Source organism: Lysinibacillus sp. NPDC056185, from assembly GCF_047737915.1.
In the GTDB taxonomy this organism is placed as follows: Bacteria; Bacillota; Bacilli; order Bacillales_A; family Planococcaceae; genus Lysinibacillus.
The window spans coordinates 154210-211880 of record NZ_JBLLLQ010000003.1; the positions used below are offsets into that span (position 1 = coordinate 154210).

Here is a 57671-nt window from a genome sequence, read left to right on the forward strand (position 1 = left end):
GGATAACTGATCCGCTTAGAAGAGAAAGTGATCAGGTAGAGTGGATAACTACCCCGCTTTGAAGCAGAAGTGATCGGGTAAAGTGGATAACTGATCCGCTTTGAAGCAGAAGTGATCGGTTAGAGTGGATAACTGATCCGCTATGATGAAGAAGTGATCAGGTAAAGTGGATAACTGCTCTGCTTTGAAGAGAAAGTGATCGGTTAGAGTGGATAACTGATCCGCTTTGATGAAGAAGTGATCAGGTAAAGTGGATAACTGCTCTGCTTTGAAGAGAAAGTGATCGGTTAGAGTGGATAACTGCTCCGCTTTGATGAAGAAGTGATCAGGTAAAGTGGATAACTGCTCTGCTTTGAAGAGAAAGTGATCGGTTAGAGTGGATAACTGCTCCGCTATGAAGCAGAAGTGATCGGTTAGAGTGGATAACTGCTCCGCTATGAAGCAGAAGTGATCGGTTGGAGTGGATAACTGATCCGCTATGATGAAGAAGTGATCAGGTAAAGTGGATAACTGCTCTGCTTTGAAGAGAAAGTGATCGGTTAGAGTGGATAACTGCTCTGCTTTGATGAAAAAGTGATCAGGTAGGGTGGATAACTGATCTGCTTTGATGAAAAAGTGATCAGGTAAGGTGGATAACTGATCTGCTTTGATGAAAAAATGATCAGGTAATACGGCCATCTCCCCGCTTCAATAAAGATTCGCTGAAATCCCCCCTCAGCGTTCAAAGTAGCGTATGACATTCCCTAGTGCGAAAATTGGTATTATATCGAATTGTTCTATAATATAGAGGTAAGCATGCTTGCTAACAGAGAGAGGTGCAGTGAATGAAACAGTTTGATATGAAGATTGTTCCGTTTGAAGCAGTTTATAATTTTCGTGATATGGGTGGTTATAAGTCGAGAGATGGGCGTACTGTTAAGAATGGTTTGATTTATCGTTCAGCAGCACTTGGTAAAATGACGAAAACAGATAAGGAGCTATTTAAAACGCTAGGTGTGAAAACAATTTTTGATTATCGAGACAACCATGAGGCTCAAAATAATCCTAATCCGGTATTTCCGTATGCCAAGTATATTCAAATACCAGCAAAGGGAAATCATGCTTTTGAGATGCCTACAAACACTGGTGGAAAAGATTTTTATAAGGTTGTAAGCCTAGAGATGTTCCGAGAATTTTATGCACAAATGCCTTTTAATAATGACTCGTTTAAAAAGTTAATAGCAACGATTCAACAACCTGAAAATTTAGGGCTTGTTCACCATTGTGCGGTTGGGAAGGATCGAACAGGTATTGGCAGCGCACTTATTTTACTGGCGTTAGATGTACCTGAGGAAACGATCATGGAGGACTATTTAGATACAAATGTACATCTACGTCCCTTAGTAGAACGAATGGCTCAGACAATTCAGCAAGATTATAGCGATCGAGAATTACAGCAATTTTACGCCTTAATGTCTGCCCGTGAGGACTATTTACAAGCGGCATTTGATGCAATGGATAACCGATATGGTTCTAAGACTGCTTTTTTAGAGCAAGAGTTTGGTTTAACAACAGAAAAACGTAAGCAATTGCATGACCATTGCTTACTATGATAAGAAACCCTTTCGCATAAAATTGTGAGAGGGATTTTTTACGTATTATACTACCTTTACAATGTTTCGTTATAAATACTCTTTACACCCTAAAAATCTATGATAAGATACTATATATTTTTATCCCGCTGTAACGGGCAGTCATTTAACTGTACCGAAAGCGAAGCGTCAGGTACAAAACTCTCATCTCAAAATCGGTAGTTGGGAGATTAACTGCCCGTAAAATTCTTATGAAGCGTATAGGAGAAGTTGAAATTGTCAGACACAGTAAGAGAAAGTGATATAAAAGAGACAAATAAGTTAAGCTTGTTCCATTTAACGTGGCCGATATTTTTAGAAGTATTTTTATTTATGTTAATGGGACTAGCAGATACTTTTATGCTTAGTGCTTTATCAGATAATGCAGTATCAGGGGTTGGTGCAGCCAATCAGTATATTCATATTGCAATTTTAATACTTGAGGTAGTTGGTAATGGTGCTTCCATTGTTGTATCTCAATACTTAGGTTCAAGGCGCTTTTTTGAAGCTGCGAAAATTTCTGCTTTAGCAGTAACGATGAATTTGGTCGTTGGACTAATGATGAGTGTCTTATTTTTCTTCTTTTCGAGTCATTTAATGACCATGATGAACTTGCAGGGAGAAGTGCTTAAATATGCCCAAAGCTATTTGGCAATCATAGGAAGCTTTATTTTTTTACAGGCAATTATAAATGCGTTAGCAGCGATTATCCGTGTACATGGATGGACAAAGCAAACGATGTATGTATCACTAGGTATGAATGTGCTACACGTTGTATTAAACTACGGTTTAATCTTTGGTAACTTAGGATTACCGGAGTTAGGTGTAAAAGGAGCGGCTATTTCCTCAGTTGTAAGCCGAGGATTAGCAGTTCTTGTGTTTTTCTGGCTGTTGTATCAAGTGATGGAAGTAAGGGTGAAGTTAGAATATTATTTCGAGTATTCAAAGGAATATGTTCAAAAAATATTAAATATAGGCTTACCGTCAGCATTTGAGCAGGTGCTTTATCAGTTCTGTCAGATTGTCTTCCTTTATTACGCAACGTATTTAGGCACAGAGACACTTGCTGCAAGACAATATGCTATGAATATTTCGATGTTTACGTATTTATTTGCGATTGCAATCGGGACGGGCACAGCTATAATTATTGGGCGAAATGTCGGTGCTGGTAAAAAAGATCAAGCTTATCATCAGCTTTGGTTAAGTGTACGAGCAGCTTTTGCCTTTACGATAACTATGGTTGTAGTTGTGACGATATTCCGTAAGCAACTTATGCATGTTTTCACTGATAATCCAGAGGTAATAGCCATCGGGGCATCTGTCCTAGCATTAAGCATTCTGCTTGAAACAGGGCGTACAATGAATATTGTAGTTATTAACTCATTGCGTGCCTCGGGGGATGCAAGATTCCCGGTGAAAATCGGTTTCTTATCAATGGTATGTATGAGCCTCCCACTCGGGTACTTGTTCGTATTCGTTTTACATTGGGGGTTAGTAGGTATTTGGCTAGCGATTTCGGCAGATGAATGGATGCGAGCCATTATTGTATACTTTAGATGGAGAAGTCGTAAGTGGGAGCGTTTTGCACTTGTTTCACCTACAGAACAAAAGGAGACGAATTAATGGGAGCACTTTCTAAAAGAGCTGCAGGGGCAGCCTTAATGGATAAAAATATGACACTTTTTGCTTGTCCAATTTGTCAGGAGTCAATGAGTGTATTTGAGCAGGGTAGATTAGTATGTTCCTCAAATCATTCTTTTGATATTGCCAAGCAAGGCTACGTCAATATGCTGACACATGGTGCTATTTCTAAGTACAGTAAAGACCTCTTTGAATCTCGAAAAGCGGTTATTGATAGTGGCATCTATGATTTAGTAGAAGATAAAATCGGAGAGCTAATTGCTAATGCAGAAACCGTGCTTGATACAGGGTGTGGTGAGGGTTCGCATTTAGCCCGTATTATGGAAGATAAAAAAGATAACAGTATTGGCATAGGTATTGATATAGCAAAAGAAGGCATACTTGCTGCATCCCGACATTATCCAGAGCAAATTTGGTGTGTTGGTGATTTAGCGAAAAGTCCATTTGCCAAATCAAGCTTCGATGCCATATTAAATATTTTATCGCCTGCCAATTACGAAGAGTTTAAACGTTTATTAACTCAGAATGGTTGTGTTGTTAAGGTTGTACCTCAAAGCGGGTATCTACATGAGCTTCGATCACAATTATATGCGGATTCTACAAAAGAGTCGTATTCGAATGAACAAATCGTTGCTCGGTTTAAAGAAAGCTTTGCCGATGTCAGTGTAGACCGTATTACGTATACGGTACCGCTAGCTACAGAGCTTGTACCGGCTCTGCTTGAAATGACACCGATGGGCTGGCATAAAAAAGAAGACGCTAATATTCAGTTAAATGAAATTACGATTGATGTTGATGTATTAGTGGGAAGAGTCTAGTTATTTCACAAGCAATTGCAGTATACTGGTCTTTTCGATTACAATGGGAATAACTATTGAAAATAAGGTAGGAATGAACAGTGTATAAATTTATAGCAAATCTTGTCAAAGTGATATTAAAATTAACGGGCTCAAAGGCGCGTGTATATGAGGAGCAAAACTTACCGAAGGAAGGTGGGTTTATTATTGCATGTACGCACACAGGCTATGTTGATATTTTAAATCTTGGGGTTTCAATGACTCCTCGAGAAATTCACTTTATGGCTAAAAAGCAATTGTTTGATATAAAAGGCCTTGGCTGGCTTATAGAGCGTTTAAATGCCTTTCCGGTTGACCGTGACAATCCAGGACCAAGTGTTATTAAAATCCCTTCACAGTTATTGAAAGAGGGTAAAATCGTAGGGATTTTCCCATCTGGTACAAGAAATGCTGAGGGTTCGGATTTAAAGCAAGGTGCAATTACTATAGCACAGTTGTCTAAAGCTCCAATTGTACCAGCTGCTTACGTTGGTGCGCGTAATGCTGGCGATGTTTTTAAGCGCGGTAAGGGTTATCTAATTTATGGAGAGCCATTTTATGTGACAGGCAAAGGTAAAGAAGGGCGCGAGGAATTTACACATCGCCTTGAACATGAATTAGTAACGTTAACTGAAGAATTAGAGAAGCGAATTGCGGCAGAAAAGAAATAAAGTGAAACATATTTAAAGGACTCCCTGTGAAGAATACAAACCTTCACAACCTTTTGAAGTGGAGTAGCTTCCTACTGGTTAGCTTAGAAGGCACTCAGAATCATTGATTTTGAGTGCTTTATCTTGGATTCAGCAATATTTTCTGTGCGAAAGCGAAGCGACAGCAACAAATGTTTTCTGTGCGAAAGCGAAGCGACAGCAACAAATGTTTTCTGTGCGAAAGCGAAGCGACAGCAACAGTTACGCCAAGCGAAATTGATTGAGGAGGATATAAAAATGATTCGAGTACTTTTTGTGTGTTTAGGGAATATATGCCGATCACCAATGGCTGAAGCGGTCATGCGTAATCTAGTTGAAAAAGAGCATTTAAGTCATAAAGTTGAGGTAGATTCGGCTGCAACAAGCTCTTGGCATATTGGCGAACCACCTCACAGAGGAACACAAGACAAGCTAAAAGAATATGGCATCTCAACGAAGGGTATGCAAGGACGACAATTACAAAAAGATGACTTTGAAAATTTTGATTACATTATTGGCATGGATGAAAGCAATATACGTAACATCCGAACGATGCTTGGCAATCCTGATTCTCCAAAGATTTTCCGCTTTTTAGATTTAACCGACCATCGAAAAGACGTGCCTGATCCATACTATACGGGAGATTTTCAAGAAACCTATGATTTAGCCTTAGAAGGTTGTCATGCACTATTAGAAAAAATCAAAGTAGAAAACCAATTGTAAAGTGCCTCTAAGTGAAACAATTTTCTGGACCACACCAAAAGTTGAGGATGACATTCAAAACGTATGCTATGTATATAAGTTGATTGGAGTGGAGGCTGGGCGACTCCTTGGGGATCAGCAATAGAGGAACGAAGGCTAAAAGCATCACATCCTGTGATAACGCCTTCGTGACCAACCTCGTGTTGGCCCGAAACCCTGCAGCGAAGCGAAGCGGCAGCAACAAAGCGCCCAGCCGGAACGGAAATCAACCACACGTTATGGTGATGATCTGATTTTTTAAAAATTTATTCTTTAGAAAACGACCTTAAACATTGGCATATCTAGCTTTGTAAGCATCATTTGTGTTATTATTTTCAGAGTAAAGATACGAGAAGTATTTAATCACCATTTACAGATGTGCAAGTGTACATCTATTATTTTGATAAACTTTTAATTTGAAAGAGAGTGGAAACTATGGGTCGTAAGTGGAATAATATTAAAGAAAAGAAAGCGTCTAAAGACCAAAGCACAAGCCGTATCAATGCAAAATTCGGACGTGAAATTTATGTGGCAGCTAAATCAGGCGAACCAGATCCTGAGTCAAACCGTGCCCTTAAAGTTGTTCTTGAACGAGCAAAAACATACAGTGTTCCTAAACATATTATTGAAAAAGCAATCGATAAAGCGAAAGGTGGCGGCGATGAAAGCTTCGACGAATTACGTTATGAAGGTTTCGGACCAGCTGGTACTATGTTAATCGTCGATGCTTTAACGAATAATGTTAATCGTACTGCTTCAGATGTACGTGCAGCATTCGGTAAAAATAATGGGAATATGGGTGTCAGTGGATCTGTTGCCTACATGTTTGATTCAACAGCAGTTATCGGTTTAGAAGGTAAATCAGCAGATGAAGTTCTTGAAATTTTAATGGAAGCAGATATTGATGCTCGTGATATTCTAGAAGAAGATGAAGCTGTTATTATTTATGCAGAGCCAGAACAATTCTTTGCAACGCAAGAAGCTTTAAAAGCAGCTGGTGTTGAAGAATTTACTGTAGCAGAGCTTTCAATGCTTCCTCAAACGGAAGTAGAATTAACTGGTGACGACGTTGCGAAATTTGAAAAATTAATTGATGCATTAGAAGATTTAGAGGATGTCCAAAACGTTTACCATAATGCAGATTTAGGCGAATAATATAAATTATAAAACCAGTAGCAATTTTTAAAGCTACTGGTTTTTAATTAGGGAGGAAAACGGTGCAAGCTCTTTTAGCGATTGCTATATTTTTAGTAACTTTATTTTTTGTAATAGTGCAGCCACGTAAAATATCAATCGGCTGGTCTGCTTGTATTGGTGCTGCAATTGCGTTGTCGCTCGGGGTTGTTACTTGGCAAGATGTTGTTGAGGTAACAGGGATTGTTTGGAATGCAACGTTATCGTTTATAGGGATTATTTTCATTTCACTTATTTTAGATGAAATAGGATTCTTTGAATGGTCTGCCCTCCATATGGCACGCATCGCCAAGGGAAGTGGTATCCGCTTATTCATTTATCTTTCCTGTCTAGGTGCTGTTGTTTCAGCGTTATTTGCAAATGATGGTGCAGCCCTAATACTAACACCAATCGTTCTAGCGATGATCCGTAAGTTAAATTTAAGCGATAAAATGGTCTTTCCATTTATTATTGCAAGTGGCTTTATAGCAGACACAACATCATTACCGTTAGTCATTAGTAATTTAACAAATATTGTGTCGGCAGACTATTTCGATATTGGATTCATGGAATATTTCTTACATATGCTGATACCGAACTTAGTTTCTTTACTGGCAAGCATTGCTATACTTTATATAGTCTTTCGTCGTTCGATTCCAAAAGAATATTCACTTGAAGCAGTTGATAATCCAAAGCTGGCAATTCGTGATACGAGATTATTTTTATTATCATGGTATGTTATAGCGATATTATTAGTTGGTTTCTTTACGAGTGAGTTTTTCAAAATTCCTGTGTCATTTATTTTATGTGGTGTAGCGGCTATCTTTTTCTTACTTGCACGACGTAGCCATACTGTAGATACAAAGAGAGTTGTGAAAGGGGCACCGTGGAATATTGTGTTCTTTTCGATCGGTATGTATGTCGTTGTTTACGGTTTGAAAAATGTAGGAATGACTGGATTGCTAGCAAGTTTATTAGAGCACGCGATACAACAAGGGTTGATGGTATCGACAATAACGATGGGGTTTGTAGCAGCAATTTTGTCAGCTATTATGAACAACCTACCAACTGTCATGATTGATGCATTAGCTATTGCTGAAACTAGTGCAACTGGCATTATTAAAGATGGGCTTATTTATGCAAACGTCATTGGCACTAATTTAGGTCCTAAAATGACACCTATTGGCTCACTTGCAACATTGTTATGGCTCCATATACTGGCGCAAAAAGGGATAAAAATTGGCTGGGTTCAGTATTTAAAGATAGGTATTATCTTAACAATCCCAACTCTTTTAGCTACTTTAATAGCTTTAGTGACTTGGATTATGATCATATCATAGGTAAATAGAATAAAATCAAAAAACTATTTTTCTATAAGGCATATCGCTGTAGAAAGATAGTTTTTTCTGTTTTTCTAGCTCATCGGTCGCCTTCAGGAAAGCGCCCCAGCCTACCCATCAACGTTATGGTGATGAAGCATATCTGGGTAAAAAGGCGAATAATTCATACATAAATTACGTTTTACCCATTGTGAAAAATTTCAAATCATAACATAATATAGATTAATAGTCATAGTGACGAAGAGAAAAGGGGGGGCTAAAGCATGAAGTTTTCACGTTCGATACAGGGGAAACTAATTATCATTTCGTTAGCACTATTAATTATTCCTAGTTTAGTAATAGGGTTGGTTAGTTATAACAAAGCGAATAAAGGAATGGAGAATATTGGCGAACAAGTTATCAAAAATAGTGTTGAATCTACTTTGCAATTAATCGAGCTTGCAAATGAGAGTGTTAAAAGAGGCGACGTTCCTTTGGAAGTTGCACAGGAACGGGTGCGGGAGGCACTTCTAGGGCCTAAGGATAGTGAAGGCAAAAGGCCAATTAATTACCCTGGAGACTTAGGGAAGTATGGTTATGTATATGTTTTAGATGAGAAAGGGACATTAACAACCCATCCGACTCGAGAAGGGGATAGTTTATGGAATGATAAAGATAATAGTGGCAATTACTTTATCCGAGAAGTAATCGAAAAAGCACTTGCTGGTGGAGGATTTACACAATATGAGTTTGCGCTACCGGGTCAAGATGTAATAGCTCCAAAAATAATTTATTCTGTAAAGGATCCTAATTGGGGATGGATCATTGCATCGGGTACATATATGCAAGACTTTAATAAAGAAGCTAATTCATTATTACTCGTTATTGGTATTACATTATTAGGAGCCATTATTATAGGTACTGTGGTTGTCATAATGATTTCGAGACATTTAGCTTTACCAGTGAAAAAACTATCTAAACGCGTACGCGAGGTAGCAAAGGGGAATTTAACTGTAGAAATTGAAAATCTACAACGTTCAGATGAGATTGGTCAGTTAAATGAAGGATTTAATGAAATGGTTGATCAACTGAAAACATTAATTACAGATGTAGAGGAAGCTATTGTAGAAATTCAATCGACATCGTCAAATTTAACATCTGTGGCAGAGGAAACAAACGCTTATGGAGATGAAATAGTAAAAGCGATAAATGAGGTCTCGGACGGTGCGGTAAAGCAAGCTTCAGATGCTGAAGATACGAATCGAACTGCCGTTGATTTTGCCCAGCAGATTGAGGTATTGCATGACAAAAATGAAGTAATGCTTGATGCATCTCAACATATGAAACGATCAAATCAAGAGGGGCTCTTAAATTTAAACCGCTTAAAAGAGACATCACACGAGTCTTCGGAATTGATTAATAATGTTTATGCTGTATTTAATAGCTTAATTGTGAAGGTAAGGGAAATTGAAGGCATTGTCGGTACCATTACCGAAATTTCTGATCAGACGAATCTACTTGCATTGAATGCATCGATAGAGGCGGCTAGAGCTGGTGAGCATGGCAAGGGCTTTGCAGTCGTTGCTGAGGAGGTGCGGAAGCTAGCGGACCAAACATCTGTAGCAACTGAGCTAGTGCGCACAACCTTAAAGGGAATCGAAAGTGAAACTAATTTAGTGAACGATGAGATGAAAAAAACAAATGTCATTGTTCATCAGCAAAATGATTCGGTTGCCATCACAGAGTCGTCCTTTAAGGAAATTGAATTGGCCGTAGAGAAAATTATTTCTGTTATTGGAGAAATGACTGCGGGAGTAGAATATTTGAATAGCTCAAAGGATAACATGATGCAATCTATCGAAAGTATTGCAATGATTAGTGAGAAAAATGCTGCTGCATCAGAGGAAGTAACAGCATCTGTTGATGAACAACAGCGTGCCATTCAGCTTGTTAGTGAATCTTCTAGTGATTTAACAGATGAAATAACGGCGTTACAGGAATCTATTAAGCGCTTTATATTAAGATAATCAATCGTGATGTTTGTACAGTAATTCTAGTACAAGCATCTTTTTCTTTGTCTAATCGTTAGTAAAGGTAAAGGGGGGGATGTAATGTGAAAAAATGGTTAATCAGATTAGGGGTTGTACTGCTCGTTATTTGTATAGCTGTTTATATTTGGCTCGGCGAGGAGATGAAAAAAGGTGCCCAGCCGGCTGCAAACGGAACAGCTACATACATGATTGTCCTGGGAGCGAAGGTAAAAGCGGGTGGAATCCCATCGCTTTCATTGGAAAATAGATTAGAAGAGGCTGTAAAGTATTTAAACAAATATCCTCATGTGAAAGTAATTGTTTCAGGTGGGCAAGGAGCGGATGAAGATCGGACAGAGGCTTCAGTAATGTTTAAATACTTACAGGACAAGGGGATAGATACTAACAGAATATTAGTAGAAGACCAATCTACTTCAACTTATGAGAATTTACTATTTTCTAAAGAACTTTTGCCTAAAGGAACTAAGAAAATAACGATTCTTTCTAATGATTTTCATTTAAAGCGTGCAAAATATTTAGCTGAGTCTTTAGGTTTTGAAGTAGATGTCGTTGCGGCAAAAACACCGAAATCAGTGGAAATAAAGTTAAATCTACGTGAAAGGGCAGCATTATTAAAAACCTATATAATTGGCTATTAATTTGTTTCTTAATAGTATAGATTTGGCATATAATAGAAATATCACGGGGTATATGACAGAAAGAGGGGACTTCTATGAAAATGTTTAAAGACTATGAATACAGCCGTCCAAATATCGAGGCAATGAAAGAGCAACAATTATCCTTAATTGACCAATTTAAAAATGCTCAAACGATGGACGAGCAAAGTGAAATAATTGAAAAATTAAATGGATTGAGCAATGATTACGCTACAATGGCAAACTTAGTGTACATTCGTGCTTCGATTGATACAAATGATGAATTTTATCATGCAGAACGCGATTATTTTGACGAAGTTGGACCTGAGTTGGAAGAGGTAACAACAGAATATTATAAAGCGCTAATCGTTTCACCATTTCGTGAGCAGTTAGAAGAAAAATGGGGTCAGCAATTATTTGATTTAGCAACCTATCAAATTAAAGGCTTTTCACCAGCAGTCATTGATCTAATGCAAAAGGAGAACAAGCTCGTTTCAGAATACAATAAACTTGTTGCCTCTGCGCAAATTGACTTTAATGGTGAAGCATTAACGCTTGCTCAGCTTGGACCATATGCAGAGTCTACTGATCGTGAAGTGCGTAAGGCGGCTACGGATGCACGCTTTGGCTTTTTTGCTGATCATGAAGAGGAATTTGATCGACTTTATGATGAGCTAGTTAAGGTGCGCCATGAAATCGCTGTTAAATTAGGCTATAAAAACTATGTCGAGCTAGGCTATATTCGAATGAATCGCATTGATTACAATGCAGAGATGGTAAAGAAATTCCGTGACCAAGTTCGTGATTTAATCGTACCTATTGCCACAAAATTATATGAGCGTCAGGCAAAGCGTATTGGTATTTCTGATTTTAAATTCTATGATGAAGCATTCAACTTTGTATCAGGAAATGCTACACCAAAAGGCGATCCTGAATGGATTGTTGCGAACGGTAAAAAAATGTATGAAGAGCTATCACCTGAGACTGGTGAATTTTTCAACTTTATGATTGATCATGAATTAATGGACTTAGTGGCGAAGAAAGGAAAAGAGAGTGGCGGTTACTGTACATTTATTGAAAACTATCACTCACCATTTATCTTCTCGAACTTTAATGGTACTTCTGGCGATATCGATGTGTTAACACATGAAGCTGGACATGCTTTTCAAGTCTATTCAAGTCGTAACATCGGAATCCCAGAATATTTATGGCCAACATATGAATCTTGTGAAATTCATTCGATGAGTATGGAATTTTTCACATGGCCATGGATGGAGCTATTCTTTAAGGAAGACACCGAAAAATATAAGTTCACACACTTAAGTAGTGGCTTGTTATTCCTTCCTTACGGTGTTGCAGTTGATGAGTTCCAGCATGTGATTTATGAAAATCCGAATATGACACCAGCTGAACGTAAAGCTGCGTGGAAAAAAATTGAGGAAACATATTTACCACATCGTGACTATGATCATAATAGCTATCTAGAAGCAGGCGGTATATGGCAACGTCAAGGACATATTTATTCAAGTCCGTTCTATTACATTGATTACACGTTAGCTCAAATTTGTGCATTCCAATTCTGGAAACGTTCACGTGAAGAATTTGAAGCTGCTTGGAAGGACTATGTTCATTTATGTGGTTTAGGTGGCTCTATGTCCTTTACGAAGCTTGTGAAAGAAGCAGGCTTAATTTCACCATTTGAGGACGGCTGTGTTGAATCGGTTATTGGTGATATTGAAGATTACTTAAATTCAGTAGAAGACACAAAATTATAGACTACTACGTTATGCGACATTAGTGGAAATTCGCGACACTCCTGTGGGAAAACAATCCGTCCGAGCTTTCTCAGATGCTATAGCATTTGAGGGGCTTGCGAGGATTGCCCGTTGGTGAGTTGCGAGTTTTTTAGTTTAGAAACTCTTTTATTTGGAAATTAAATAGTAGGATACTTGCGAAATGGTTAATATATAAGTAGTATTTTCAGTAACTGTGATAAAAGGAAGTGAAGAAAGTGACGAGGAAAGTTTGGTTTCAAGTAGGCGTAGGGGTTTTGCTTGTTCTACTAGTCATTAAATATTTTATAGAGATTCATTGGATTTTTTCGCCGCTTGTAATTATCTTAAAGGCTATTTTTATACCTTTGTTACTTGGCGGTGTTTTGTATTATGTTACGGAACCGATTCAAAGGTTTTTAGAGAAGCGTAAATTTCCGAGATGGGCAAGTATATTAACGATAGTCATTGGACTCATAGCGTTCGTTGGTGGCTTTGGTTGGATCGTTGGTAATCCGATTGCAGAGCAGGTTAATAATTTAGTGAAAAATGTACCAAAGATTAGTGCTAGCATTCAAGAGGCAGCTGATTATGTGCTAAATAACTATAACCAGGATAGCTTACCACCCCAGTTAAAAAACTTTATCGACAATATGGCGAATTCTGTGCAGGATATTGCCGTTGTGGCAAGTAAGGGGCTAGTATCGTTTTTACAATCAGTTGTATCTGCCTCTTTATTAGCTATTTTAATTCCATTCTTCTTTATTTTTATGTTGAAGGATCATGAAAAATTTGCACCATCGATTTATAAATATTTTAGTGGTGAACGTCGTGAATGGGTGAAGAAAACGTTAAGTGAAATTGATGGTGTTTTACGTAACTATATTCAAGGACAGCTGCAAATTAGTTTTTTACTAGCACTCATTATGTATGTTGGGTATTTAATTATAGGTTTAGATTATTCGTTGCTACTTGTTATATTCGCGTTCTTTATGAATATGATTCCGTTTATTGGACCATGGATTGCCTTTACACCAGCACTGATTGTGGCCATTGTTCAGGATCCAGTGTTAGTCATATGGGTGTCTGTTGTCACACTCGTGGCGCAGCAAATCGATAGTAACTTTATAACGCCTAATGTAATGGGGAAAACACTCGATATACATCCGTTAACAGTTATTACAGTTATTTTAGCAGCAGGTAATATTGCAGGTTTCATCGGTATTATCATTGCTGTACCATTTTATGCAGTATTAAAAGTGATCGCATCCAATATTTATGATGAACGTAACGTGATTAAGAAAAAGGCTACGAAGTCTGTATAGGAGTCGAAAAAATGGAACAAGAAATTGTGAAAGTTTTTAATGAACAGCATGAACAGATTGGGACAGCAACGAGAGCAGAGGTACATGAAAAAGGACTGTGGCATGAAACATTCCACTGTTGGCTTGTCAATAAGGACTATATCTATTTCCAAATCCGTAGTTCACAAAAAAAGGACTACCCTGGCTTGCTTGATATTACAGCGGCAGGGCATCTGTTAGCTGTGGAGACAGTAGAATCAGGAATTCGTGAAGTGAAGGAAGAGCTAGGGCTCGATGTCGACGTACACGAAGTTGTTAAAATGGGCATGACATCTTGTAGTATCGTTTCGGAAAACATGATAGACAATGAATTTTGTCATGTTTATATATATCCATTCAAACATGATTGGGAATCATTTGAACTGCAGTATGAGGAAGTGTCAGGGGTCGTTCGAGCAAAACTCGATGAGGCAGAGGCATTCTTTTTAGGAGAAACAGCTACTCTGAATATTGAAGGCTATGAATATTTCCCTGATGGTCAACGAGCGAAAGTTGTGCGTCCAGTAAGTACAGCACAATTTGTCCCTTACCGTGAACTATACGTTGCTCATGTTATTCAGTTTGTAAAAGATAAAATGTTATGAATTGTGGGGGTACTGGGTAAGTCTTCCGTAAGAATTCTGGCATAATTGTAAAAGGTAAAATCCGTTTCGCTTTCCGTGGACGAGGTATGAGCAACATCATTGTGCTCTTGCTTTTTCCTGGGAGTTTAAGCGGATTTTTTTGTCTTTATAGGAAAAATGATTAGGCTCTGATTTCTTGTCTCATCATCAATTTTGTTAAAGAGTATGTCATGTATAAACGTTGATCTTCGTTCCTACTGGGTGACTCCTTAGGGATTAGTAATAGAGGAAAGAAGGCTAAAAGCGTCACGTCCTGTGATAACGCCTTCTACGTTATAGTGATGTGATTTTCTAATTTGGGTCTCTCATCTTAATTTAGGGATGGCGTTTTGTTTAAACGTATGCTATGCGAATAAGTTGATTGGAGTGGAGATTGGGCGACTCCTCGGGGATTAGCGTCACAGATGAGACCCTGCAGCGAAGCGAAGCGGCTCATCGGACGCCCCCAGGAAAGCGCCCAATCGGAACGGAAATCAACATACACGTTATAGACATCAAACTTTACTTTTAGTACTACCTATTTTATTTCGATATAACAGGAAGAATAAGTTATACTGTAAGGTAGATTGAATAGAAAAGGAGCATTTTTATATGCTAACATTTGAACAAAAGCAAGCCATCATCGACTCATTTCCTGAACTTACGAAGAAGGAAATTTCATTAAAACGCTTAAATTATCACTTTATGGATAGCCTTTACGAAAAGACCATTGTTGTTGAAAAGCTACACCCAAATGGCAACGGCTTCGTCTTTGTTGGTGATTTATTGCGCTACGAGAAAGAAGCAAGCGATAAAGGTCTAGTCAATATTCGTGACTACGATGAACAACAACTTCGTGAAATTATTGAAGATGCCATTCAATATTTATCGGAAGAAGAAGAAGAGCAAGATCCGATTGAAGAGATTTGGCAAAATCGTGAAGGTATTCAATTAAAGCTAGCCTTTGAGCAACGTTCTTGGAATGTCTATCATGGTGAAAATTTAGAGGAAGCCTTTGGTACACAAGAAGCTGCGAAAGAATATTTACTAGAAGAAGGTTTTCGTAAAAAGAAATAAGTAATTCGGGGGATAAGAACGAATGAATGGGAAAAAAATAGTGGGAATAGTTATTGTTGTTGTTATAGCTGTTTGTTTATTTTCTGTATTTACGATTACGAAATTTTATAAAGACCATGAGGAACAGCCAAATAGTGAAAATCGAGAAATTAATAAGTCAAAGAGCTTGAATTTAATTTTGCCACAGGCTACAATTATCTCGAATTCAAGATAATTGAGAGGTGGACTGTAAATGCAGCACGTTTTTCATAAAGGAACAGATGAAACAAAACCGATTTTTTTACTGTTACATGGTACAGGTGGAAATGAACAAAGCTTAATTGGCCTTGCAAAGGAAATTGATGATACAGCAAGCATTTTAAGTGTTCGTGGAAATGTCCTTGAAAATGGTATGCCACGCTTTTTCCGTCGTTTAGCGGAAGGTGTTTTTGATATAGAGGATTTAATTCTCCGTACGAAGGAATTAAATGACTTTTTATTAGAAGCAGCACAGCAGTATGGCTTTGACCGTAATCGGGTGGTTGCTATCGGCTACTCTAATGGCGCAAATATTGCTGCTAGCCTATTATTCCATTATGAGGATGCACTAGCAGGTGCCATACTGCATCATCCAATGGTGCCTAGACGTGATATTGAATTGCCTACACTTTCTTCAATCCCTGTCTTTATCGGTGCTGGAACGAATGATCCAATGTGTACTGCTCAGGAATCTGAGGATTTAGAGGCACTTTTATCGTCGGCTGGGGCAGATGTGGCAACTGTATGGTTTAATTATGGCCATCAGCTAACAATGCCTGAGGTAGAAGCAGCAAAAGAATGGTACGACCGTATTTATTCAAAATAAGGAAAAATCCGCAACTTTTGCGTGAGGAAGAGCTCACGGAAGGTTGCGGATTTTTTATTTTTGCTTCTTCGCGAAGGGGAGCCACCAATTCCAGTCCCCAAATAGCTTCATAAGACTTGGAACGAGCATGAGACGAATAATAGTTGCGTCGAGGGCGACTGCAATAGCTATACCAACCCCAATTTGCTTCACTGGCATTACATCTGTAAAAGCGAACGCCCCTGTAATAACAATCATAATAAGTGCTGCTGACGTAATGATACGACTTGTAGAGGTTAGACCGTCAATCGTAGCACGTGTATTATCCGCCCCTTTTTGATATTCCTCTTGAATGCGTGATATTAAAAAGACTTCATAATCCATACTTAAGCCGAATACAAGACAAAATACAATCACCGGGATAATAAGGACGATTGTACCCGCTTCAATCCCCAAATGTCCGTATTGGAAAATATAGACGAGAATACCGAAGGCTGAGGAAAGTCCAATGATATTCATAATAATCGCTTTCAGTGGGATTAAAATAGAGCGGAAAGCGAGCATTAATATAAAGAACGTTGAAACGATAATAATGGATACAGCCAAGAAAATTTTATTAGAGATTTCATCGAAAATTTCTTGATTGAATTTCGCATGACCTCCAAGAGCAAAATCCACACCTAAATCTTTATCTTTCCATGTTCGAGCGAATTGTTGAGCGGTAGTTGATGAACCGGCTGCATCCAATGTAATTGGGATAAAGAGTTGCTTATCTTTAGAAAACGTATTTAGTATTGGTGTTAATTGTTCTGCCACTTGAGGAATTTTCAAAGAAGCAGTCAGTTCCTCGGGAGATTTAATGTTAGCCGTCGTATAAATGGTTGATACATGACTCACTAGAGGGTCATCAAGTAATTGTTCTTGAATATTGAAAATAAGCTCTCTTGCCTCACGATCTTCCCAGCCTTCCTTACGTTCTGCTAGCAAATATAAAGTTGAGGTATCGCCAAGTCCGAATGTTTTATCTAACTGATCATAAGCTGCACGTGCATCATATTTTGTTGGTAATGAATCCACCTGAGGAATTGTAAGTTTAATATCCTTCAACGGAATCATACCAATACCTAGTAATAGTAATGCCACAATAACGATGGTCACTGGATGTTTCATGACAAAGCCAGCAAAGCCACGCCAACGATTTGCTCCACCAGGCTTTACACGTAATAAACGCCATTTATTTAGGTTATCTCCTATTAGCATCATCGTAGCAGGTAGCAAGGTTAAGCCAGAAAGTACTGCAAGAAATACAACGATTGTGCCTCCTAAAGCGATATTGTGAAAAATTTCGACGTCAATGACAATCATGGCACCTAAGCCGATCATGACACAAACAGCAGAAAAGATGATAGAACGGCCAGCTGTCTCTATCGCTGTTTGAATAGCCTGTACAATGGATGCATGGGCACGTTCTTCGCGATATCGATTAATAAACAACAAGGCAAAATCGATGCTTAATGCAAGTCCAAGCATTGGTACTATATTTAATACAAAAATTGATAAATTGATATTACCGCTAAACAAAGTCAAAATTCCAAACGCAGTTACAACAGTAACAATGCCGATAATGATGGGTAAGATTGAGGCTACGACAGTACCGAAAGCAAGTAATAGCACTATGATAGCGATTGGTAAGCCTATTGCTTCCGCTGATGCTAAATCCTTTTGACTTGCTGTATTGATGTCTGCTGAAATAACAGGCCCGCCTGTAATGCTCACACCGTCATCCTCTATTAATGAACGGATGTCTTTCACAACATCAGGTAGATGATCAACATTATTTTTCATATGAATCATGGCATAAGCTATACCATTCTTTTGTAAAGAAGCATCATCAAGTGGTGACTGGATTGAATGAATCTCCTTAACTTTTTCTAATTTTTTTATTGTATCTTGAATTTTCTTATCGTCAGCTGGATTGAAGACGACCAAAATTGTATCGGAAGGCAAATCAAATGTTTTCGCAAGCTCATTTGTTACGTAGGTATGATCGCCTTTAACAAAAAAACCATCTCCATGAAGCTTACTTGGAAGTTGTATGGCAAACATAGCCATAGTAATGAAAATTACGAACCATAAGGCTACGATAGCTTTAGCGTGGGCTGTTATAAAGGCTGAAAAAGTTTTCATTGTAGGTACTATCCTCCTTTTAACATAGTGTAAAGGATGTGTCACATTTTGTCGTGTGACAATGTAAAGACTCCTGTTCAACAAGGAACAGGAGTCTTAGTATGCTTTCAAATTAAAAGAATAACGATAACAAAAAGTAAATAATAGCTGCCATAACTGCAGAAATTGGCATTGTAATAACCCAAGTAGTTACGATTTTTCGCGCCATCCCCCAGTTCACACCACGTACACGTTGTGCAGAGCCAACACCCATGATAGAGGAAGAAATAACGTGTGTTGTAGATACTGGTAGGTGAATTAATGTAGCACCGAAGATGACTGATGCAGATGCTAAATCTGCTGCAACTCCGTTCACAGGACGGATTTTCATAATTTTACCGCCGACTGTTTTAATAATCTTATAGCCGCCGATAGAAGTACCAAGCCCCATTGCAGTTGCCGCTGCAGCTCGTATCCAGAAAGGAATGTCATCTCCTGAATGCAAACCACCAGCGATTAACGCCATCGTCATAATCCCCATTGCCTTTTGTGCATCGTTAGTACCATGTGTAAAAGATTGAATTGCGGCAGTGAAAATTTGCATTGTACGGAAACCTTTATTCGTACGATATAAATTTAAGTTTTTAAACCATAATTTAAACAGTGTCATCATAATAAAGCCGGCGCAAATTGCAAGAATTGGTGATAGCACTAGGGCCATAAGGATTTTAGTAAAACCGCCATAGTTTAAAACTCCGAAGCCAGCAGATGCAACTGCTGCACCAGCAATGGACCCAATCAGAGTATGTGAAGAACTCGATGGAATACCGAAATACCATGTTAGTAAGTTCCAGATAATAGCGGAGATTAATGCTGCTAAAATAACGACTGATCCGGTCGTGTCTCCATCAAAAGCATTTAAAGAGAAAGGATCTACAATGTCTTTTGTTAAAGCCTTTGCAACACCGACAAAGGTAATAGCTCCTATAAAGTTCATCGTCGCAGCCATCATGATAGCTACACGAGGTTTCAATGCTCTAGTGGAAACTGAGGTTGCTATAGCATTTGCTGTATCATGGAAGCCATTGATAAAGTCAAATGTTAGGGCAAAGATAACGACCAGAACAGTTAGTATAATGATTGTGTTCATTGTAAGTGCCCATCTCCTAATTACGCGTTACGCATGATAATTGTTTCCATAGTATTTGCAACGTTTTGGCAATGATCAGCGATATCTTCAAGTTGTTCATATATATCTTTATATTTAATAAGTCGAATTGGATCTTTTTCATTTAAAAATAGTTGTTTAATAGACGAACGTTGTACTTCATCACATTCACGTTCATAGTCCTTAATAAGAATTGAGTGTGGGCGCATGCCAATAAGATTCTTTTTCTTTAACTCTTCCGTTGCTTTAACAATTTCATCAGCACTTTTTGAAATATAGCCTAAGAAAGTACGCATTGATTCATCAACCTCAGTTAGAGAGAACATCTCAAAATGAGCGATACAATGCTCCGTACCATCTAATACGTCGTCCATACGAATGGCGAATTCTAGAATGTCTTCGCGTTCGATAGGTGTCATAAATGATTTGTTTAGCATCACGATTAGTTCATGAATGAGCTTATCACCAGCTGTTTCGTAATTTTTCATAGTAATGCTAATCTCTTTTAAGTCAGCCACACTGTTAATACGAAAATCATTTGCGTAATGTACAGCCTCTCTCATATTCTCAGCAATTTTATGCAAAGCTATAAAGAAAGGGTCTTGTTTTTTTGAGTTAAGCATGTAAATCGAATCCTCCTGGATATAAATAAATTAGCCTCTAAACTTTACTATCATAACAAAATCTTTAAATTATCTACATAAAATTCTTCAATTCTACAGAAAACTTTACAATCCTGTAATATAAAATTTGTTCACAAAATAAGAAAGGTATCACTGTGTTTGTTTTTACTAATACAGGAAAAATGCCTTTAAGATAGGTTTTATAAAGAGATTTTCCTCTGTTTAATACAAAAAGATACTATTCGGACATAAAATTTCGAAAAATTTTCGGATGAATTGTAAAGAGAATGTAAAGGAATTGTTTTGCTAATAGTTTTCCATTTTCTTAAGAATATCTTCATTTTTATCCTTCAACTTTATTAAGAATTATTTACTACAATGAAGAAAGAAGGGTTAATAACCATAAGTTTGGGATGATATTTGTTAAAAACATATTCATGTATAGAAGTTGATTGGAGTGGAGGCTGGGCGACTCCTTGGGGATCAGCAATAGAGGAACGAAGGCTAAAACCATCACGTCCTGTGATAACGCCTTCGTGACCAGCATCGTGCTGGCCCGAGACCCTGGAGCGAGCCTCGCGAGTGAAGCGGCTCATCGGACGCCCCTAGGAAGCTTTGCTCTGTGCGAAAGCGAAGCGTCAGCAACAAAGCGCCCAGCCGGATCGGAAATCAACCCCCACGTTTTGGTGATGAATCTAAAGAAGGTGAAAGGGGAGTTTTTTGAAAATGATTCAAGTCGAGAACTTACAACATACATTTTTAATTGGAAAGAAAGGCAAGGAAAAGCAGGTTCCGGTATTAAAGGGTGTCAATTTTGAGGTGAAAAAAGGAGAGATTGTCGCAATTGTTGGTAAAAGTGGCTCCGGGAAATCAACCTTATTACAAATATTAGCTGGATTTATGAAATCTGAGCAAGGATCTATTAAGGTACACGGAATGGAAACAGCTCATCTCACTGAAATAGAAAGTGCTGCTTTTCGCTTGCAACAGTTCGGATTTATCTTTCAAAACTTTCAACTGATGCCAGGCTTAACGGCATTTGAAAACATTGAACTACCTTTGAAGTTACAGGGTATCAAGAAAGACATGCGTCTAGAAAAGGTAAAAAAATTAATGGACAAGGTTGGGTTAACAGAGGTGGCAGACCATTACCCAAATGAATTATCGGGTGGTCAGCAACAGCGTGTAAGTATTGCAAGAGCCTTAATTACAAATCCTCCTATTTTGTTGGCGGATGAGCCGACAGGAAGTCTTGATTCGGAAACAGAGCAAGATATATTGCTACTCATTCAAAGCCTAAACCGTGAGCTTGGTTTAACATTTGTCATCATTACTCACGACGAGGAAGTAGCAACGATAGCACATCGACGTTTCCGCATGTACGATGGGGAACTTGTAAAGGAGGAAGCATAATATGTTATTTAAAGATCAATTAGATTTTGTTAAACAGCATATAAAGAAAAATAAATTACGTGTGTTTATGACCGTGCTAGCGGCAACGATGGGCTGTGCATTTTTGATTGTCCTCGCATCAGTTGGGTTTGGGCTTCAGGATTCCATACGTAATGAAATATTATCAAATGAAAAAGTGACGAAAATTCAAGTGTTTGGTAATGATCAATTTACAGAGGACCAAATACATGAAATAAAAGGTATAGAACATGTGGAAACAGTACTCGAAACGATTACTGTCAATGCATCTGCACATTCATTTTTTGAGGACCGTGATACACAATCAGATTTATTCGTTGCTAATATGCATGATTTTGAGCAAGTGAATGGCAAGCTTGAAGAAGGAAAGTATCCAACAAAGCCAAACGAAATCGTTGTAGGTTATCATTTTGCTCAAACATTAGTCAATGATGCTGAGCGTAAAATTATTGAAGAAAAGAGTAAAAAAGCTGAAGCAGAAGACACGTATTATAATGGTAGTGAGGAAGGTTATAAGGACTCATTAATTGGTAAAGAGATCGAGTTATCATTAATGCCACGTACTGATGGGGCAGAAGAGACAAAGAAAATGAAATATACGATTGTCGGTGTTATGAAGAAGCCTTCTTATGATTGGATGATCAATAACTCTATCTATATGGATACAGAGCAAAAGCCGATGATAGCTACAAATTTAGCAGCACCTGGTAATGTTAAAGAGGATGAAATGTTTTATTCGGAATTTAATATTTTTGCAGATAGCATGGAAAATGTAAAGCCGATATTAGACAAACTAAAAGACAAGGGCTATAGCGTTTATTCAGTTACTGAACAATTGGATCAAATGAATGTATTTTTCCTAGTTTTAAAAATTGGTTTAATATTTGTAGGAACAATTGCTGTCTTGATCGCCTCGATTGGCATTTTCAATACAATGACAATGGCTGTTACAGAACGAACTCGAGAAATTGGTGTTTTAAAGGCGATTGGAGCAAGTCCTAAGCTTATTCAACGATTGTTCTTAATGGAAAGTACATTCATTGGTATTATTGGTACGTTGATAGCGGTAGCCATTTCATATGTTATTAGCTTTGTAGCAAATGCTGCATTACCTTTAATTCTAAAAGCTGCAACAGGGGAAGATGCTTTTAGTAGAAATGACATTACATTTTCCCTTATTCCTTGGCAGCTTGTTCTTATTGCATCAGCGATTAGTATTGGGGTAGCAATGATTTCAGGCTATCGTCCAGCACGTAAGGCCACAAAAATTGACGTTATTCAAGCATTACGACAAGAACTATAATAGTAAGGGCGGTCCAGAAATTATTGGACCGCCCTGTTAATTTGAATTGCGCAAATTAGAAATACCCGCGGAAGGAAAGAGAATACTCGCGAATTCTCATGAAATACTCGCGGAAGGAAAGCGAATACCCGCGCTTCATCATGAAATACTCGCGGAAGGAAAGCGAATACCCGCGCTTCATCATGAAATACTCGCGGAAGGAAAGTGAATACCCTCGCATCCCCATAAAATGCCCGCGAAAGAAGAGAGAAAATTTACTCTGCGACCATAAATACAGCGAATTTTATAAGTAAGCTTGTAATTCATTTGCTAAAAATGGCTTGGCATTTAGCAACTTTATAAAGGCATCATAATTGGCTCGCTGTTCAGAGCTCGGCTTTTTACCTGTATGATAGGCTCGTATTAAAATGTTTTTTGGTGTATTTTCCATATCTATAAACTCTAGCAATTGTGCTTCATAGCCAACGTGGGATAAAATTTCCGCTCGGATTGCATCTGTTGCGAGCGCTGCAAAACGTTCGCGTACGAGACCGTGTTGAAGCATGATATCCAATGCTGGTGTATTAAGCTGGCGATTTAGCTCATGCTGGCAACAAGGGACACTTAAAATAACGCTTGCTCCCCATTTCACAGCACGGGCTAATGCCATATCAGTGGCAACATCACAAGCGTGTAGAGTTACCACCATGTCCACAGCAGACTCCTCATTATAATCATTAATATCTCCTACTAGAAATTCGAGCTGCTCATAGCCTAAATCCTGTGCAATTCGTGAGCAATCTTCAATAACTTCCTTCTTTAAATCCAAACCAGTGACACGGATGTCTAAGCCTTTTTCGATTTTTAAATAATGGTATAGGGCGAATGTTAAATAGGATTTGCCTGAACCAAAATCTAAAATACGAACTTGACGATCCTTTGGCAAATAGCTTAATGCATCATCAATAAATTCAATGAAGCGGTTGATTTGTTTAAACTTATCGTATTTTTGTTTCTTTATTTTGCCTTCTTCTGTTTGCACACCAAGACGAATTAAAAATGGGTACGGCTTATCCTCTGCCAGTAAATAGTTTTTCTTGCGATTATGCGCTAAATTAACTTGCTTTGGCGTTGAGGATTTATCAGATTTCCATAGGACTTTGTTCTTTTTTGATAGCTGTACTTGTATATTTTCATCAATAAAATCAATATGCGCTTGACGGTAATCGTTAAAAAATGCTTCTAGCTTCTCATGAAAATCTTCTAATAGAACATTTTCATGTTTTAAAATACGTTCAAATTGATATTCAACTTGTATATGATAAGTATCCTTAAGTAATAATGGTTTTAGCTTTATACGTTTTACTTCGTTTGATTTCATACGTGGTTGACTGATCGTAGCAGTAACGAGTTGCTGCTGTAAAATCCGCTCCATAAGCTGAGTTTTCATTTCTTCAAATGTCATACGTTTCGCCTTCTTTATCGTGTTATAGATGGCACTAGTTTAACACACTTTTTGAAGTGCAATGCTAGTATAAATTTCAGAATACACTTTTTGAATATTTATAGGATATTTTGTATATTTGTGGTATTTTAATTGTACTGACATTTTAATTTATTTCAGCAATTGTTTTTGTAACGAAAGCAAAGCGTCAGCAACAACACACCAAGGGGAAACAGGGGGAAAAGTATGTCTGAAAACATGTATCAATTACTTGCGATTATTATTTATATGATCGCCATGCTAGGAATAGGTTGGTATGCATTTAGGAAAACATCAAATTTAACGGATTACATGCTTGGGGGGCGTTCGCTAGGCCCTGCTGTTACAGCGCTGAGCGCGGGTGCAGCAGATATGTCTGGCTGGCTGTTAATGGGTTTGCCGGGTGCAATCTATTTAGCTGGACTTTCCAAAGCTTGGATTGCTGTTGGTTTAACAATTGGCGCATATTTGAATTGGCTATTAGTAGCACCGAGGCTGCGTGTATATACACAAGTTGCTAATGACTCAATTACTATTCCAAGTTATTTAGATAATCGTTTACGAGACAACACTAAACTAATAAGAATTGCGTCAGGTATCATTATTTTAATCTTCTTTACATTTTATGTTTCTTCAGGAATGGTTGCAGGGGGTAAGTTTTTTGATAGCTCATTTGGCTATGACTACCATACTGGCTTATTAATTGTATCTGCTGTTGTTGTGGCATACACATTGTTTGGAGGATTTTTAGCAGTTAGTTATACAGACTTTTTACAAGGACTTATTATGTTTTTTGCACTTATAAGTGTACCGTTATTTGGTTTGTTTTTGACAGGTGGGATTGGAGATACAATAACATCCATTAAAGCTGTAAATCCTGAACACCTAAGCTTATTATCTTCAAATGCAACTGCTGCAGTAATTATTTCATCACTTGCATGGGGACTAGGTTATTTTGGACAACCACATATTATCGTCCGCTTTATGGCCATAAGCTCAGTAAAAGAAACAACGCAGGCTCGTCGTATCGGTATTGGTTGGATGATATTAAGTTTATTCGGAGCGATTGCAACAGCTTTAGTAGGTGTGGCTTATTATGAGCAAAATGCAGGTGAATTAAAGGACGCTGAGACAGTATTTATTGTACTTGGTCAAATCTTATTCCATCCATTTATTGCAGGTATAATGCTAGCTGCTATTTTAGCCGCAGTAATGAGTACCATTTCATCGCAATTAATCGTTACTTCGTCAGCGCTTGTTGAAGACATTTACAAAGCATTATTTAATAAAACAGCAGATGATAAGCATTATGTCTTTATTGGCCGTGTGGCCGTTTTAGTTGTAGCTATTGTCGCAGGGATTTTAGCATGGAATCCAGATAGTTCTATTTTAGACTTAGTGGGCTTTGCTTGGGCTGGTTTCGGTGCAGCATTCGGTCCTGTAATATTGCTGTCACTGTATTGGAGGAAATTAACGAATTACGGAGCGCTCAGTGGGATGGTAGCAGGTGCAGCAACTGCCTTTGTTTGGGGGAAAATAAAGTTCTTAGCTGATACATTATATGAGATTGTTCCAGGCTTCTTAGTATGCTTAATTGTAGCGGTTATTGTCAGCATTTTGACATATAAACCGAATAAAGATATTGAAGACGAATTCAATCGTACTGAAGTATTACTAAAAGAAGAACGTAAGTAAAAATGAAATGCGCCTTTTGCATAAAGGCGCATTTTTTACGATATATATGTTAAACGACACGAATTAGGACATTATATGGTAAGATGAAGAAAATTTGTCGTAGTAGCACCAAAGTTTGGTGGGAGGTTTGTGGATGGATAGAATTAAAGAAGTAGATATATTGTTGGAAAAAGCTGTTTTAGTTGGCGTAAATCTACGGAATGATGAGCATTTTGATTATTCGATGGAGGAGCTAAAAAATTTAGCTGAAGCTTTGAATGTTGAGGTTGCCGGCATTGTCACACAAAATTTAGAGCGCATTACGCCATCTCATTATGTTGGTACTGGAAAAATTGAAGAAATAAAAAACTTTTATGATGAAGCACAAGCGAATTTAGTGATTTTTAATGATGAATTATCACCTTCACAAATCCGTAATTTAGAGCGTGATTTAGAGACGAAGGTTATTGATAGAACGATGTTGATTTTAGATATTTTTGGACGTCGTGCTAAAACAAGTGAAGCACAGATGCAAGTCGAGTTAGCACAATTGCAATATATGCTACCTCGTTTAGTCGGCTTGCATGCATCTCTCAGCCGTCAAGGTGGTGGCACAGGTGGTGGCTTTAAAAACCGTGGTGCTGGTGAGACAAAACTCGAGTTGGACCGTCGGAAAATTGAGGATCAGATTTCGAAAATAAAGAAGGAGCTTGAGCATGTAAAGGAGCAACGGGAGACGCAGCGTAAACAACGACGTAAAAATGCTATCCCTGTCGTTTCCATTGTCGGCTATACGAATGCTGGTAAGTCAACTATTATGAATCAGCTACTTTCGAAAATAGGGCAGGAAGATCATAAACAAGTGTTTGAGAAGGACATGCTTTTTGCCACACTTGAAACATCCGTCCGTCAAATAGAATTATCTGACAAAAAGACATTCCTATTAACAGATACAGTTGGTTTCGTTAGTAAATTACCGCATCATTTAGTGAAGGCATTCCGATCAACATTGGAAGAGGCTCGTGACGCCGATTTACTACTCCATGTTGTAGATGTTTCCAATTCTGAGCACGGCTTTATGATGGATGTAACAAATGAAACGCTTAAGGCAGTTGGCGTTGAAGGGATTCCGACAATTTATGTGTATAATAAAGCGGATATAGCAAACGTTCCTTATCCTGTTATTAGTGGTGATAATATTTGGATTTCTGCGAAGCAAGGGAATGGATTAGAAGAATTATTGCAAATGATACGTCAGCATATTTTCTCTGATTATGTAACATGTAATATGCTCATTCCGTATGAACAGGGGAATATTGTCTCTTATTTAAATGAATACGCCTCTGTCTTTGAAACAGCATATGAAGAAAATGGTACGCTGCTAACGCTAGAGTTAAAAGAAGCGGATTATGCAAAATTCCAACAATATGTCATTAAATAATGAATAACATCATTGTTTTAAAAGCATGCTAGAAGCACATCGTGTTTCTAGCGTGCTTTTTTGTAATCGAAAAAGAGAATTTATATCGCTATGAATGAAATTATAGATAATACAAGCTTTTTTGTTTAAAAAGTAAAAAGTCTGACTATAAAATATTTTAGAATAATTTTATAACGATTTATAATTTAGTGGGTATAAAAGAATCAGAAAACTTAGGAATATCAATAGGTTTGCTATAATTCGAAGAAAATCATTCTGAATTTAAAGAAAAGGTCCAAAATTTCAACATTTTTTAAAACTCTTGAAAAAGTTTTGAAAACGCTTTAGTATGATGAAATAAAGTTTTTATCCATTGTAAATGGGTAATAATATTATCATTGAATAATGAAATCGGGAGAGGATATTTTTATGTCTACTAAAGATGAAATTGTAAAATCCGTCCCTCAAAATGGCTTTGTCGGACACCCAAAAGGGCTCTTTACATTATTTTTCACTGAATTTTGGGAACGATTCTCATACTATGGTATGCGAGCAATTCTGATTTTCTTTATGTATTATGAATTGCATGAAGGCGGCTTAGGCCTAGATCGTGGAACAGCGAACTCCATTATGGCTATCTACGGATCAATGGTTTACATGTCAGGGATTCTCGGTGGTTGGATTGCTGACCGAATACTAGGTACACGTAGAACCATTTTCTATGGTGGTGTATTCATTATGTTTGGGCATTTCCTGCTAGCGTTACCTGGTGGCGTAAGCATGTTATTTGTTTCAATGTTCTTTATTGTTATTGGGACAGGCTTATTAAAACCGAACATTTCAAGCATTGTCGGAGATATGTATTCTGAAACAGATAGTCGCCGTGATGCAGGTTTTTCAATTTTCTATATGGGTATTAATATGGGATCATTCCTTGCACCTTTAATTGTCGGAACAATTGGACAAAAGTATAATTTCCATCTAGGCTTTGGTCTAGCAGGGATCGGAATGTTTATTGGTTTAATTATTTATAAATTAACAGAGAAAAAATATTTAGGGATAGCAGGGTTGCAGGTAAACAACCCGTTACTACCTGAAGAACGTAAAAAAGTCTTTACTCGATTTGGGATTATAGCTTTACTTATTATTATTGCTGGGGCAATTGGTATTAAAACTGGCGTACTAACAATGAATGTTTTTAGTTTAATTATTACGACGCTAGGTATTGTAATTCCAACAGTGTTCTTTATTTATATGTATCGCAGTGAGAAAACAACGAAGGACGAGAAGTCTCGAGTGCTCGCTTATATTCCTTTGTTTATATCAGCTGTAATGTTTTGGGCAATCCAAGAACAAGGGGCAACTATTTTAGCAACGTTTGCAGATAGTCGTACACGATTAGATATTGGTGGTTTCCATATTCAATCTTCTTGGTTCCAATCGTTAAACCCTTTATTCGTTGTTACAATGGCTCCATTATTTGCCATGTTATGGTTGAAGTGGGGAGATAAGCAACCATCTACACCGCGTAAATTTGCTTATGCATTGTTCTTTGCAGGAATGTCATTCGTCGTGATGATGATTCCAGCGTATTTATCTGGTGGTACAGATTTAGTAAGCCCATTGTGGTTAGTATTATCATTCTTTTTAGTTGTAGTTGGGGAGTTATTATTATCGCCAGTAGGTTTATCAGCTACTACAAAATTGGCTCCAAAGGCTTTTGCTGCACAAACGATGTCACTTTGGTTCTTAACAAGCGCAGCAGCGCAAGCAATCAACGCACAACTTGTAAAAGTCTATGAAGTGGTAAGTGAATTCACATACTTCGGTTTCTTAGGCTCATTATCAATTGTTTTAGGGATAATAATATTAGTACTTTCGCCAATTATTTCAAAAGCTATGCGAGGTATTAATTAATCAAAAGATGCAAATGCAGTTATTCAAATAACTGTACTTGCATCTTTTTTTGTTGATATTTTGTCATCACATAAAGTGTGGTTGATTTCCGTTTCTGCTGGGCGGTACAAAGCCGATTTCGGACGCAATTATGCCGAGGCATAATTGATCAAATATCATCCCAAATCTTCGATGATAAGCCTTAAATTTTACTTATGTAGGCATATTATTCTAGCCTGTAGCGAAAATCAGCATCTTCTAATTATTAGAAGTGTATAGAAGATGATTATTCAATGTACTTTATGACTCGATGTAATAAATTATCTACAGTCTGAATGTAATAAACTGTATTATGTAGTTAATTTTCTGAATGGGAAATATGTTTTTGTGTGAAAAGGTTTCATTTTCGTTATAATAATCTCAATAGTATGATAATTTAAGGGGTTGGATGCTATGAAGGAAGCTTTAAGTCGTTTGAGGCCAAGATTAATGGAGATTTTCACGTATTTGCACGCGAATCCAGAAATAAGCTGGCATGAGGTAGAAACAACAAATTATATTGTTGATTTACTAACACGTGAAGGATTTTCACCAAAACGCTTTAAAAACAGTACAGGACTTTATGTTGATGTAGGAAGTGGTAGTCCTAAAGTCGGTTTGCGTACGGACATTGATGCGTTATGGCAGGAAGTAGATGGTGAATTTCGTGCGAATCACTCCTGTGGCCATGACGGACATATGACGATGGCAATCGGTGCTCTATTACTTTTGAAAGAGCTTGCTCCATCATTCAGCGGTACAATTCGTGTGATTTTTCAACCAGCTGAAGAAAAGGGAACTGGTGCTTTATCAGTTTTAAAAGAAGGAATCATTGATGATTTAGACTTTTTATTTGGTGTCCATGTAAGGCCTGTCCATGAGCTTGAAGATGGTACATATTGTGCCGCATTGTATCATGGAGCCTCTCGATTACTTGAGGGGGAAATCATTGGAGAAGATGCTCATGCTGCAAGACCGCATCTCGGCGTGAACGCTATTGAAGTAGGAGCAACTATTATCGAAGATTTAAGAACGCTTCATACTGACCCAATGGTTCCTGTATCAATTAAGATGACCAAATTCCATGCTGGAGGAGAATCCGGCAATATTATTCCTGGAAGTGCATCGTTTACCATTGATATACGAGCTCAACAAAATGATGTGATGGATGCACTTGTGCAGGGAGTAAAAAGGGTTATTGATTCTTCCAAGGTCTTGCATAAAGTGCAGATTGAATTACGTACAGTAGCAAATGTAGTAGCTGCTGAGGTAGACCCAACTGCTCAATATATTATGGAGCAAGCAATCGTGCAAGCAACCGGGTTGTCGAATTTAAGAAAGCCGGTTCATACACCTGGAGGAGAAGATTTTCATCACTATGCAGTTCAACGCCCGCATTTAAAATCTACGATGTTAGGTTTAGGCTGTGGTGTAACACCAGGCCTACATCATCCAAAGATGAAATTTAAGCAGGCGAGGCTTGTAACGGGGGTTGAAATCCTTACAAGAGCGGTATTATTAGCATTGGAGTCGGGGAATACAAAGGAGGGATCAGCATAATGTTAGAGAGAGTACGTATTCAAAAAATAATGGCACCTACAGAGATTGCAGAAGTACAAATTTTGAATGAAAGTATCTGGGGGAGTCAGGCTATTCCCTCACATCAATTGTTAGCAGCTGTACAAAATGGTGGATTAATCCTTGGAGCGTATTTAGACGAAAAGCTGATTGGCTTTAACTACTGCTTTGTTGGCTGTCGACATGGAAAAATATATTTACACTCACACATGATTGGTGTGGAGAAAACATATCGTGAACAAGGTGTAGGTGAATTATTAAAGCATGCCCAACAGGAATATGCAAAAGAACATGGGTTTCAGCTTGTGATTTGGCTATTTGATCCGCTAGAAGCATGTATGGCTAATTTATCATTTTTGAAGCTCAATGCCTTTAGTTTTCAGTACGAAAATGATTATTATGGACCGCTCAAGGATGATTTTAACGATGGGCTACCTTCAGATCGAATTGTTGTTGAATGGTGGATTGAACGCGACCGAGTGGAGGACTCCTTAGATGAACTGGAAGAAGAAGCTGACGGAATTGTACCGTGGTCTTTAACGGTAGATGGCTTACCAGTGCTCGATATTGATGGTGAATTTCAGCAAGAGCAATCATATTATAAGGACGCCTATTTATTGCCCATTCCTCAATTTTCACAAAAGATGAAAGTGGAGAGTCCTAGGCTTGCAGAGGACTGGCGTTATAAAGTACGTACTATTTTAACGACATTGTTTGAGCAAAATTATGCAATTGTTCGAGTAAAAAAGAATAAGGACTATGTTCATAGCTATCTATTAGTCAGACGCTCCTTATTAGCTTTATAATAAGGATAAGGAGTGAAATCTTGTGAAATTAGAACAGATTACAGTGAGACATATAAAAATGCCTATGAAAGCACCGTTTACAACGAGTTTTGGCACAATTGATGAAAAAGAGTTTTTACTTATAGAAGCGATAGATCAATCAGGAACTGTAGGATGGGGAGAAGCTGTTGCCTTTGTAGCGCCGTGGTATACAGAAGAGACGTTAAAAACAACATTGCATATGCTTGAAGACTTCTTAATCCCCATCTTGTTACATAAAGAGATAGGGCATCCAGATGAAGTCAGTGCTTTGTTCTCCCCTATTCGTCGTAATTGCATGGCGAAATCCTCTATTGAAGGGGCTATTTGGGATATTTATGCTCAACAAACGAAGCAATCACTTGCTCAAGCGCTAGGCGGAGTTAAGGAACAAATAGAGGTAGGTGTTAGCGTAGGTATTCAATCTTCCACAGATGCATTAATTGAATTATTAAAAGGCCATGTAAATAAAGGCTATAAACGAGTAAAAGTGAAAATTAAGCCCGGTCACGATGTAGAAGTTATTCGTGCTATTCGAGCTGAAATGCCAGATCTGCCTTTGATGGTAGATGCTAATTCTGCGTATACATTGAACGATATGGATGTATTGCAGCAACTGGATGCATTTAATCTATTAATGATTGAGCAGCCGTTAGCTGTTGATGATATTGTCGATCATGCTAAGCTACAGCGAAAGTTAAAAACGCCTATTTGCTTAGATGAAAGCATCACCTCCTACGAAGATGCTCGAAAAGCTATAGAGCTTGGTAGTTGTGGTGTTATTAATATAAAAATAGGACGTGTAGGCGGTTTAACAGAAGCAAGAAGAATTCATGATTTATGTAAGGAAAATAATATTCCTGTTTGGTGTGGCGGTATGTTAGAGGCAGGAATCGGACGAGCACATAATATTGCATTAACATCGCTTTCTAATTTTGTGTTGCCTGGAGATACTGCAGGCTCTAGTCATTATTGGTATGAGGATATCATTACACCTGAAGTAATTGTAGAGGATGGTTATATTCGTGTGCCGCAAACGACCGGAATTGGATATACACCTGATATGAAAGTAATCGATAAGTTAACAATCAGTAAGAAGGTCTATCAATAATAGGTTCATCACCAAATGTTGTGGATGGCTTTTGATAAAACGTCTACTATATAAATAAGTTGATTGGAGTGGAGGCTGGACGCCCCTAAGAAGCTTTGCTCTGTGCGAAAGCGTAGCGACAGCAACAATTGTTTTATCTGTGCGAAAGCGTAGCGACAGCAACAATTGTTTTATCTGTGCGAAAGCGTAGCGACAGCAACAACAAAGCGCCCAGTCGGAATGGAAATCAACCATACGTTTTGGTGATGATCCCAATAATAGGATAAACAGGGAGAGAACTGATTGAAAAAAAGTTTGCAAATCGGTGGTGCCTATGTAGGAATTATCGTCGGTGCGGGATTTGCATCAGGACAGGAAATCGTACTATATTTTACGAGCTATGGCTTTCAAGGAATTTATGGTGCACTTATTGCTACAGTTGGATTTGCCTTTGTAGGGATGTGCATTGCTCAAATTAGCTCAAGATTACGTACGACATCGCACAAAGATTTAATTTATCAAATTTCAGGTAATGCTGTAGGTTTGGTGATGGATTATTTACTATCGCTCTTCTTATTCGGTGTAGCAGTAATCATGTTTGCAGGAGCAGGTGCTACGTTACATCAAATGTTTGGACTACCAGTTTGGCTGGGGAGCATTTGTATGATTGTACTTACTATAGCGACAGTTATGATGGATGTGAAGAGCATCATAAACGTTATTGCAATTGCTACACCTTATCTGCTAGCAATTGTCTCGATAATAGCAATCTATTCATTAGCTACGATGGATTTAACCTTTGTCGAACAAGCTGTTATTGCACAACGAGCACAGGTAAGTTCTACAAGCTGGTGGGTTACTGCTGTACTGTATTTGTCTTTTAATATCGGTGTATGTTTTTCGCTTTTAACTGTTATGTGTGGGTCTATTCGCAATGAAAAAGTGGCAGGGCTGGGAGGTATTATTGGTGGGATTTTGCTTGGAGCTTTAATTCTACTTATTAACCTGTCTCTTCTTGCAAAAATGAATGTAATCGTTGGCATTGATATACCAATGCTAGCTTTGGCAAATGAAATTCATCCTCTGATTGGTCTATTGATGTCCTTTTCATTATTAGGGATGATTTATAATACAGCAGTGGGGATGTTCTATTCATTTATGGTGAGATTTTTAAAACCTAATAAGGCTAGTTTTAAGGTAACTGCCGTTTTTATCGGTGGTTTGGCCTTTTTAGCAAGTCTTGCCGGTTTTACAACGCTTGTAGCTAAGCTATATGCTGTCATGGGATATGTCGGTTTTATATTAATCATTTTAATTATTTTTGCATGGTTAAAAGGCGTTCGACGAATAGCTTAACTTCTTCAGCTGAAGTATCTCATTTCTATAGGTGATAAGATGAATGTGGTTTTAAGTCACTTTTCCGTGGGTGTCCATACATCCGCTAAAATAGAGAAGCTCAGTCAAAATACGTTGCTGACACTGCGTTAGCACTACGCTTTCGCGCAAAAAACATCTGTTGGCCCAAAGCCTCCGGCAGATGTCACAGAATCGGAAAGGAGTTAATAAAGGATGTTAGCCTAAAAATCATCGCATCCATGCGATAACGGCTAACTGACCTGCATCGGTAAAAACGCCATGTCCTGTGGCATTACCGAAATGACCGACATCGTGTCGGCCCTCACGCAGGCCTAAGCACAAAGCCGATTCCGGACGCATTGTTTATCTGTAGTGAAAGCGAAGCGGCAGCGGCAATTATGCCGAGGCATAATTAATTTGATAAGGTAATTGAGAAGAAAACAGTATTTTATTCTCAATTACCTTTTTATTTGTGTAAAAAATGTAGAAATTTTAATCTTCAGAAATAACACTAAATGTAAATATTCCGTTGAGAATACTCATTTTTTAAGGATTCTCAAATAAAACGAGAATAATTCTCAATTGAAGGTTGACTGAGAATAGAAACACGCTTATAATGAGAATCGTGAGTAATGATAATCATTTTCAATGAGTGTTACGAGCAAAAATGAATCTACCGGGGATTACAATGAAAAAAAGATATCTTTTAACAGCAACTGTTGTGCTGTCTATAGTTTCACTATTTATCGGAGTAGTTGATATAAAACCGAGTGATCTATTAGACTTCGAATCAGAAGAAACTAGACTATTTTTTATTAGTCGTATACCGAGACTTGTAGCAATTTTGTTAGCAGGTGCAGGTATGAGTATTGCTGGTTTAATTATGCAAAGCTTAAGTAGGAATAAGTTCGTGTCACCAACGACAGCAGGTACGTTAGATGCTACAAAGTTGGGGATATTAATTTCGATGATGTTTTTCACAAATGTCTCGTACTTTCAAAAAATTTCCTTCGCTTTCATATTTGCTTTAGCCGGCACATTATTGTTTATGCAAATATTAAATCGAATAAAGTTTAAAGATGCGATCTTTATACCGCTTATTGGCTTAATGTTTGGGAATATCCTTTCGTCAATTACAACGTTCTTTGCGTATAAGGCGGATATTATCCAAAACATTTCTGCATGGTTACAGGGAGATTTCTCATTAATGATGAAAGGTCGTTATGAGCTTTTATACATAAGTGTACCCGTGCTGATTTTAGCTTACATTTATGCGAACCGTTTCACAGTGGCAGGAATGGGTGAGGATTTTGCAAAAAACCTTGGTCTTTCCTATAAATTCGTTGTGAATTTAGGTTTAGTGTTAGTAGCACTTATTTCGACGACGGTGGTGCTAACAGTTGGTGTGATACCGTTCCTTGGTTTAATCATTCCAAATATAGTTTCGCTGTTCAAAGGGGATAACCTTGCTAAGACATTGCCTCATACAGCATTACTAGGTATGTCGTTCTTATTATTCTGCGACATTATAGGGCGTGTACTGATTTTCCCTTATGAAATTCCGATTAGTATGACAGTCGGGGTCATCGGAAGTGCGATCTTCCTAATTATGTTATTTAGGGGGAAAGCATATGCGTAACCGTACAAAAATGTTGATTTTACTAGGTTTGGCTGTAGCATCTATTTTACTGTATGTATTTTATGGACTTAATGGTAACTATCATTACGCGTTCCCTCGTCGCATTATTAAAGTGGTAGCGATGTCGTTAACAGGGATTGCGATTGCTTATTCAACAGTAGTCTTTCAAACGATTACACATAACCGTATTTTAACGCCGAGTGTAATGGGACTTGATGCATTATATATGATGGTTCAAACGTTCATCTATTTCTTCTTTGGCTCTATGTCGATATTCGTAATTAATGCAAAATACAATTTCTTACTAGCTGTTTTAGCTATGGTTGTCTTTGCGGTGATTTTTTATCGCGTATTGTTCAAGGAAGGAAAACGTCCGATTTATTTCTTGCTGCTTGTCGGTATGATTGTCGGAACGTTTTTGGGAAGCGTAACTACATTCTTCCAAGTTTTAATAGACCCGAATGAGTTTTTAAGCTTACAAAGTAAAATGTTTGCAAGCTTCAACAATGTCAATTCGGATTTAGTATGGCTTGCAGGTGTTGTCATAATCATTACCTTTATTTATGGCTGGCGTCACATGAACCAATTAGATGTAATGTCTCTTGGACGTGATACAGCAATTAATTTAGGGGTACCGTATGACAAGCTTGTACAGCGTATGCTCATTTTATCTTCAATATTAATTGCTGTTTCTACAGCTCTTGTTGGGCCAATTACATTCTTTGGCTTAATCGTGGCAAATTTATCGTATCAATTTTTCAAGACGTACAAGCATTCTGTGATAATCGCAGGTTCTTGTGTGATGAGTATTGTAGCTTTGGTCGGTGGACAGTGGATGGTCGAACGTATTTTTAATTTCGATACAACACTAAGCGTTATTATAAACTTCGTAGGTGGCGTGTACTTCATCTACTTATTATTGAAGGAAAGTAGGTCAGCAGGATGATCCAAGTAAAAGAAATCTCTAAGTTTTTTGGGAAAAAACCGGTCATTCAAGATGTCAGTGTCGACGTTGCACCAGGGAAAATTACGTCTTTTATTGGACCGAATGGCGCAGGTAAATCAACATTGCTTTCAATGGTAAGCCGTTTACTTAATGCAGACACTGGGGAAGTATTACTCGATAAATCAGATGTACGTCGTTGGAAATCGGACGATTTTGCGAAGCGAGTATCCATTTTAAAACAGTCAAACTATATGAATGTTCGCCTAACAATTCGTGAGCTTGTTTCATTTGGGCGTTTTCCTTATTCGAAAGGAAATTTGAAGCCTGAGGATGAGCTAAAGATAGATGAAGCAATTCAATATATGAATTTAGAGGATCTTCAGCACAATTATTTGGATGAATTATCTGGTGGTCAACGTCAACGTGCATTTATTGCAATGGTTATTGCGCAGGATACAGACTATATTTTGCTTGATGAGCCGCTTAACAACTTAGACATGAAGCACTCTGTGCAAATCATGAAAATTTTGCGAAAGCTCGTTGATGAGCTGGGGAAAACGGTTGTCATCGTATTACATGATATTAACTTTGCTTCCGTATACTCTGATCATATTGTCGCATTAAAAAATGGACGTGTTGTCAAAGACGGTCCAACAAATGACATCATCAACTCTGATGCGCTTAAGGAAATCTATGATATGGATATCCCTGTTCAAGAACAGGACGGCTGTCGCATTTGTGTATATTTTAACTCTTAAAAAAATAATAGATGGAAATGTCCATCTGAAAAATAAAGGAGCAATTTTACAATGAAAAATTGGAAATTACTTACTGTATTAATGGCGATGATGCTATTAGTATTAGCTGCTTGCGGTTCTAAAGATGAAGCAAAAAAAGAAGATAAAGATTCTTCAACCGATAACAAGTCTGCAGTGGATCAAAAGGAAGAAGCTACAGCTTACCCACTAACAATCCCAGCTATCAAGGATGGTAAAGAAACTTTTAAAGAAGTAACGCTTAAAGAGCAACCAAAGAATGTTGTTGTATTTGACTATGGTTTCCTTGATACTTTAGATGCTTTAGGTGTTGAAGTTGCAGGACTTCCACAAAAATCAGTTCCAAAATACTTAAGCAAATATACTGATAAAAATTACGTAAATGTTGGTTCTTTAAAAGAGCCTGATTTTGAAGCAATCTCTTCTATGAATCCAGACATTATTTTCATCTCTGGTCGTCAAGCATCTGCTTACGATGAATTATCTAAAATTGCGCCAACTGTATTTGTAGGTGTAGATGATCAAAATTTCGTGGAATCATTCAAAGAAAAAACTGAATTAGCTGGTAAGATTTTTGGTAAAGAAAAAGAAGCTGCTGATGCATTTGCTGCATACGAAGCAAAAGTAGAAGAAGTTAAAGCTAAAACAGCTTCAGCTAAAGAAAAAGCTTTAATCGTTTTAGCAAATGAAGGTTCATTATCTGCATATGGTCCTGGTTCACGTTTCGGTGTGATTCATGATGTATATGGTGTGAAAGCTGCTGATGAAAAAGTTAAAGTCGATACACATGGCGACAATGTAAGCTTCGAATATGTACGTGACACAAACCCAGATATTTTATTCGTAGTTGACCGTGATGCTGCTGTAAATCCAGAAGGTGAGTCTGGTACAAAAGCTGCAATTGAAAACGAAATTGTTGGTGCTACTAATGCTGCGAAAAACGGTAAAATCGTTTATTTAGATCCACAAGTTTGGTATTTATCTGGTGGCGGTTTAACTTCTGAAACTCAAAAAGTTGAAGATGTTCTAAAGGTGTTTAACTAATATGTTTGTACAAATTAAACGTATTGTCGTTACGGAAGGGAATTCGGATAAAGTCGTTGAGCGTTTTGGTGCAAAAAAAGATGGTCCATCATTGCTTGAACAACAGCCGGGCTTTGTTGATAAGCAAGTACTTGTAAAAAAAGTACGACGTGGTGATGAGGAAGTGTTAATTGTGGTTCGATGGGAATCAGAAGAAGCATGGAAAAATTGGGAGAAGAGTCCCGAACATATTGCTGGTCATAAAGCAAATGCTGGTAAACCGAAGCCTGATCATATCATCGAAAGCGGCCAAGAAGTTTATTATGTAAAAGGTTAATAATCAGAGGTGTCTCAAAGTTCATTTGAGGCACCTTTTTTCTTATGAATAGAACTAGAACCATTGTATTGCCTGATAGAAATGCAATGATAGATAGTCAAAGTGGAGGATAGAGGTGCGAAGGTGACGGATAGAAGTTCAAGGGATAGATAGAAGTCAAAGCGACGGATAGAAAGGCTGGAGCGACGGAAAGAAAGATCAGAGCGACGGAAAGAACCGCTAGAGTGTCGGATAGAAGTCAGGGCGACGGAAGGAAAGGTCAAAGTGACGGAAAGAAGCGCCAGAGTGTCGGGTAGAAGTCAGGGCGATGGAAGGAATGGGTAGAACGACGGATAGAACAGTCAAAGCGACGGAAAGAAAGATCAAAGCGACGGAAAGAACCGCCAAAGCGACGGATAGAAGTCAGGGCGATGGAAGGAATGGGTAGAACGACGGAAAGAAAGATGAAAGCGACGGAAAGAACCGCCAGAGTGACGGATAGAAGTTAGAGCGACGGAAAAAAAGGCTAGAACGACGGAAAGAAAGATCAAAGTGACGGAAAGAACCGCCAAAGGGACGGATAGAAGTCAGAGCGATGGAAGGAATGGCTAGAACGACGGAAAGAAAGACCAAAGTGACGGAAAGAAAGATCAGAGCGACGGAAAGAACCGCCAAAGCGACGGAAAGAAGTCAGAGCGATGGAAGGAATGGCTAGAACGACGGAAAGAAAGACCAAAGCGACGGAAAGAAAGGTCAAAGTGATGGAAAGAAGCGCCAGAGTGACGGATAGAAGTTAGAGCGACGGAAAAACCATCAATGCGACCTATTAAAATGACATAAAGAACGATTTTAAGGAAGGGAGGCGAGGCGAGGCACATAACTATACCTGTGCCATACCCCATATCCAGTCTAATATTAATGCTTAATGGACGTTCTATTCCATACATTAAATGCTGTAGAAATATTAAAAGAAATACCATTGTCACTAATGGAAATACCGGTAAAATTGGCGGCTGATTTTTTGGGTGCCCAATTTGCTTCTTTTACAGCAGTAAATTTCCCTGAAGAGGACATTGCCATTTCTACTTCAGGATTATGAAGATATACAGGTAGGCCGACTGTTTCTCCAATTTTAATAGCATTTCCAATTGACGAAGCGCTAGAGCAATTGCCTCTTGCATTTATGATATTAAAGCTTGGTGACATATATAGTACAGGCGTATGTATGTTTAACTCGGAAGTAAATGGACTTATTAAAGGCAACATAGGCAGGCTTTCTTCAGATACTCTTATAATTCCGTATTGTTCAATAAAACTGTCCAACCTTTGCTGAAAAGTATCTTCAAATCCAGGAATATTGCAAATAAAATTTGAAAATGTAGATTTGCTTTTATACTCTGCTAATGTTTCTTTAAAAACCTGTTGTTCGGCATCAATAATAATTTGTTCAATATATTGTTGTTCTTTCGAAGGTTTTTTAATAGTGATTTCTTCTTCAGAGACAAAAATTGTACAGGAAAAATTAGCTGTAAGTATTAAAACGTTTTCAGTTACTTTATTTTTCATTTCAATCACTCCCAGTGTTTCGAGAATTCCCTTGTTAATAGCTTAAACGAAAATGGCACATCACGATAAACGTAGGGGATTTCCGTTCTGAATAGGCGTTCAATGTGACTCTAATACCGAGAAGCCGCCCAGTCTTCTCTCCAATCAACTTATATACATAGCATACGATCTCATTTCTAATGAACCTTATAACTCAAAGATTGGTAGACGAACAGAATACAAATTTATCTTAGCTTAATGTAAGCGTATCATCAGTGAGGACGCCATTTCAATGGTGAGTTTACGCCAAAAAATGGCGGTCAATAATATAACACCGCCACTTATTTTACTATTTCTAAATAAAGAAATGGCGTGCTTTCCGCATATACCGCCACTTTTTGGCGGTATATTGTGCTAATGATTTATGTAAAATATTACCTTGTAATTTCGGTGTCTAGTATTATTTCCCATAAATCTGTATAATATTTAATAATATGTTTAAGGGAGGAGAGGACTATTGCATGAGCTTGACGAACAAATTAATGAAGCATTGGACATTCTAATTGAAAACGAGACATTGATAGGTCATGAACTACGGACGATGCTAAAAAATTTTAAAGAAGAGAAAAAGGCAGTTGGCTATTCATTTGGTAAGCTTTGTTATTGGCATTATGAAGCATTTACAGATTGTTTGAACGAGGACATTTATAAAGCTGCCGCAGCTATCGAACTTTTAATTTTATCGTTTGATATTATCGACGACTTGCAGGACAAGGATTCAGACTACAGTTGGACTAAAACACCCGAACTATCATTAAATACTGCTTTAGCTATGCTAGTTATGGCTTCTAGAACTATACGTGAGACTTCCTTTGAACACAAAAGTACTGCTATTCAAATACTAGAGGATTATGCATTACGAAGTATAAACGGTCAGCAACTAGATTTACTCAATACTTGTAGGGATGAGCAATCATATATACAAATGATTGAACAAAAGTCGGGTTCTTTAACAGCAATGGGTTGCTTAATTGGCGAAGTGCTTGCAAAAGGAGAGACATCTTCTGAAGTTGAGGAATATGGGAAATACATAGGTATTATCCAACAAATAAAAAACGATATTCAAGGTTTAAAAACTTGGGGACCTAAAAATGATTTGCTAAATAAAAGATACTCATTGCCTATTATTTATCTACTATCGCAAAAAAATGATATTTCAAAATCTGTTATAAACTATTATAATGACGATATAGGTGCATTTTTGGATAATAATGCTACGAAAAATGAGTTGACAAATGGTGGCGCAATACGCTATGCAATTACTATTAAGAATGTTTACAAGTTTAAAGCATTCGATACTCTTGAAAATGTAGCTATAAATGAAGTATGTAAAGATTACCTAAAAAAACTAATGAATTGAGGAGAGATTAATATGATTAATGTAATTCAACATCTAGAAAAAAACCCAGACTTAGTTGCACTCTTAAAAGAACAAAAAGCTTCATTAATTGGAGTTTCAGCTATGGAGCAAAGAGCGATACTTGATTCGTTTGATGAAGATGTACGCTTAGAAAGTGGATTTTGGAACTAAAAATAATTAAACGTATATGGTTTATGCTTGCTGTAAGTATTTACATATTGCTAGGATCTTACCTATTGTATATTACTTACAGCAAGCATTATTTGGGTATAGATTTAAAAGAAGAGAATGGGGAATGGGTAGTAACTAGTTCGTACAATAAACAATTAGAGGATGGAATTCGAATTTCTGAAGGAGATGTTATTTTAAGTGTAAATAACATTCATACAAAGGACGTCCCTAATGTAAAACATGATCATTTATTACGTACGGCAAGCTCGATAACAATTATGAAGCCTAACGGACAAATAATTGATGTGAGCATTAGTCGATTTGATTTACTAAAGCAATATTTTCATTACATATTGGTAATACCTTTTTGTTACTTTTTTTTAACATTAATTATTGTGTTTTACTTATATTTCAAACAAAAGAATACATCTCTTTTATGTTTACTTATTTTATTTATGCTCACTGTTTCCATGGCTTATGTAAGCATTGGTGCATCAGGAAGCCTAAATAGCATAGGTGTTATCGTTAACCGTTGTAGCATGTTACTATGCTTAGTGTTATTACTCCACTTCTTAAGGAATTATTACACATTTTTAAAAACAAATTGGTTGCTTTCTAATAATATAAAATTATTTTATATACTCCCTGTGATAGGGATGATATTGGGCGGTATTGGCGTTATTTACCCTGCTATTAATAATTTACTTTCGAATATTGTACTAGCTATGTTCTTCGTTTTCCTTATTATCATACTTAGTATTTTATTGCTAAGCTATTTCAAATATAAATCGCCTCAGTTAAAAATTTTATTAATTAGTATAATGATTCCGTTTCTGCCTTTCCTTTTTCTATATGCGCTCCCATACATTTTCTTCCATCGATATATACTTTCTGCTGAAATTAGTGCTCTATTTTTATTGTTAATTCCGTTTAGTTTCATTTTTACACAGTTAGCAGAACGATTATTTGATATTGAATACCATATTACAAGACTTCGTTATTATGTAATCTTTTCATTGATATTTACTTTATGGTTTATAGTTGGATTGTATTGGATTGCAGGAAAATATTTAACAATGAGCGTAATATCGGGTGTTTCATTCTTTACTTTTCTATCGTTAGTTGTTCTTTTTTACATAAAAGAGAAAGTCGATTATCGAAAACGAAAAATCTTATTTTCGACTAAAGGGGATTATATACATCAGTTATATACAGCGGTGGATAAAATCGGTAAAACTATCAAAATAGATGAGCTTTTAGAGAAATTTGCTCAAGAGGTTTCTCTGCATCTTGAGCTCGAACACGTATTTGTCTTAACTTATGACTATGACACAAAGCAATGTACATCAACGGTTGAGGGGAATATTTCGATTAATCCAATGTTAATGGAAGATTTGAAATTGGGGGAAATTAAAAAAATTGACCAAGTCTATCTAGCCTTCCTCCATCAAGATGCTCATTATAAAAGAACATTAGTATTGGGACATAATAATTCAATTCATTTAAAAGATGAAGAGCTTCTATGGCTTGAATTGCTCTTATTGTATGTAAATAATTTTATTGAAAATACAAAGATGGTAGAAGAGCTGTTAGAGGAACTAAAGCATATGAGGCAAGCAGATGATAGTCAATTACCTTGGTTAAGCAAATTATTATGGTTAAGGTTTGAAGAGGAAAAATATCAATTAGCTCAAGAGTTACATGATACAAATTTGCAAGAGCAACTCCATATTGCCCGGGAGGTTGATGTCCTAGTCAATATGAAAGGTGCACCAGATATCCAGCCGAAACTTGCGAAAATACATCAGCAGATGGTTACATCTTTACATGATTTAAGAGCTTATTGTGAAAATTTGAAGCCCCCATTATTAGATACTCTAGGGTTAAACGCTGCATTAGAAAAGCTAATTCGCAAAGTAATAGAAAGGTCTAGTTTTGTGTTAATTTATACGATAGATCGTCTTTATTTAGAGGATGAGCGTATGAATTTAATGATTTATCGATTATTTCAAGAATTACTCAACAATGCTTTAAAACATTCTTATGCAACAACAGTTGAAATTCATTTGCAGGAAATGGGCGATGGTTTCGAAATCATCTATAAGGATGATGGTGTAGGCTGTAATATTGATGATATTATTCTCGCAGATTCGATGGGAATTCAAGGTATGCAGGAGCGTGTAAAGGCATTTAAAGGGCAGTTTTGCATCGATACGCAGGTTGGTGAAGGAATGTCTATTAGAATTACAGTAAAAGAAGGAAGTGATACACTTGATTACGATGCTCATAGTGGATGATCACCCTATTGTTTTAGAGGGAACAAAAAATTTATTTCAAGAAAATGAAGATATTATAGTTGATACAGAAAGTGATGCAACTCATGTCATACAGAGAATTAAAAACAGACCATATGATATCTACTTAATTGATATAAATATGCCGTTAGAAAATGGCATTAATTTAGGACGAAACATTAAAGCTATCCAGTCAAATGCTTCAATTATTCTTTATACTGGTGATGATATAACTGATTATTATCCTCTTATTTTAGAACGGAAAATAGAAGGTATTTTAGCTAAAACAGCATCTAAGGAGCAAATTTTACGAACTGTTCGAGCCATTGCAAATGGTGAAATTGTTTTACCTCAAAATTTCTTGGATTTTCTCGATAATAAATTTAAATTGCAGGATGCAAAACTCGATATTCACTTGAATGAAAAAGAAAAGAAAATTTTAAGACTGATTGCGGAAGGACATACGAATAAAGCAATTGCTATAGAGTTAAATATTCCTCAAAGAACAACCGAAAGATATTTAACTCAGCTGTTTTCTTTGTTGAATGTAGATTCGCGGACAGAGGCAGTAAATCTTGCAGAAAGAATGAATTTACTATAGATAGTCTGTATGCTATACTAACTTTCGTTGGTATATTCTTCAATAAAAAGGGAGAGTTTGGATGGTTTTATAATACCATATTTTTACTTGGTTAATTATACCTAAACCTTAATTCTAAACACCTATAATTTTTCATAACACCGCCAAGTTATGGCGGTGTTTTTTCTATGTCCGCCAAATCACGCCGGAAATTGGGCTAAAGACCGCCAAAAAATTGGCGTAAACCCAACGTTGAAATGTCGGTGTAAGTACTGGTACGCTTAAGACAATCGTGGTTAAGTAGATTTGCTATAGTAGGTAATACTATATAAGATTTCGTTTAAAATAAGAGCCTGGCTATCTATGAAGAAAGTAGAGATTGTAGATTTTTTTAAAGTTACTAGCTAGTCAACGTACTTCACCATAAAACTTTATATAAAGGTAGGCGTGTATTTTGAAAGTAGAACTTGAAAATTTATTTTCTATAGATGAATCTAGTCAAGATCAAGTTATTAATGTTTATAATCGCTATGGTATTTTTATAGGTGCACCCAAAATAAGAAAAAGAAATTTAAAGGCATCTTTTAATCCTATTTTCACATTAAATGAAGACGTAACATATGAACATGTAGCAGCGCTATACAAATCATTGGAACACGAATTAGGAATTGTTTCAATCGGAGAACGTTTTTACTTTGACTTTTCGGATAGCGAATATGAGAAAGCACCATTGTTCACATTAAACTCAACTGGTAACTCACCTGATATGTTTATAGATGATAGAGGAACTTTATTTTCTATAAACACCCATTGCCAGCATTGCGGATTAATGGAAAAAGAGCAGCTTTCTCCATTAGTGATAGATACAACAGAAATGAAAGACCGTCATCTAGTTCATGTGAGCGGATATTGGGTTGCTTCACAGGAATTAGCGATATTAATGAAACAAGAGGATATTAAAGGCTATGAACTGTTAGAAGTTATTCATCAAGGACCGAAAGAAGGGAAGCAAAAAGCTTTTCAAATTATACCGACACAAGTATTACCAGAGAGTAGCGCTGAAAGAGTTAAATTGTATTTTGCGACAGAGCAACCTCCATGTCGTTGTGGATTAAGTGGGGTAATCAATGGTCCGGATATTTATAATCGTAAAGATATAACCAATATAGAAAATGATGTTTTCTTATCAGCAGAATGGAGTCATGACGGTAGATACTTATATCGAAAGACTTTGTTCAGTAGAAAGTTTAGAGAATTAATTATTAAAAACAATATATCTCGTGAAGTAAGAGGAGAGAAGGATAAAAACTTTGGACCGAAGGATTGGTTATTCGATCCAGTATTATTAAAATAATTTAAACTGAAGATGAGGAAGTGTATATTTTGTTTAGAAAAATAATACCTATCGTTGCAATCTTATTTATCGTTGCATTAGCTCTTTCAAATTATTTTAATAAGGCAGAAGGAAAAACATTTGTCCTACCCCAAGAAAGAGGGGGCACACTGGGTTAGATAAAGATTTACCAATCGGACATTTACGGGCAAATAATCTTGTACCTAACTCCTTGGTGTCCGTATAACTTTACGTTGGGAGAAGCCAACTTCACCTCTAGTTGACTTAAATATGATATGATGTGAAAAATATAACAGCATATTGTTTTGAGGTGAAGTATTATATGAAAAATTGGGCTTATCCTTTAGCGGTATTAACGCTCATTAACTTTTTTGTGTTACGAGTTACTTTTCAAAGTGAATTAATCAATACTTTTGATACAAAAATGGCTGATTTACTTTTCGGTAAGCGTTTTATAGAATTTTTTCACTATATAGGAGAACCGGCATTTGTAGTGTCTGTAGCTATAGTCTTAATAGTGTATTTAGTGTGGAAGGTAAAAAATAACCGAGGTATATTATTTGTTTTGTTAACGGTTGCAGGTGGAAATGTACTTAACCAATTATTGAAAAAATGGGTGCAGCGGCCAAGACCTGAGATCGAAGAACAATTAACATCCTTTAGCTTTCCTTCTGGACATGCTATGACCGGTATTTTGTATTTATTTACAATAGCTTATATTTTTTCGGAGAACAATAGCAAGGGACGTAAGACATTGCTTTGGCTTGGGGCAATTGTTTTAACTGTACTTATTGGCTTGTCTCGAGTAGCTGGAGCCCGCCATTTTGCTTCAGATGTATTGGCTGGATGGAGTATGGGTTATACGTGGTTTATCATTTGTGTTATTTGGTATGAACGTCGGAAGAGACTTTTTAAAGTGAAAAATAAATCATGACTTTGAATGGGAGCCATCTAATTAAAGATGGTTCCCTTTGTTATATAGAAATAAGAGCGGCACTTATGAACATACCGCCCTTATTTCTGGCTAATCACCAAATGTTGTGGATGACATTTGTTAAAACGTATGCCAATTTTATAAGTTGATTTCCGTTCCGACTGGGCGACTCCTTGGGGATTAGCAATAGAGGAACGAAGGCTAAAACCATCACATTGAAACGGCATTATCTGCTTCTATAAGCTTTTTTACAGCTTCTAAGCAATCATAGAATGTTTCAAATGGTTTATAAGGAAGATGAAGATCTTTACAGCGTTTAATAAGATGATCCCTAGCAAGTACTAAATCTGCCTGTTTTGCAGCCTCAAAATCAGAAAGTGAATCTCCGATTACGATTTTAAAATGATTACCCTGTGCAACTTTTCGCATAACACTTGGCTTGCAGCAACCGCAACCCTGTGTCTCAAATTTCGTGCATTCTTCATCACAGCTATTTGGAAAAATGAGCTTAATTTGCTGTCCGGAAAAATCAGCACGGTTACAATATATACCGGAAAATGGACCGTATTTTTTTAATAGTGGCTCAATGAAAAAATCCACACCTCCACTAACAATATAAAACGGAATATGGTTCTCTTGTGCATAACGAACGAAATCGCCAAAGCCCTCACGTATAATGGCCGTATCCAATAAATATTGGATCACAGCATCCTTTTGTTTAGTTGATAATAGCTCGAACATTGCTGAAACGCCATCTTTAAAGGTTATAGTTTGTTCCATCATTGCTTTAGCAATTTTCTCAGATTCCTCTGGAACGAATTGAGTCATTAGTGAGACGATGTTATCGGTTTCTGTTATAGTGCCATCAAAATCACAGAAAATAATTGGTTTCAAGCTACTTCCTCCTTCAAGAAAAAACGTCTACTTTTGCAGTAGACGTTCAAATTTTACCTGTACACCATATTCATCGGCTTTTGTTAAGATAATTTCATGCTCTGGAAATTGATTTTTCATGGCATTTACGAAATCTTGCGCTATAGCAGTAGGGATGATAGAAATCAGTGTTGGTCCCGCTCCACTTAAAGCCGTTCCAAATGCCCCATTAACCTTTGCTGCGGCATGAATTTCTGTATATTGTGGAATTAAATTGGCACGGAAAGGTTCGTGGAATAAATCAGCTTCCATATAACGACCTGCACGCTCAAAATCACGAACCATTAATGATGCCGCTAGCATATTGGCATTTGCAGAGGCCCTCACTGCATATGTACGGTCAAATTGTTCTGGTAAAACAGAACGGGATTCACTTGTTTTTAGTTCGACACCGGGCACATACACAACAAAGGAAGCATCTAGATCGTTGACATGAAATGTATCAACAACGCCATTTTCATCCATTGAGGAAATTGTTAATCCCCCTAATACAGAGGCGGTTGCATTGTCTGGATGTCCTTCGATTTGTGAGGATAAATTGAGTTTATCCTGTAAAGTTAAGCCTAAGTCACAGACTTGGTTAGCTAGTTCAATTCCTGCAACGATGACCGCTGCACTGCTCCCCAAACCACGGGCTAATGGAAGCTCACTTGCCATTTCAACACGGCAAGCAGGTAGTGGCTTACCGTATTGATCCGCAATTTTTTTAGCAATCACGTATAGTAAGTGCTCTTCCAGCTCAAACTCTTTAGGACCATTATCATCGAGGTGGATAATTTCCCAACTATCCTGTAAAGACACGGTTAACTTTAAGTAAAGAGATAAGCCAAGGCCTATTGAATCAAAACCAGGACCTAGATTGGCTGTGCTCCCAGGAACCGTGATTTCCCACATGTTACTCATAGTACATCCTCGATGTATTTTCGAATTTCTTCCTCATCGTTTTTAAGTGAAACAACATCTACAGTCGAGACATTCATGGCAGTATCAGGATCTTTCAATCCATTACCCGTGAAAATTGTCACAACTTTAGAGCCCTTCGCAATCTTGCCATTTTCAACTGATTTAATAACGCCTGCTAATGATGCAGCTGAACCTGGTTCAACGAAAATTCCTTCAGTGCCAGCAATTAATTTGTAAGCAGCTAAAATTTCTTCGTCTGTAACCGAATCAATAATTCCACCAGACTCATCGCGAGCTGCTTCTGCAAATTTCCAACTTGCAGGATTACCGATACGAATAGCTGTTGCCACTGTCTCAGGATTAGCAATAGGTTCACCTTTTACAATTGCTGCTGCACCTTCAGCTTCAAAGCCGAACATTTTTGGTAAACCAGAGTCTTTTGCAGCATCGTATTCTTTAAAGCCTTTCCAGTACGCAGTAATGTTACCTGCGTTACCAACAGGGATGCAAAGATAGTCTGGAGCTTTTCCTAAAGCATCTACAATTTCAAATGACGCCGTTTTTTGCCCCTCGATGCGGAATGGATTCACAGAGTTTACAAGTGCCACAGGAGTTGTTTCGCTTACTTGGCGGACAATATTTAATGCATCATCAAAATTACCGTCGATTTCGATAATCTTTGCACCATACATTGTTGCTTGGGCTAGCTTACCTAGGGCTACTTTTCCTTTAGGGATAACGACTATGGACTGGATTCCAGCGCGTGTTGCATAAGCTGCTGCTGCGGCGGATGTGTTACCAGTTGAAGCACAAATAACGCATTTGCTACCTTCTTCAATCGCTTTTGCAACGGCAAACACCATACCACGGTCTTTAAATGAACCGGTTGGATTTGCACCTTCGATTTTTCCATAAAGCTCAATGCCTAGTTTTTTAGATAGATTTACTAGATGTATAAGAGGCGTATTGCCTTCGTTTAAAGTTAGAGCAGGTGTATTTTCTGTTACGGGTAAAAATTCTTTATATTCTTCAATTAGGCCTTTCCACATAACGTTTACGATCTCCTTTTGTTCTTATAGAAAGAACAGTTGTTTTTGTATAAAAGACATTTTAACGCAAATTGCCCCATGTTTTCAATAGAATTTCGGAAATTGTCTAAACAATTCGGTAATTTGAATTTTCGCTTGTCACTTTCTTGAAACAACTGTATAGTAAACTCATAGTGTAAAGTCAAGTGTAAAGACAGGTGGTTAAAATGACGATAAATACAGTATCAACGGATAAATTTCAACAATCTATTTCTCGCAAAAAGCTTTTGGGGGTAGCGGGGGTAGGCTGGCTTTTTGATGCAATGGACGTAGGAATATTATCATTCGTTATTGCAGCTTTAGCAGTTGATTGGGGATTAACGCCAAGTCAGTCGGGTTGGATAGGTAGCATAAACTCAATTGGAATGGCTGTAGGAGCTCTTGTTTTCGGCGTACTAGCCGATAAAGTGGGACGTAAGCAAATTTTTATGTGGACGCTTGTATTATTTTCGATCGCAAGTGGCTTATCTGCATTTACCACTACATTAGCTGCTTTTATGACACTACGCTTTTTAGTAGGCATGGGGCTAGGGGGAGAATTGCCAGTCGCATCGACGTTAGTTTCTGAGAGTGTAGAAGCCAAAGAGCGTGGGCGAGTAGTTGTTTTGCTAGAAAGTTTCTGGGCGGCAGGATGGTTAATCGCTGCATTGATTTCGTATTTTGTTATTCCTTCGTGGGGATGGCGTAGTGCTTTATTGTTAACGGCAATTCCAGCAATATATGCAATTTATCTTCGTTGGAACTTGCCAGATTCACCACAATTTACAGTAAAGGCTGAGTCTAAGAAACGTAGTGTTATGCAAAATATTCGAGAAGTATGGTCGAAAAAATATTTACGCTCGACACTTATGTTATGGGTGTTATGGTTTACGGTTGTTTTCTCGTATTACGGTATGTTTTTATGGCTACCGAGTGTTATGGTTGGTAAAGGCTTTGATATGATTACGAGCTTTAAATATGTTCTCATTATGACGCTTGCGCAGCTACCAGGTTATTTTACAGCTGCTTGGTTTATAGAAAAATTCGGACGGAAGTTTGTACTTGTTTCTTATTTAATTGGTACAGCAGTAAGTGCGTTCATTTTTGGTAATGCGGAAACACTAGTAGTGCTATTAACATCTGGGATGTTTTTATCGTTCTTTAACTTAGGGGCATGGGGTGCGCTTTATGCTTATACACCAGAGCAGTATCCAGCAATTATCCGTGGAACGGGTGCAGGAATGGCAGCGGCTGTTGGGCGCATCGGTGGTATTTTTGGACCTTTGTTAGTAGGCTCTTTATTAACAGCAGGTTATGATATTGGCTTTATCTTTGCTATTTTCTGTGGAGCGATTATTATCGGTGTTGTTGGGGTAATATTCTTAGGTCGAGAAACGAAACAAATTGAATTAGAATAACAAAAATAATCATGTCTTGGATGAACTATAATCCAAGACATTTTTATCAATTAATTTACATAAAAATTAAGAGTTATTAATTTTTATACAAATATTTTTAAAAATCTGTTAAAATCACACAATAAGGTTCGTCACTGAAAATGGGGATGACATTTGGTTAAAACGTATAGCAAGTGGGTCAATTGATTGGAGTACAGGTCAGGGATTTATTGGTGATCACCATGGCTACAGACGTAACCTGGAGCGAGTTTCGTTAGGAAAGCTTACAGTCGCAGCGGAAATCAACCCTCGACTTATAAGGGTGATTTATCAATTAACTTTGATTAAGAAAATAGAACGATTTTTTGTCTTTTTCACATTAGCGAGTTAAAGCATTGAAGATTTTTCAGAAAAGTCGTTGTATTCAGATTGTAATCGTGATACTGTATTTTTAACTTCTTTCAGCAATTGTTTTCTGTAGCGACAGGAACAGATGTCTTTTGTACCGAAAGCGAAGCGACAGGAACAAATGTCTCTTGTACCGAAAGCGAAGCGACAGGTACAGATGTCCAAACACCCGATGAAAGAAGTTAAAGCCTCCAGCCGATTCCAGATTCATTGTTTATCTGTAGTGAAAGCAAAGCGACAGCAACAAATGTTTACTGTGCGAAAGCGAAGCGACAGCAACAATTATGCCGAGGTATAATTGATCCGAATTTAGAGTCAGTAGGAAACAATCTCCGTTCGTGATAATTTCATTGAAAGAAAGGTTGTTAGAAATGAGCATAAATGAAGAAATAAAAAGAAGATTTGTTAGGCTGTCGAAAGGCCAGCGTAAAGTTGCACAATTTGTTATGAGTAACCCTACAGTTGTAATTGGTAATGGAGCAGCAGAAGTTGGTAGACAGGCGAATGTTAGTGAATCAACAGTTATTCGTTTTTGTTATGCAATGGATTTGATGGGCTATGTAGAGCTTCAAGACAAGGTTAGAAGCTGTTTAATGACTCAAAATGGTGGTGAGAATCTTCAACCTACATATTTTTCAAGTAAGCGGAATATTCCGAGTTTTGGGAAGGTGATGCAACGTGATATTCAAAATATTCAAGATACGATTCATTTGATTAACGATAATATGCTCCAAAAAAGCTCGAAATGGATGCATGAAGCAGAGAACGTTTATATTTTAGGTACTCGTCAAGCTGCGTCCATAGCAAATTGGTTATCGTCTACAATGAAAACTTTACGTCCAAATGTAAAACAGCTTCGCTCAGAATCCGACGATATTGTACAGCAAATTAACAGCATGGGAGAGCAGACGACATTAATAGTTTTGGTAGGGGACAAGCATTCAAACGACGTTCAAACGATTGTAGAAATTGCCAAGAAGAAAAAGGCTAAAATTATTGCTATTACTGGTTCGGCGTTGTCTTCTATTCGGGAATACGCATGTGCATTATTTACACTTGGTCTGAAAAAGCAATCTTCATTGGATGTTATTCCAGTATTATTTTCGTTTTTACATGCGCTAATTGAGGAAATGGTTAGTCAGGATAAAGCGCAATATGAGAAATATCAGCAATCATATGAGCAATTAGAAAATAATTTGTTATTCTTAGATGCAGCAAGAGAGAAGCAAGTTTTCTAAACATTTTACAACGCGTAGAAACCGTAAAATACTAATCTATGCGTTTTATTTACGCTACACATAAAAAAGATGTCCAAAAAAGTTTTTAGACATCCTTGAAAAAGAAGCTTATAAAATTTTACTTAAGCTATATTCGTTAATAAAGGTATCATTTAATTTAATAGCGTTTTGTCGAATACCTTCTTGCTCAAAACCTAGTTTTTTAAACAGATGTAAAGCACAATCATTATGTTCCATAACAGATACTTCTAAGCGCGAAATATCCCGCTGCTTAGACCATTGTTCAACTGCCTTCATCAGCTCTGAACCAATACCTTGTCGTTGATGCTCTTCCTTAACAGCTAGGCGGACTGATGCAACATGCTTAGCTTTAGAATGTTTATATCCATGGATAACGGCATAACCAGCAAAATTACCATTTAATATACAAAGTAAAATTGTACGGTTTTTTAATTGTTTCCAAGTGCTTAAATCTTTACGAAGTTGTTGAACTGTAAGGTCTAATTCATTTTCCATGTTATACATGAAGTCAGTTTCTTGGAAAATTTCTTCTTGCAAATGAATAAATGATCTGGCATCTGATGCTTCAATTGCTCGAATTATGTATGCAGATGGGTTTTCGTCATCTTTAGAAATATTACTCGTAGTCTTCATTTGTGTACGCGAGAAAGATACACTGGTACCGAGTTTAACATCAATGACATAGTAGCCTGCATTTGTCCATGACAAATAGTGAGAGAGAGGGGGCTTTGTTTTCTTCCACCAGCTCCTATTCAAGTAAGCTGCATTTGGCAAGGCTTGTCCCATAATATTTTCGAGTTCGCTAAATGATAAAGTAATTTCTTGTTGTAAAGCTACTTCAAAATAATTTGCTAAAGGAATATACTTTTTTTCCATCTTCTTTGTCATCGTGATCCCCATTTCCTGTATATCCTAATATATATATAGACTACCTGATAATAGCATAAAATTATGGTTTCTTAAATATAAAAATACAACTATATATCTACTTATAGCAAATCTTTTTTATAAACTACGTATTATTATTATTAAGTGTTATAAATAGGATGTTATTAACAGATAAATATATTAAATTTAATAATAACCCAGAATTAGTGGTAACAGGTAATTTTTGGTTCCGTTCCGTGAAGTGAGGTTGATTTCCGTTCCGACTATGCACTTTCCTCGGGGCGTCCGGCGAGCCGCTTTTGTTGTTGTTGTTGTTGTTGTCGCTACGCTTTCGCGCAAAAAAACATCTGCCGGCCAAAGCACAAAGCCGATTCCGGACGCAATTATGCTGAGGCATCATTGATTTGTATATTGCTAGTAGATCCTTTATAGATAAACTTTCACTTTATATCATGTTTGCTCATAAGGTATGATAAAATAAAATATAAATGTTATTGCCATTCAGGAGGAATAAATTCAATGAGTAAAGTTTTAGTTTTTGGTCATAAAAATCCAGATACAGACACAATTACATCTGCAATTGTATATGCATATTTAAAACAGCAAATTGGCGTTGATGCTGAAGCGGTACGCCTTGGAGAAGTAAATAACGAAACTCAATTTGCTTTAGATAAATTTGGCTTTGAAGCACCTCGTTTAATTTCATCAGTAGTTGGAGAAGCAGAAAAAGTAATCCTTGTAGACCACAATGAATTCCAGCAATCTGCTGACGGCATTGAAGAGGTACAAATTACAGAGGTCATTGATCATCACCGTATTGCCAACTTCCAAACGGCTGATCCACTATACTACCGTGCAGAACCTGTAGGCTGTACTGCAACAATTCTAAACAAAATCTTCAAAGAACATGGCGTAGCAATTCCTGCAAACATTGCTGGATTAATGCTTTCTGCTATTGTTTCTGATACATTATTATTCAAATCTCCAACTTGCACTGAGCAAGATGTAAAAGCTGGTGAGGAGCTAGCGAAAATTGCAGGTGTTGATGCTGCTGAATACGGTTTAGCAATGCTTAAAGCAGGTGCTGACCTTTCAGATAAATCATTAGAAGATCTTTTATCATTAGATGCAAAAGAATTTCAATTCGGTGAATATAAATCTGTAGTAGCTCAAGTAAATGCTGTCGATATTAACGATGTACTTGGTCGCCAAGAAGAATTAGAAATTTTATTAAATAAAAATGTAGCGGAAAATGGCTTAGATTTATTCTTCTTTGTTGTAACAGATATTTTAAACAATGATTCAACAGCCGTTGCAGTTGGACAAGTAGCTGAGGCTGCAGTAAAAGGATTTGGCGCGGAGCTTGTGAATAATCGCGTTCTTTTACCGGGTGTTGTATCCCGTAAAAAACAAATCGTTCCAGTTTTAACTGATGCATTGAAATAATAAAAAGATGCTGGGACAAAAAGAAAAAATGTTAGACCGATTGTATTTCGGTCTAACATTTTTTTGATTTAGGAAGGAACACTCTACTCGTTGAAGCGAAAAAGTTATTATCTATTTTCGCTATTTTTCAAAATAATCGAGTTCTGTCCCAGCTCCTTTTTAATCTAGTTTTAATGGGTGTACAGCAGGACCTTCAAGAACTTCTCCTTTGGCATTAAAACGAGAGCCATGACAAGGGCAATCCCATGTTTCGTCGGCTTCATTCCATTTTGTTTTACAGCCTAAATGCGTGCAAGTTGGTGTATTAGCATGTTTCACATAACCAGTCACGAACTCCTTAGCTACAAAGCCTCCTACCTTTAGCATCTGCATAAACTGTGCCCCGAATTTCGTACGTGCCGGCGAGTAAAGAGGAATGGCACCATCCTCATTCCCAGCTCCTGTTATTAGGGATGATAGGATATCTCCCGCTACAAAAGAATTGGAAATTCCCCATTTTCGATAGCCAGTTGCAATGAAAACATTAGGCAAGGATGGTGTAATCCTGCCAACATAAGGGACCATATCAGGTGTTTCAATGTCCTGCGCTGACCAGCGATAGATTGCCTCCTGATCGAAATGCGCCTTCATTTCATTTTGAATGGCCTCATAATAGGGCTCCGTATTAGTCGTTTCACCTGCAATATGATTAGCTCCACCTAATACTAAATAGTGCTCGCCGTTAATGGTAGCCGTCCGAATAGAGCGAGTAGGATTATCTACGCATAAATATTGACCTTGTAGTGTATCGGTAATTTTGCTAGCAACCATATAGGAGCGACTATTAGAAAGTTTAAAAAGCTGAAGTCCTCTAAAGGCTTCGATTGGATAGTGTGTGCACAAAATAAGCTTGTTGTATTGAACCGACATATTATTTGCGGTATGTAAGCTATTCTGAGGTATGTTTAATTGCTGAACACGGGTATTTGTGTAGATTTTTGCACCCATTGATAATGCTTCTTTTACAAGGAAATTACAAACTTCTACTGGATGTATTTGAGCTTGCTGGGACATGCTAAGCGCTTTTGTAACTGGGAAGGGAAGCTCTGTATCAGAAGTGATTTTCGCCTTAATATTTAATACTTTATAGGCATTCCATTCTTTTAATAATTGGGCATAGCCTTCTTTTGTTTGGCAATAAAGCAAGGAATCTACTTGTTGAATACTTTCTTTAGGGAGTAACTGTAATGCTTTCTCTACAGCTATTTGGTTTAACTGATAATAGAGTCGTGCCTCATCTACAGAAAGTTTTTCAATAAGGTTGGCATAAACTAAGCTATGCTGAGCAGTTAATTTTCCTGTGGAATTACCAGTCGTACCATGACCGATATGGGAATTTGCCTCAAGTAAGACCACATCTACTCCCGATTTTGCTAAGACATATGCTGTATATAGTCCCGTCAATCCTCCACCGATTATACACACATCACAAGTTGTTGATGCAGGAAGCGATGGTAGCGAGACGGGATCAATTGTTCCGAGCCAAAGAGATTGTGTCATACATAACCCCCACATTGTTTTTACGTTCAGTATGTAGATTGATTTGAAAATTTATGCAATGAAGCATAAAAATTGCCTTGCTGTATTTACTATCGCTACAATGTAGCAAAAGGAGCGTGACTACCTATGAAAATTGAAATCTGGTCAGATTATGTATGTCCATTTTGTTATATTGGTAAAAAGCAACTAGAGCAGGCGATTCAGGATACGGGTTTTGCAGGGCAGGTAGAGCTTGTTTATAAAAGCTATCAACTTGACCCAACAACACCTGTGGATACTAATGTGTCTACGTATGAAGCATTGGCGAAAAAGTATGGAATGTCGCTAGAAAAAGCGAAGGAAATGACGCAAGGTGTTGCTGCTCGCGCTAAAGAAGTTGGTCTAGAGTATAACTTTGATAATTCAATGGAGGAAAATACATTAAAAGCGCATCGTCTAGTAAAATGGGCAGAAAAGCAAGGGGATGTTAC

The 57671-nt window shown here is 37.4% G+C and carries 53 protein-coding genes (1 of these 53 running past the window's edge); 39 read left to right on the forward strand and 14 right to left on the reverse strand.

What is annotated here, in order from left to right; all coding sequences use genetic code 11:
- Positions 1 to 48: 48 nt before the first annotated feature.
- Positions 49 to 678 carry a hypothetical protein gene (locus tag ACMZ42_RS04835; protein WP_415730789.1) on the reverse strand — a complete coding sequence of 210 codons (630 nt, stop codon included), beginning with the start codon at positions 676 to 678 and terminating at the stop codon, positions 49 to 51.
- Positions 679 to 824: 146 nt separating this feature from the next.
- On the opposite strand from ACMZ42_RS04835, the gene ACMZ42_RS04840 reads away from it, so the two are divergent.
- The 15 genes from ACMZ42_RS04840 (at position 825) to ACMZ42_RS04910 (ending at position 16354) form a co-directional block, all read left to right on the forward strand.
- Positions 825 to 1592 (forward strand): tyrosine-protein phosphatase, encoded by a 768-nt coding sequence (locus ACMZ42_RS04840; protein ID WP_370080098.1) that lies wholly within the window; start codon positions 825 to 827, stop codon positions 1590 to 1592.
- Positions 1593 to 1847: 255 nt separating this feature from the next.
- Positions 1848 to 3233, forward strand: a complete 1386-nt coding sequence (locus tag ACMZ42_RS04845; RefSeq protein ID WP_370080096.1) for an MATE family efflux transporter — start codon at positions 1848 to 1850, stop codon at positions 3231 to 3233.
- On the forward strand, positions 3233 to 4069 hold the full coding sequence (locus ACMZ42_RS04850; protein WP_415730790.1) for a putative RNA methyltransferase: 837 nt from the start codon (positions 3233 to 3235) through the stop codon (positions 4067 to 4069). Before ACMZ42_RS04845 ends, ACMZ42_RS04850 begins: the two co-directional genes overlap by 1 nt.
- 80 nt (positions 4070 to 4149) lie before the next feature.
- Positions 4150 to 4758 carry a lysophospholipid acyltransferase family protein gene (locus tag ACMZ42_RS04855; RefSeq protein WP_370080092.1) on the forward strand — a complete coding sequence of 203 codons (609 nt, stop codon included), beginning with the start codon at positions 4150 to 4152 and terminating at the stop codon, positions 4756 to 4758.
- Between the two features lie 276 nt (positions 4759 to 5034).
- A complete protein-coding gene (locus ACMZ42_RS04860; RefSeq protein ID WP_415730791.1) occupies positions 5035 to 5499 on the forward strand; it encodes a low molecular weight protein-tyrosine-phosphatase in 465 nt (154 codons plus the stop codon).
- A 453-nt stretch (positions 5500 to 5952) separates the two neighbouring features.
- Complete coding sequence (locus ACMZ42_RS04865; protein ID WP_370080089.1) at positions 5953 to 6672, forward strand: YebC/PmpR family DNA-binding transcriptional regulator; 720 nt, start codon at positions 5953 to 5955, stop codon at positions 6670 to 6672.
- A 62-nt stretch (positions 6673 to 6734) separates the two neighbouring features.
- Positions 6735 to 8030 carry an arsenic transporter gene (locus ACMZ42_RS04870; RefSeq protein WP_370080087.1) on the forward strand — a complete coding sequence of 432 codons (1296 nt, stop codon included), beginning with the start codon at positions 6735 to 6737 and terminating at the stop codon, positions 8028 to 8030.
- Positions 8031 to 8293: 263 nt separating this feature from the next.
- Positions 8294 to 10036: a methyl-accepting chemotaxis protein gene (locus ACMZ42_RS04875; protein ID WP_370080085.1), complete on the forward strand. Its 1743-nt coding sequence runs from the start codon at positions 8294 to 8296 to the stop codon at positions 10034 to 10036.
- Positions 10037 to 10122: 86 nt separating this feature from the next.
- Positions 10123 to 10698, forward strand: a complete 576-nt coding sequence (locus ACMZ42_RS04880; protein WP_370080083.1) for a YdcF family protein — start codon at positions 10123 to 10125, stop codon at positions 10696 to 10698.
- A 74-nt stretch (positions 10699 to 10772) separates the two neighbouring features.
- Positions 10773 to 12470 (forward strand): M3 family oligoendopeptidase, encoded by a 1698-nt coding sequence (locus ACMZ42_RS04885; RefSeq protein ID WP_415730792.1) that lies wholly within the window; start codon positions 10773 to 10775, stop codon positions 12468 to 12470.
- Positions 12471 to 12706: 236 nt separating this feature from the next.
- A complete protein-coding gene (locus ACMZ42_RS04890) occupies positions 12707 to 13792 on the forward strand; it encodes an AI-2E family transporter (RefSeq protein ID WP_370080079.1) in 1086 nt (361 codons plus the stop codon).
- 11 nt (positions 13793 to 13803) lie between these two features.
- Positions 13804 to 14415, forward strand: coding sequence for an NUDIX domain-containing protein (locus ACMZ42_RS04895; protein WP_402870139.1), 612 nt, complete (start codon positions 13804 to 13806; stop codon positions 14413 to 14415).
- 630 nt (positions 14416 to 15045) lie between these two features.
- Positions 15046 to 15510, forward strand: a complete 465-nt coding sequence (locus ACMZ42_RS04900; RefSeq protein ID WP_370080075.1) for a hypothetical protein — start codon at positions 15046 to 15048, stop codon at positions 15508 to 15510.
- A 22-nt stretch (positions 15511 to 15532) separates the two neighbouring features.
- Positions 15533 to 15724, forward strand: a complete 192-nt coding sequence (locus tag ACMZ42_RS04905; RefSeq protein WP_370080073.1) for a hypothetical protein — start codon at positions 15533 to 15535, stop codon at positions 15722 to 15724.
- Between the two features lie 18 nt (positions 15725 to 15742).
- On the forward strand, positions 15743 to 16354 hold the full coding sequence (locus ACMZ42_RS04910; RefSeq protein ID WP_415730793.1) for an alpha/beta hydrolase: 612 nt from the start codon (positions 15743 to 15745) through the stop codon (positions 16352 to 16354).
- A 54-nt stretch (positions 16355 to 16408) separates the two neighbouring features.
- Here ACMZ42_RS04910 and ACMZ42_RS04915 read toward each other — a convergent pair whose 3' ends face one another.
- From ACMZ42_RS04915 to ACMZ42_RS04925, 3 genes are all read right to left on the reverse strand, one after another.
- Complete coding sequence (locus ACMZ42_RS04915; RefSeq protein ID WP_415730794.1) at positions 16409 to 18520, reverse strand: MMPL family transporter; 2112 nt, start codon at positions 18518 to 18520, stop codon at positions 16409 to 16411.
- Positions 18521 to 18632: 112 nt separating this feature from the next.
- Positions 18633 to 19649, reverse strand: coding sequence for an inorganic phosphate transporter (locus tag ACMZ42_RS04920; protein ID WP_370080067.1), 1017 nt, complete (start codon positions 19647 to 19649; stop codon positions 18633 to 18635).
- Positions 19650 to 19669: 20 nt separating this feature from the next.
- Positions 19670 to 20290, reverse strand: coding sequence for a DUF47 domain-containing protein (locus tag ACMZ42_RS04925; RefSeq protein WP_249074778.1), 621 nt, complete (start codon positions 20288 to 20290; stop codon positions 19670 to 19672).
- Positions 20291 to 21016: 726 nt separating this feature from the next.
- On the opposite strand from ACMZ42_RS04925, the gene ACMZ42_RS04930 reads away from it, so the two are divergent.
- Positions 21017 to 21703, forward strand: a complete 687-nt coding sequence (locus ACMZ42_RS04930) for an ABC transporter ATP-binding protein (protein WP_370080063.1) — start codon at positions 21017 to 21019, stop codon at positions 21701 to 21703.
- Between the two features lies 1 nt (position 21704).
- The gene (locus tag ACMZ42_RS04935) at positions 21705 to 23024 is read left to right on the forward strand and encodes an ABC transporter permease (protein ID WP_370080061.1); all 1320 of its coding nucleotides are present in this window, start codon (positions 21705 to 21707) and stop codon (positions 23022 to 23024) included.
- Positions 23025 to 23307: 283 nt separating this feature from the next.
- Here the strand turns inward: ACMZ42_RS04935 and ACMZ42_RS04940 are convergent, their stop codons facing one another.
- Positions 23308 to 24468 (reverse strand): class I SAM-dependent methyltransferase, encoded by a 1161-nt coding sequence (locus tag ACMZ42_RS04940; protein ID WP_415730795.1) that lies wholly within the window; start codon positions 24466 to 24468, stop codon positions 23308 to 23310.
- Between the two features lie 225 nt (positions 24469 to 24693).
- Here ACMZ42_RS04940 and putP point away from each other — a divergent pair, with 225 nt between their 5' ends.
- From putP to ACMZ42_RS05000, 12 genes are all read left to right on the forward strand, one after another.
- Positions 24694 to 26181, forward strand: a complete 1488-nt coding sequence (gene putP / locus ACMZ42_RS04945; RefSeq protein WP_415730796.1) for a sodium/proline symporter PutP — start codon at positions 24694 to 24696, stop codon at positions 26179 to 26181.
- 133 nt (positions 26182 to 26314) lie between these two features.
- A complete protein-coding gene (gene hflX / locus ACMZ42_RS04950; protein ID WP_415730797.1) occupies positions 26315 to 27601 on the forward strand; it encodes a GTPase HflX in 1287 nt (428 codons plus the stop codon).
- A 408-nt stretch (positions 27602 to 28009) separates the two neighbouring features.
- Complete coding sequence (locus ACMZ42_RS04955) at positions 28010 to 29497, forward strand: peptide MFS transporter (RefSeq protein WP_415730798.1); 1488 nt, start codon at positions 28010 to 28012, stop codon at positions 29495 to 29497.
- Positions 29498 to 29929: 432 nt separating this feature from the next.
- A complete protein-coding gene (locus tag ACMZ42_RS04960; protein WP_415730799.1) occupies positions 29930 to 31075 on the forward strand; it encodes a M20 peptidase aminoacylase family protein in 1146 nt (381 codons plus the stop codon).
- Positions 31075 to 31899 (forward strand): GNAT family N-acetyltransferase, encoded by an 825-nt coding sequence (locus tag ACMZ42_RS04965; RefSeq protein WP_415730800.1) that lies wholly within the window; start codon positions 31075 to 31077, stop codon positions 31897 to 31899. The genes ACMZ42_RS04960 and ACMZ42_RS04965 overlap by 1 nt, the downstream gene beginning before the upstream one ends.
- Positions 31900 to 31921: 22 nt before the next feature.
- On the forward strand, positions 31922 to 33028 hold the full coding sequence (gene menC, locus ACMZ42_RS04970) for an o-succinylbenzoate synthase (RefSeq protein WP_415730801.1): 1107 nt from the start codon (positions 31922 to 31924) through the stop codon (positions 33026 to 33028).
- Positions 33029 to 33310: 282 nt separating this feature from the next.
- A complete protein-coding gene (locus tag ACMZ42_RS04975) occupies positions 33311 to 34363 on the forward strand; it encodes a hypothetical protein (protein WP_370080046.1) in 1053 nt (350 codons plus the stop codon).
- A 688-nt stretch (positions 34364 to 35051) separates the two neighbouring features.
- On the forward strand, positions 35052 to 36002 hold the full coding sequence (locus ACMZ42_RS04980; RefSeq protein WP_370080044.1) for an ABC transporter permease: 951 nt from the start codon (positions 35052 to 35054) through the stop codon (positions 36000 to 36002).
- On the forward strand, positions 35995 to 36948 hold the full coding sequence (locus ACMZ42_RS04985) for an iron chelate uptake ABC transporter family permease subunit (RefSeq protein WP_370080042.1): 954 nt from the start codon (positions 35995 to 35997) through the stop codon (positions 36946 to 36948). The genes ACMZ42_RS04980 and ACMZ42_RS04985 overlap by 8 nt, the downstream gene beginning before the upstream one ends.
- Positions 36945 to 37706 carry an ABC transporter ATP-binding protein gene (locus tag ACMZ42_RS04990; protein WP_370080040.1) on the forward strand — a complete coding sequence of 254 codons (762 nt, stop codon included), beginning with the start codon at positions 36945 to 36947 and terminating at the stop codon, positions 37704 to 37706. Before ACMZ42_RS04985 ends, ACMZ42_RS04990 begins: the two co-directional genes overlap by 4 nt.
- Positions 37707 to 37757: 51 nt before the next feature.
- Positions 37758 to 38768 (forward strand): siderophore ABC transporter substrate-binding protein, encoded by a 1011-nt coding sequence (locus ACMZ42_RS04995; protein ID WP_402870164.1) that lies wholly within the window; start codon positions 37758 to 37760, stop codon positions 38766 to 38768.
- Position 38769: 1 nt separating this feature from the next.
- On the forward strand, positions 38770 to 39084 hold the full coding sequence (locus tag ACMZ42_RS05000; RefSeq protein WP_370080036.1) for an antibiotic biosynthesis monooxygenase family protein: 315 nt from the start codon (positions 38770 to 38772) through the stop codon (positions 39082 to 39084).
- Between the two features lie 14 nt (positions 39085 to 39098).
- Here ACMZ42_RS05000 and ACMZ42_RS05005 read toward each other — a convergent pair whose 3' ends face one another.
- The 4 genes from ACMZ42_RS05005 to ACMZ42_RS05020 all read right to left on the reverse strand — a co-directional run bounded on the left by ACMZ42_RS05005 (position 39099) and on the right by ACMZ42_RS05020 (position 40629).
- On the reverse strand, positions 39099 to 39347 hold the full coding sequence (locus ACMZ42_RS05005) for a hypothetical protein (protein ID WP_415730803.1): 249 nt from the start codon (positions 39345 to 39347) through the stop codon (positions 39099 to 39101).
- Between the two features lie 99 nt (positions 39348 to 39446).
- Entirely contained in the window at positions 39447 to 39614 is a 168-nt protein-coding gene (locus tag ACMZ42_RS05010; RefSeq protein WP_415730804.1) for a hypothetical protein, read from the reverse strand.
- Positions 39615 to 39713: 99 nt separating this feature from the next.
- Complete coding sequence (locus ACMZ42_RS05015) at positions 39714 to 39965, reverse strand: hypothetical protein (RefSeq protein ID WP_415730805.1); 252 nt, start codon at positions 39963 to 39965, stop codon at positions 39714 to 39716.
- Positions 39966 to 39978: 13 nt separating this feature from the next.
- Positions 39979 to 40629, reverse strand: coding sequence for a hypothetical protein (locus ACMZ42_RS05020; protein ID WP_415730806.1), 651 nt, complete (start codon positions 40627 to 40629; stop codon positions 39979 to 39981).
- Between the two features lie 496 nt (positions 40630 to 41125).
- Between ACMZ42_RS05020 and ACMZ42_RS05025 the strand changes: the two genes are divergently transcribed.
- The 6 genes from ACMZ42_RS05025 (at position 41126) to ACMZ42_RS05050 (ending at position 47361) form a co-directional block, all read left to right on the forward strand.
- Positions 41126 to 42028, forward strand: a complete 903-nt coding sequence (locus tag ACMZ42_RS05025) for a polyprenyl synthetase family protein (protein ID WP_415730807.1) — start codon at positions 41126 to 41128, stop codon at positions 42026 to 42028.
- Positions 42029 to 42040: 12 nt separating this feature from the next.
- Positions 42041 to 42199, forward strand: a complete 159-nt coding sequence (gene comX, locus ACMZ42_RS05030) for a competence pheromone ComX (RefSeq protein ID WP_370080026.1) — start codon at positions 42041 to 42043, stop codon at positions 42197 to 42199.
- 23 nt (positions 42200 to 42222) lie between these two features.
- A complete protein-coding gene (locus tag ACMZ42_RS05035) occupies positions 42223 to 44496 on the forward strand; it encodes an ATP-binding protein (RefSeq protein ID WP_415730837.1) in 2274 nt (757 codons plus the stop codon).
- Positions 44480 to 45094: a response regulator gene (locus ACMZ42_RS05040; protein WP_370080104.1), complete on the forward strand. Its 615-nt coding sequence runs from the start codon at positions 44480 to 44482 to the stop codon at positions 45092 to 45094. The genes ACMZ42_RS05035 and ACMZ42_RS05040 overlap by 17 nt, the downstream gene beginning before the upstream one ends.
- 433 nt (positions 45095 to 45527) lie before the next feature.
- Positions 45528 to 46427 carry a hypothetical protein gene (locus ACMZ42_RS05045; RefSeq protein ID WP_415730808.1) on the forward strand — a complete coding sequence of 300 codons (900 nt, stop codon included), beginning with the start codon at positions 45528 to 45530 and terminating at the stop codon, positions 46425 to 46427.
- Between the two features lie 322 nt (positions 46428 to 46749).
- The gene (locus ACMZ42_RS05050; RefSeq protein ID WP_415730809.1) at positions 46750 to 47361 is read left to right on the forward strand and encodes a phosphatase PAP2 family protein; all 612 of its coding nucleotides are present in this window, start codon (positions 46750 to 46752) and stop codon (positions 47359 to 47361) included.
- Between the two features lie 210 nt (positions 47362 to 47571).
- On the opposite strand, the gene ACMZ42_RS05055 is transcribed toward ACMZ42_RS05050, so the two are convergent.
- From ACMZ42_RS05055 to thrC, 3 genes are read right to left on the reverse strand one after another with little or no spacing between them, the layout of a single operon-like run.
- Entirely contained in the window at positions 47572 to 48255 is a 684-nt protein-coding gene (locus tag ACMZ42_RS05055) for a 2-hydroxy-3-keto-5-methylthiopentenyl-1-phosphate phosphatase (protein WP_415730810.1), read from the reverse strand.
- A gap of 27 nt (positions 48256 to 48282) precedes the next feature.
- Positions 48283 to 49197: a homoserine kinase gene (gene thrB, locus ACMZ42_RS05060; RefSeq protein WP_415730811.1), complete on the reverse strand. Its 915-nt coding sequence runs from the start codon at positions 49195 to 49197 to the stop codon at positions 48283 to 48285.
- Entirely contained in the window at positions 49194 to 50246 is a 1053-nt protein-coding gene (gene thrC / locus ACMZ42_RS05065) for a threonine synthase (protein WP_415730812.1), read from the reverse strand. The genes thrB and thrC overlap by 4 nt, the downstream gene beginning before the upstream one ends.
- A 206-nt stretch (positions 50247 to 50452) precedes the next feature.
- Between thrC and ACMZ42_RS05070 the strand changes: the two genes are divergently transcribed.
- A complete protein-coding gene (locus ACMZ42_RS05070; protein ID WP_370080015.1) occupies positions 50453 to 51682 on the forward strand; it encodes an MFS transporter in 1230 nt (409 codons plus the stop codon).
- Positions 51683 to 52440: 758 nt separating this feature from the next.
- The gene (locus ACMZ42_RS05075) at positions 52441 to 53307 is read left to right on the forward strand and encodes a MurR/RpiR family transcriptional regulator (RefSeq protein WP_415730813.1); all 867 of its coding nucleotides are present in this window, start codon (positions 52441 to 52443) and stop codon (positions 53305 to 53307) included.
- A 108-nt stretch (positions 53308 to 53415) separates the two neighbouring features.
- Here ACMZ42_RS05075 and ACMZ42_RS05080 read toward each other — a convergent pair whose 3' ends face one another.
- Complete coding sequence (locus tag ACMZ42_RS05080) at positions 53416 to 54216, reverse strand: GNAT family N-acetyltransferase (RefSeq protein WP_415730814.1); 801 nt, start codon at positions 54214 to 54216, stop codon at positions 53416 to 53418.
- Positions 54217 to 54735: 519 nt separating this feature from the next.
- Between ACMZ42_RS05080 and ACMZ42_RS05085 the strand changes: the two genes are divergently transcribed.
- Positions 54736 to 55662: a manganese-dependent inorganic pyrophosphatase gene (locus ACMZ42_RS05085; RefSeq protein WP_415730815.1), complete on the forward strand. Its 927-nt coding sequence runs from the start codon at positions 54736 to 54738 to the stop codon at positions 55660 to 55662.
- Positions 55663 to 55821: 159 nt separating this feature from the next.
- On the opposite strand, the gene ACMZ42_RS05090 is transcribed toward ACMZ42_RS05085, so the two are convergent.
- A complete protein-coding gene (locus ACMZ42_RS05090; RefSeq protein ID WP_415730816.1) occupies positions 55822 to 57201 on the reverse strand; it encodes an FAD-dependent oxidoreductase in 1380 nt (459 codons plus the stop codon).
- Between the two features lie 126 nt (positions 57202 to 57327).
- Between ACMZ42_RS05090 and ACMZ42_RS05095 the strand changes: the two genes are divergently transcribed.
- Positions 57328 to 57671, forward strand: partial view of a DsbA family oxidoreductase gene (locus ACMZ42_RS05095; RefSeq protein WP_415730817.1) — the beginning only. It continues 364 nt past the right edge of the window; only the first 344 of its 708 coding nucleotides appear in the window; its start codon is at positions 57328 to 57330; the stop codon falls past the right edge of the window.

Bases quoted from the DNA above. Each gene is read 5' to 3' on its own strand.
- ACMZ42_RS04905 (WP_370080073.1), top strand. From the start codon at position 15,533: ATGAATGGGAAAAAAATAGTGGGAATAGTTATTGTTGTTGTTATAGCT.
- ACMZ42_RS04965 (WP_415730800.1), top strand. From the start codon at position 31,075: ATGTTAGAGAGAGTACGTATTCAAAAAATAATGGCACCTACAGAGATT.
- ACMZ42_RS05040 (WP_370080104.1), top strand. From the start codon at position 44,480: ATGCTCATAGTGGATGATCACCCTATTGTTTTAGAGGGAACAAAAAAT.
- ACMZ42_RS04835 (WP_415730789.1), bottom strand. From the start codon at position 678: ATGGCCGTATTACCTGATCATTTTTTCATCAAAGCAGATCAGTTATCC.
- ACMZ42_RS04990 (WP_370080040.1), top strand. From the start codon at position 36,945: ATGATCCAAGTAAAAGAAATCTCTAAGTTTTTTGGGAAAAAACCGGTC.
- ACMZ42_RS04885 (WP_415730792.1), top strand. From the start codon at position 10,773: ATGAAAATGTTTAAAGACTATGAATACAGCCGTCCAAATATCGAGGCA.
- ACMZ42_RS05090 (WP_415730816.1), bottom strand. From the start codon at position 57,201: ATGACACAATCTCTTTGGCTCGGAACAATTGATCCCGTCTCGCTACCA.
- ACMZ42_RS04985 (WP_370080042.1), top strand. From the start codon at position 35,995: ATGCGTAACCGTACAAAAATGTTGATTTTACTAGGTTTGGCTGTAGCA.
- ACMZ42_RS04995 (WP_402870164.1), top strand. From the start codon at position 37,758: ATGAAAAATTGGAAATTACTTACTGTATTAATGGCGATGATGCTATTA.
- ACMZ42_RS04935 (WP_370080061.1), top strand. From the start codon at position 21,705: ATGTTATTTAAAGATCAATTAGATTTTGTTAAACAGCATATAAAGAAA.
- ACMZ42_RS04980 (WP_370080044.1), top strand. From the start codon at position 35,052: ATGAAAAAAAGATATCTTTTAACAGCAACTGTTGTGCTGTCTATAGTT.
- ACMZ42_RS05085 (WP_415730815.1), top strand. From the start codon at position 54,736: ATGAGTAAAGTTTTAGTTTTTGGTCATAAAAATCCAGATACAGACACA.
- ACMZ42_RS05070 (WP_370080015.1), top strand. From the start codon at position 50,453: ATGACGATAAATACAGTATCAACGGATAAATTTCAACAATCTATTTCT.
- thrC (WP_415730812.1), bottom strand. From the start codon at position 50,246: ATGTGGAAAGGCCTAATTGAAGAATATAAAGAATTTTTACCCGTAACA.
- ACMZ42_RS05000 (WP_370080036.1), top strand. From the start codon at position 38,770: ATGTTTGTACAAATTAAACGTATTGTCGTTACGGAAGGGAATTCGGAT.
- ACMZ42_RS05080 (WP_415730814.1), bottom strand. From the start codon at position 54,216: ATGACAAAGAAGATGGAAAAAAAGTATATTCCTTTAGCAAATTATTTT.
- ACMZ42_RS04925 (WP_249074778.1), bottom strand. From the start codon at position 20,290: ATGCTTAACTCAAAAAAACAAGACCCTTTCTTTATAGCTTTGCATAAA.
- ACMZ42_RS05075 (WP_415730813.1), top strand. From the start codon at position 52,441: ATGAGCATAAATGAAGAAATAAAAAGAAGATTTGTTAGGCTGTCGAAA.
- ACMZ42_RS05015 (WP_415730805.1), bottom strand. From the start codon at position 39,965: ATGGGGTATGGCACAGGTATAGTTATGTGCCTCGCCTCGCCTCCCTTC.
- ACMZ42_RS04915 (WP_415730794.1), bottom strand. From the start codon at position 18,520: ATGAAAACTTTTTCAGCCTTTATAACAGCCCACGCTAAAGCTATCGTA.
- ACMZ42_RS04900 (WP_370080075.1), top strand. From the start codon at position 15,046: ATGCTAACATTTGAACAAAAGCAAGCCATCATCGACTCATTTCCTGAA.
- ACMZ42_RS04920 (WP_370080067.1), bottom strand. From the start codon at position 19,649: ATGAACACAATCATTATACTAACTGTTCTGGTCGTTATCTTTGCCCTA.
- ACMZ42_RS04940 (WP_415730795.1), bottom strand. From the start codon at position 24,468: ATGACATTTGAAGAAATGAAAACTCAGCTTATGGAGCGGATTTTACAG.
- ACMZ42_RS04865 (WP_370080089.1), top strand. From the start codon at position 5,953: ATGGGTCGTAAGTGGAATAATATTAAAGAAAAGAAAGCGTCTAAAGAC.
- ACMZ42_RS05035 (WP_415730837.1), top strand. From the start codon at position 42,223: ATGCTTGCTGTAAGTATTTACATATTGCTAGGATCTTACCTATTGTAT.
- ACMZ42_RS04860 (WP_415730791.1), top strand. From the start codon at position 5,035: ATGATTCGAGTACTTTTTGTGTGTTTAGGGAATATATGCCGATCACCA.
- ACMZ42_RS05050 (WP_415730809.1), top strand. From the start codon at position 46,750: ATGAAAAATTGGGCTTATCCTTTAGCGGTATTAACGCTCATTAACTTT.
- ACMZ42_RS04930 (WP_370080063.1), top strand. From the start codon at position 21,017: ATGATTCAAGTCGAGAACTTACAACATACATTTTTAATTGGAAAGAAA.
- ACMZ42_RS04895 (WP_402870139.1), top strand. From the start codon at position 13,804: ATGGAACAAGAAATTGTGAAAGTTTTTAATGAACAGCATGAACAGATT.
- hflX (WP_415730797.1), top strand. From the start codon at position 26,315: ATGGATAGAATTAAAGAAGTAGATATATTGTTGGAAAAAGCTGTTTTA.
- ACMZ42_RS04875 (WP_370080085.1), top strand. From the start codon at position 8,294: ATGAAGTTTTCACGTTCGATACAGGGGAAACTAATTATCATTTCGTTA.
- ACMZ42_RS04960 (WP_415730799.1), top strand. From the start codon at position 29,930: ATGAAGGAAGCTTTAAGTCGTTTGAGGCCAAGATTAATGGAGATTTTC.
- putP (WP_415730796.1), top strand. From the start codon at position 24,694: ATGTCTGAAAACATGTATCAATTACTTGCGATTATTATTTATATGATC.
- ACMZ42_RS04910 (WP_415730793.1), top strand. From the start codon at position 15,743: ATGCAGCACGTTTTTCATAAAGGAACAGATGAAACAAAACCGATTTTT.
- ACMZ42_RS05020 (WP_415730806.1), bottom strand. From the start codon at position 40,629: ATGAAAAATAAAGTAACTGAAAACGTTTTAATACTTACAGCTAATTTT.
- ACMZ42_RS04955 (WP_415730798.1), top strand. From the start codon at position 28,010: ATGTCTACTAAAGATGAAATTGTAAAATCCGTCCCTCAAAATGGCTTT.
- ACMZ42_RS04850 (WP_415730790.1), top strand. From the start codon at position 3,233: ATGGGAGCACTTTCTAAAAGAGCTGCAGGGGCAGCCTTAATGGATAAA.
- comX (WP_370080026.1), top strand. From the start codon at position 42,041: ATGATTAATGTAATTCAACATCTAGAAAAAAACCCAGACTTAGTTGCA.
- ACMZ42_RS04840 (WP_370080098.1), top strand. From the start codon at position 825: ATGAAACAGTTTGATATGAAGATTGTTCCGTTTGAAGCAGTTTATAAT.
- thrB (WP_415730811.1), bottom strand. From the start codon at position 49,197: ATGAGTAACATGTGGGAAATCACGGTTCCTGGGAGCACAGCCAATCTA.